The sequence below is a fragment of the Glaciecola sp. 1036 genome, assembly GCF_050306235.1.
Taxonomy (GTDB): Bacteria; Pseudomonadota; Gammaproteobacteria; order Enterobacterales; family Alteromonadaceae; genus Glaciecola.
The window spans coordinates 115,344-173,014 of record NZ_JBLWFH010000005.1; the positions used below are offsets into that span (position 1 = coordinate 115,344).

Annotated in this window: 43 protein-coding genes, 1 tRNA gene and 2 pseudogenes (2 of these 46 cut by a window edge); 27 read left to right on the plus strand and 19 right to left on the minus strand. The window is 40.7% G+C overall.

Annotation, left to right across the window (positions count from 1 at the left end):
- The 3 genes in view from ACNKW3_RS09155 to ACNKW3_RS09165 are tightly spaced (at most 3 nt apart) and all read left to right on the plus strand, a layout consistent with a single transcriptional unit that may run on beyond the window.
- A protein-coding gene (locus ACNKW3_RS09155; RefSeq protein WP_427399156.1) for an efflux RND transporter permease subunit crosses the window boundary here: on the plus strand, positions 1–1,776 show its 3' portion. Its footprint begins 1,338 nt before the window's first position; the window shows 1,776 of its 3,114 coding nt (coding positions 1,339–3,114); its start codon lies beyond the left edge, outside the window; its stop codon occupies positions 1,774–1,776.
- Positions 1,777–1,779: 3 nt separating this feature from the next.
- Positions 1,780–2,934, plus strand: a complete 1,155-nt coding sequence (locus ACNKW3_RS09160; RefSeq protein WP_427398992.1) for an iron-containing alcohol dehydrogenase — start codon at positions 1,780–1,782, stop codon at positions 2,932–2,934.
- Positions 2,931–3,380 carry an acyl-CoA thioesterase gene (locus tag ACNKW3_RS09165; protein ID WP_427398993.1) on the plus strand — a complete coding sequence of 150 codons (450 nt, stop codon included), beginning with the start codon at positions 2,931–2,933 and terminating at the stop codon, positions 3,378–3,380. The genes ACNKW3_RS09160 and ACNKW3_RS09165 overlap by 4 nt, the downstream gene beginning before the upstream one ends.
- 62 nt (positions 3,381–3,442) lie before the next feature.
- Here the strand turns inward: ACNKW3_RS09165 and ACNKW3_RS09170 are convergent, their stop codons facing one another.
- Genes ACNKW3_RS09170 through hppD form a run of 3 tightly spaced genes read right to left on the minus strand, consistent with a single transcriptional unit; the run spans position 3,443 to position 6,101 of the window.
- Complete coding sequence (locus tag ACNKW3_RS09170) at positions 3,443–4,450, minus strand: fumarylacetoacetate hydrolase family protein (protein WP_427398994.1); 1,008 nt, start codon at positions 4,448–4,450, stop codon at positions 3,443–3,445.
- On the minus strand, positions 4,447–5,010 hold the full coding sequence (locus ACNKW3_RS09175) for a VOC family protein (RefSeq protein ID WP_427398995.1): 564 nt from the start codon (positions 5,008–5,010) through the stop codon (positions 4,447–4,449). Before ACNKW3_RS09175 ends, ACNKW3_RS09170 begins: the two co-directional genes overlap by 4 nt.
- Positions 5,010–6,101 (minus strand): 4-hydroxyphenylpyruvate dioxygenase, encoded by a 1,092-nt coding sequence (gene hppD / locus ACNKW3_RS09180; protein WP_427398996.1) that lies wholly within the window; start codon positions 6,099–6,101, stop codon positions 5,010–5,012. Before hppD ends, ACNKW3_RS09175 begins: the two co-directional genes overlap by 1 nt.
- Positions 6,102–6,416: 315 nt before the next feature.
- Between hppD and ACNKW3_RS09185 the strand changes: the two genes are divergently transcribed.
- Genes ACNKW3_RS09185 through ACNKW3_RS09195 form a run of 3 tightly spaced genes read left to right on the plus strand, consistent with a single transcriptional unit; the run spans position 6,417 to position 9,925 of the window.
- Positions 6,417–7,868 (plus strand): circularly permuted type 2 ATP-grasp protein, encoded by a 1,452-nt coding sequence (locus ACNKW3_RS09185; RefSeq protein ID WP_427398997.1) that lies wholly within the window; start codon positions 6,417–6,419, stop codon positions 7,866–7,868.
- Between the two features lie 2 nt (positions 7,869–7,870).
- On the plus strand, positions 7,871–8,797 hold the full coding sequence (locus tag ACNKW3_RS09190) for an alpha-E domain-containing protein (RefSeq protein WP_427398998.1): 927 nt from the start codon (positions 7,871–7,873) through the stop codon (positions 8,795–8,797).
- Between the two features lie 30 nt (positions 8,798–8,827).
- Complete coding sequence (locus ACNKW3_RS09195) at positions 8,828–9,925, plus strand: zinc-binding metallopeptidase family protein (RefSeq protein ID WP_427398999.1); 1,098 nt, start codon at positions 8,828–8,830, stop codon at positions 9,923–9,925.
- Here ACNKW3_RS09195 and ACNKW3_RS09200 read toward each other — a convergent pair.
- Positions 9,915–10,658 (minus strand): peptidase, encoded by a 744-nt coding sequence (locus ACNKW3_RS09200; protein WP_427399000.1) that lies wholly within the window; start codon positions 10,656–10,658, stop codon positions 9,915–9,917. The genes ACNKW3_RS09195 and ACNKW3_RS09200 overlap by 11 nt on opposite strands.
- Positions 10,659–10,815: 157 nt before the next feature.
- Here ACNKW3_RS09200 and ACNKW3_RS09205 point away from each other — a divergent pair, with 157 nt between their 5' ends.
- A complete protein-coding gene (locus ACNKW3_RS09205) occupies positions 10,816–11,274 on the plus strand; it encodes a MarR family winged helix-turn-helix transcriptional regulator (RefSeq protein WP_427399001.1) in 459 nt (152 codons plus the stop codon).
- 55 nt (positions 11,275–11,329) lie between these two features.
- Positions 11,330–12,259 (plus strand): SMP-30/gluconolactonase/LRE family protein, encoded by a 930-nt coding sequence (locus tag ACNKW3_RS09210; RefSeq protein WP_427399002.1) that lies wholly within the window; start codon positions 11,330–11,332, stop codon positions 12,257–12,259.
- On the opposite strand, the gene ACNKW3_RS09215 is transcribed toward ACNKW3_RS09210, so the two are convergent.
- On the minus strand, positions 12,256–12,795 hold the full coding sequence (locus ACNKW3_RS09215; protein ID WP_427399003.1) for a manganese efflux pump MntP family protein: 540 nt from the start codon (positions 12,793–12,795) through the stop codon (positions 12,256–12,258). The genes ACNKW3_RS09210 and ACNKW3_RS09215 overlap by 4 nt on opposite strands.
- Positions 12,796–12,876: 81 nt before the next feature.
- Positions 12,877–13,842, minus strand: a complete 966-nt coding sequence (locus ACNKW3_RS09220; RefSeq protein ID WP_427399004.1) for a chemotaxis protein CheV — start codon at positions 13,840–13,842, stop codon at positions 12,877–12,879.
- Between the two features lie 276 nt (positions 13,843–14,118).
- Between ACNKW3_RS09220 and ACNKW3_RS09225 the strand changes: the two genes are divergently transcribed.
- Positions 14,119–15,105: a Gfo/Idh/MocA family protein gene (locus ACNKW3_RS09225; RefSeq protein WP_427399005.1), complete on the plus strand. Its 987-nt coding sequence runs from the start codon at positions 14,119–14,121 to the stop codon at positions 15,103–15,105.
- Between the two features lie 46 nt (positions 15,106–15,151).
- On the opposite strand, the gene ACNKW3_RS09230 is transcribed toward ACNKW3_RS09225, so the two are convergent.
- Complete coding sequence (locus ACNKW3_RS09230; protein ID WP_427399006.1) at positions 15,152–17,674, minus strand: acylase; 2,523 nt, start codon at positions 17,672–17,674, stop codon at positions 15,152–15,154.
- Positions 17,675–17,983: 309 nt separating this feature from the next.
- Between ACNKW3_RS09230 and ACNKW3_RS09235 the strand changes: the two genes are divergently transcribed.
- A complete protein-coding gene (locus ACNKW3_RS09235) occupies positions 17,984–20,953 on the plus strand; it encodes a diguanylate cyclase (protein WP_427399007.1) in 2,970 nt (989 codons plus the stop codon).
- Between the two features lie 8 nt (positions 20,954–20,961).
- On the opposite strand, the gene yjgA is transcribed toward ACNKW3_RS09235, so the two are convergent.
- Positions 20,962–21,486 (minus strand): ribosome biogenesis factor YjgA, encoded by a 525-nt coding sequence (gene yjgA, locus ACNKW3_RS09240; RefSeq protein ID WP_427399008.1) that lies wholly within the window; start codon positions 21,484–21,486, stop codon positions 20,962–20,964.
- An 80-nt stretch (positions 21,487–21,566) separates the two neighbouring features.
- On the opposite strand from yjgA, the gene pmbA reads away from it, so the two are divergent.
- Together pmbA and ACNKW3_RS09250 are read left to right on the plus strand one after the other, a co-directional pair.
- A complete protein-coding gene (gene pmbA, locus ACNKW3_RS09245; protein ID WP_427399009.1) occupies positions 21,567–22,898 on the plus strand; it encodes a metalloprotease PmbA in 1,332 nt (443 codons plus the stop codon).
- 156 nt (positions 22,899–23,054) lie between these two features.
- On the plus strand, positions 23,055–26,303 hold the full coding sequence (locus ACNKW3_RS09250; RefSeq protein ID WP_427399010.1) for a S41 family peptidase: 3,249 nt from the start codon (positions 23,055–23,057) through the stop codon (positions 26,301–26,303).
- Between the two features lie 91 nt (positions 26,304–26,394).
- Here the strand turns inward: ACNKW3_RS09250 and soxR are convergent, their stop codons facing one another.
- On the minus strand, positions 26,395–26,871 hold the full coding sequence (gene soxR / locus ACNKW3_RS09255) for a redox-sensitive transcriptional activator SoxR (RefSeq protein ID WP_427399011.1): 477 nt from the start codon (positions 26,869–26,871) through the stop codon (positions 26,395–26,397).
- 249 nt (positions 26,872–27,120) lie between these two features.
- Here soxR and ACNKW3_RS09260 point away from each other — a divergent pair, with 249 nt between their 5' ends.
- The 4 genes from ACNKW3_RS09260 to ACNKW3_RS09275 all read left to right on the plus strand — a co-directional run bounded on the left by ACNKW3_RS09260 (position 27,121) and on the right by ACNKW3_RS09275 (position 33,298).
- Entirely contained in the window at positions 27,121–28,254 is a 1,134-nt protein-coding gene (locus tag ACNKW3_RS09260; protein WP_427399012.1) for an efflux RND transporter periplasmic adaptor subunit, read from the plus strand.
- On the plus strand, positions 28,254–31,331 hold the full coding sequence (locus ACNKW3_RS09265) for an efflux RND transporter permease subunit (RefSeq protein WP_427399013.1): 3,078 nt from the start codon (positions 28,254–28,256) through the stop codon (positions 31,329–31,331). Before ACNKW3_RS09260 ends, ACNKW3_RS09265 begins: the two co-directional genes overlap by 1 nt.
- Positions 31,324–32,757 carry an efflux transporter outer membrane subunit gene (locus ACNKW3_RS09270; RefSeq protein WP_427399014.1) on the plus strand — a complete coding sequence of 478 codons (1,434 nt, stop codon included), beginning with the start codon at positions 31,324–31,326 and terminating at the stop codon, positions 32,755–32,757. Before ACNKW3_RS09265 ends, ACNKW3_RS09270 begins: the two co-directional genes overlap by 8 nt.
- Positions 32,758–32,878: 121 nt before the next feature.
- Complete coding sequence (locus ACNKW3_RS09275; protein WP_427399015.1) at positions 32,879–33,298, plus strand: hypothetical protein; 420 nt, start codon at positions 32,879–32,881, stop codon at positions 33,296–33,298.
- A gap of 382 nt (positions 33,299–33,680) precedes the next feature.
- Here ACNKW3_RS09275 and ACNKW3_RS09280 read toward each other — a convergent pair whose 3' ends face one another.
- Positions 33,681–35,009, minus strand: a complete 1,329-nt coding sequence (locus tag ACNKW3_RS09280; RefSeq protein ID WP_427399016.1) for an ATP-binding protein — start codon at positions 35,007–35,009, stop codon at positions 33,681–33,683.
- A 487-nt stretch (positions 35,010–35,496) separates the two neighbouring features.
- Between ACNKW3_RS09280 and ACNKW3_RS09285 the strand changes: the two genes are divergently transcribed.
- The 4 genes from ACNKW3_RS09285 to ACNKW3_RS09300 all read left to right on the plus strand — a co-directional run bounded on the left by ACNKW3_RS09285 (position 35,497) and on the right by ACNKW3_RS09300 (position 39,622).
- Complete coding sequence (locus tag ACNKW3_RS09285) at positions 35,497–37,053, plus strand: flavin monoamine oxidase family protein (protein ID WP_427399017.1); 1,557 nt, start codon at positions 35,497–35,499, stop codon at positions 37,051–37,053.
- A 68-nt stretch (positions 37,054–37,121) separates the two neighbouring features.
- Complete coding sequence (locus ACNKW3_RS09290) at positions 37,122–37,739, plus strand: c-type cytochrome (protein ID WP_427399018.1); 618 nt, start codon at positions 37,122–37,124, stop codon at positions 37,737–37,739.
- Positions 37,740–37,762: 23 nt separating this feature from the next.
- Complete coding sequence (locus ACNKW3_RS09295) at positions 37,763–38,266, plus strand: RidA family protein (protein ID WP_427399019.1); 504 nt, start codon at positions 37,763–37,765, stop codon at positions 38,264–38,266.
- 294 nt (positions 38,267–38,560) lie between these two features.
- Positions 38,561–39,622, plus strand: coding sequence for a mechanosensitive ion channel family protein (locus ACNKW3_RS09300; protein WP_427399157.1), 1,062 nt, complete (start codon positions 38,561–38,563; stop codon positions 39,620–39,622).
- 62 nt (positions 39,623–39,684) lie between these two features.
- Here ACNKW3_RS09300 and arcA read toward each other — a convergent pair whose 3' ends face one another.
- From arcA to trmB, 4 genes are all read right to left on the minus strand, one after another.
- On the minus strand, positions 39,685–40,392 hold the full coding sequence (gene arcA / locus ACNKW3_RS09305; RefSeq protein WP_427399020.1) for a two-component system response regulator ArcA: 708 nt from the start codon (positions 40,390–40,392) through the stop codon (positions 39,685–39,687).
- Between the two features lie 353 nt (positions 40,393–40,745).
- The gene (locus ACNKW3_RS09310) at positions 40,746–42,179 is read right to left on the minus strand and encodes a glycogen synthase (protein ID WP_427399021.1); all 1,434 of its coding nucleotides are present in this window, start codon (positions 42,177–42,179) and stop codon (positions 40,746–40,748) included.
- Positions 42,180–42,183: 4 nt separating this feature from the next.
- Entirely contained in the window at positions 42,184–43,218 is a 1,035-nt protein-coding gene (locus ACNKW3_RS09315) for a methyltransferase (protein ID WP_427399022.1), read from the minus strand.
- Complete coding sequence (trmB, locus tag ACNKW3_RS09320) at positions 43,218–43,937, minus strand: tRNA (guanosine(46)-N7)-methyltransferase TrmB (RefSeq protein WP_427399023.1); 720 nt, start codon at positions 43,935–43,937, stop codon at positions 43,218–43,220. The genes ACNKW3_RS09315 and trmB overlap by 1 nt, the downstream gene beginning before the upstream one ends.
- A gap of 88 nt (positions 43,938–44,025) precedes the next feature.
- Here trmB and mutY point away from each other — a divergent pair, with 88 nt between their 5' ends.
- The 6 genes and pseudogenes from mutY to ACNKW3_RS09350 form a co-directional block, all read left to right on the plus strand.
- Positions 44,026–45,078, plus strand: a complete 1,053-nt coding sequence (gene mutY / locus ACNKW3_RS09325; protein WP_427399024.1) for an A/G-specific adenine glycosylase — start codon at positions 44,026–44,028, stop codon at positions 45,076–45,078.
- Positions 45,079–45,090: 12 nt separating this feature from the next.
- Positions 45,091–45,366 (plus strand): oxidative damage protection protein, encoded by a 276-nt coding sequence (locus ACNKW3_RS09330; RefSeq protein ID WP_427399025.1) that lies wholly within the window; start codon positions 45,091–45,093, stop codon positions 45,364–45,366.
- A gap of 144 nt (positions 45,367–45,510) precedes the next feature.
- Positions 45,511–45,586: transfer RNA gene (locus ACNKW3_RS09335), tRNA-Phe, on the plus strand.
- Between the two features lie 208 nt (positions 45,587–45,794).
- Positions 45,795–47,144, plus strand: coding sequence for an antiviral reverse transcriptase Drt3a (gene drt3a / locus ACNKW3_RS09340; protein WP_427399026.1), 1,350 nt, complete (start codon positions 45,795–45,797; stop codon positions 47,142–47,144).
- Entirely contained in the window at positions 47,144–49,210 is a 2,067-nt protein-coding gene (drt3b, locus tag ACNKW3_RS09345; protein ID WP_427399027.1) for an antiviral reverse transcriptase Drt3b, read from the plus strand. Before drt3a ends, drt3b begins: the two co-directional genes overlap by 1 nt.
- A gap of 391 nt (positions 49,211–49,601) precedes the next feature.
- Positions 49,602–50,249, plus strand: a pseudogene (locus ACNKW3_RS09350) (IS256 family transposase); the annotation flags it as partial.
- 105 nt (positions 50,250–50,354) lie between these two features.
- Here ACNKW3_RS09350 and ACNKW3_RS09355 read toward each other — a convergent pair.
- Positions 50,355–50,717: a TNT domain-containing protein gene (locus ACNKW3_RS09355; protein ID WP_427399028.1), complete on the minus strand. Its 363-nt coding sequence runs from the start codon at positions 50,715–50,717 to the stop codon at positions 50,355–50,357.
- On the opposite strand from ACNKW3_RS09355, the gene ACNKW3_RS09360 reads away from it, so the two are divergent.
- Complete coding sequence (locus tag ACNKW3_RS09360) at positions 50,716–50,883, plus strand: hypothetical protein (RefSeq protein WP_427399029.1); 168 nt, start codon at positions 50,716–50,718, stop codon at positions 50,881–50,883. The genes ACNKW3_RS09355 and ACNKW3_RS09360 overlap by 2 nt on opposite strands.
- A 269-nt stretch (positions 50,884–51,152) precedes the next feature.
- On the opposite strand, the pseudogene ACNKW3_RS09365 reads toward ACNKW3_RS09360, so the two are convergent.
- The 4 genes and pseudogenes from ACNKW3_RS09365 to ACNKW3_RS09380 form a co-directional block, all read right to left on the minus strand.
- Positions 51,153–51,258, minus strand: a pseudogene (locus ACNKW3_RS09365) (IS5/IS1182 family transposase); the annotation flags it as partial.
- Positions 51,259–51,318: 60 nt separating this feature from the next.
- Positions 51,319–51,960 (minus strand): hypothetical protein, encoded by a 642-nt coding sequence (locus tag ACNKW3_RS09370; RefSeq protein ID WP_427399030.1) that lies wholly within the window; start codon positions 51,958–51,960, stop codon positions 51,319–51,321.
- Positions 51,961–51,965: 5 nt separating this feature from the next.
- Positions 51,966–53,135 carry a hypothetical protein gene (locus ACNKW3_RS09375; RefSeq protein ID WP_427399031.1) on the minus strand — a complete coding sequence of 390 codons (1,170 nt, stop codon included), beginning with the start codon at positions 53,133–53,135 and terminating at the stop codon, positions 51,966–51,968.
- Between the two features lie 156 nt (positions 53,136–53,291).
- A protein-coding gene (locus tag ACNKW3_RS09380; RefSeq protein WP_427399032.1) for a WD40 repeat domain-containing protein crosses the window boundary here: on the minus strand, positions 53,292–57,671 show its 3' portion. 36 nt of this gene lie beyond the right edge of the window; only the last 4,380 of its 4,416 coding nucleotides appear in the window; its start codon lies off the right edge, out of view — the gene reads right to left on this strand; it ends in the stop codon at positions 53,292–53,294.

The window sequence follows — 57,671 nt, forward strand, 5'->3', positions numbered from 1 at the left end:
TTCGTACCCATAGCCTTTGTGCCATCTACCGCAGGAATGTTATTTAGGGAATTTGGCGGTGTATTAGCAGGCGCAGTAATTATTTCTTCCTTTGTAGCCCTGTCTTTAGTACCCGCGTTAACGGCAAAGCTTCCGATCAAGAAATCAAAAGATAGAGTCATATTTAATAAGCTGGCGGGTATAGGTCAGTGGTTTCAATCTGGTTATGATAAAAGTTTACAACTGGCGCTCAAATTTAACTGGTTAATTATAGTGTTGTCACTTGCAATTGCTGGTGGTGCGTACTTTTTGACAGACGCCATAGAAAACGAACTTTTACCACCAGAAGACCGAGGATCAGTGAGAGTCTTTGCAAGAGGTCCGGACGGAGTCGGCATAGAGTTTATGGATCGCCAAGCCATGTACTTAGAAGATCGGCTGCTTCCCTTTGTTGAAGATGGCACTATTGAAAGTATTTATACAGTTGTGGGCCGATGGGATCCAAACATCGTATTTATACAGGCACCTTTGGCGGCTTGGGAAGAGCGTACCCTGAGCCAACAAGAAATTATCAATAAATTACGACCCGGGTTAGACCAGGTGCCAGGTGCACCAGGGCGAGCTTTTGGGTCTAATAGTTTAAATTTACGTGGGCAAGGAGGCGGATTCCAATTTGCCTTGACTGGACCTGATTATGAACAAATTTACGCAGCCTCGTTAAATTTTGCAAAGGTCATAGAGGAAACATTACCTGAATTAGGCTCGGTGGATATCTCCTATCAACCCACCCAACCTCAACTACGAATAAACATTGATCGTACCAGAGCTGAAGAACTTGGTGTTCCCTTTAGCGATATTAGCAGAACTTTAAGAGCTGCTGTGCAAGGGGATGACTTGGGTGATTTAAATGTGGGAGATCAAGCTGTACCTATCATTTTACAATCGAGCACCAAGTACACAGGAAGCGCAAGTGACTTGACCAGTCTTTATGTGAGAACCAACAACAACGGTTTGGTACCCTTATCAAGCATCGCATACATTAGCGAAGAAGGCGTTGCCGCTGAATTAGAAAGACACGCCCAACGTCGAGCGATTCAGTTAGAAGTTGAACTTCCGGATACTATAGCCATTAATACAGCAGTGGAAGAAATCAGAAGTCTGGCCCAAGCGAATCTGCCGGACAATATAGGATTAGTATTTTTAGGCGAAGCACAAACGTTTGAAGAAACTTCTCAACAAGTTACCATGACTTACATACTGGCATTTGTCATCGTCTTTTTAGTATTGGCAGCCCAATTTGAAAGTGTCATGAGCGCATTAGTGGTTATCTTAACGGTTCCCTTTGGCATAGCTGCAGCAGTGTATGCCCTTTATCTCACTGGTACATCCATAAACGTCTATTCTCAGATTGGATTAATTTTGTTGATTGGATTGTTAGCCAAAAACTCGATACTTTTGGTAGAGTTTGCCGATCAGCTTCGAGACAAAGGCGAAGATATTCATTCTGCAATAATCAACGCAGGCAAGGTGAGGTTTAGGCCCATCATGATGACACTTATTTCTACGGTGTTAGGTGGTCTGCCTTTAATTCTATCTACAGGAGCTGGTGCAGAAGCACGTAACGCCATCGGTTGGGTGGTGTTTGGTGGGTTAGGCATAGCAGTTGTATTTACGTTGTTTTTAACACCTGTGCTTTATTCGTTATTAGTGCGCTTTGTGAAACCTAGAGCTGATGAAGCTTTACGATTGGAAAACGAATTACAACAGGCCGACCGAGAATTAACCAAATTAGGGTGAGCCATGTCATCATTTTCTTTTGCGACAACGCCACGAATCGTCAGTGGCGTTGAAAGTCTGGGTGAGTTACCCACATATCTTGCTGCCATAAATGCTATAAAAATTCTTATTGTCTCAGACAGAGGGATCGAAAGCGTTGGTTTACTTAAAACTCTGACTGAATCTCTTTCGGGCTTTGAATACGAATGCTTTTTGGATGTTCAGGCAGATCCTAGCGAGGCTGTTGTGCTATCAGCCACCCAGCAGGCGATTGCGTTTGGCGCACAAGCCATAATAGGTTATGGCGGCGGAAGTTCAATGGATACCGCTAAAGTAGTCTCAGTGCTAATGCAACAGCGACAAGGGTTAGCAGATATTTATGGGGTCAACCAAGTTGCTATTGGACGAACTCCCTTGATTCTGATTCCTACTACCGCAGGCACAGGTTCAGAAGTAACGCCAATTTCGATTATTACCACAGGGGAAACCACCAAAGCCGGTATAGTCTCTCCCGTATTGCTACCAGATATTGCGATTTTGGATGCGAGTTTGACCATTGGGTTACCTCCACAGGTAACGGCTGCTACTGGCATTGATGCTATGGTACATGCAATAGAAGCTTACACCAGTAAACTTAAGAAAAATGAATACTCTGACATGCTGGCGTGTAAGGCTCTAACATTATTATCTGACAATATTCATCAGGCCACTCACAATGGCAAGGATTTAGCTGCACGCCAAGCCATGTTGTTCGGTGCCTGTCTTGCCGGACAAGCCTTTGCAAATGCTCCCGTTGCAGCTGTGCACGCTTTAGCATATCCATTAGGCGGACACTTTCATATTCCACATGGTTTGAGTAATTCGCTGGTTTTGCCTCATGTTATGCGCTTTAACGCTGATGCTTGTTTAGACTTGTATGCTGAAATTGCCAATTTATTACTACCCGATGTAAATACAGATGCGAGTAAAGAAGATTTAACTCGAAGCTTGATCCTCTATCTTGAAACTCTTATTGAGTCTCTTGGTTTACCCAGCACATTGTCTGAAATGGGTATTAGCCGCAATGATTTACCGAAGTTAGCTGAAGATGCAATGTTGCAACAAAGATTGCTAGTGAATAATCCAAAAGAAGTCACTTATGTGGATGCGTTAGCCATTTATGAGAGGGCGTTCGAATGAACAAACCTAAGTTATTAACGCTGTCGGATTTTCCTGTGCATTATCCGTTAACCACTCGGTGGCACGACAACGATATTTATGGTCATGTGAATAATGTGGTTTATTACAGTTATTTTGATTCAGTGGTGAATCGGTTTTTAATTGAAAAAGGCGAGCTGGATATCCATAATGGTAAGACCATTGGGGTTTTGGTACATAGCGAGTGTAACTATCACAGCAGTTTGGCTTATCCGGATGAGATTATTGGCGGATTAGGTATTCTAAAACTTGGCAACTCGTCGGTAAAATATCAACTTGGTGTGTTCAAACAAGGTTCAGAACAACCTAGTGCGATAGGTAATATGACCCACGTCTTTGTTGACAGATTGAGCAATAAACCTGTGCCTATTGCAGATAAGATGCGTTCAGTTTTGAGCGAAATAATGATGAAGACGGATATAGTGTAAATGAACGGACAAAAACGCTGAAGTAAATGGCTTCAGCGTTTCTTGTTACCTATATTTGATACTTAGTTTTTTACTACAGTTTGTGAAATTTCGCCAAAGATGGATTGCCCATCAGCATTAAGCATTTCGATAGAAATATGATCACCAAACTTCATAAATAGTGTACTTGGCTGACCGTTTTCAATTGTCTCAATCATTCTAATTTCGGCGATACAGCTATAACCAACACCACCTTCTGATAAAGGTTTTCCGGGACCGCCGTCAAGCTTGTTGGATACGGTTCCTGAACCAATAATAGTGCCTGCCTGCAAGGGTCTAGTACGAGCAGCGTGGGCAATTAGCTGACCGAAATTAAACGTCATATCAACGCCGGCTTGAGGTTCACCGAACTTTTCACCGTTGAGGGTTGATATGAGAGGTAGATGTAATTTTCCTTCTTGCCAAGCATCGCCTAGTTCCGACGGGGTAACAGCCACAGGGCTAAAAGCACTCGATGGTTTGGATTGGAAAAATCCAAAGCCTTTGGCCAATTCTCCGGGAATTAAACCACGTAGAGAAACATCATTTACAATCATAATGAGTCTAACGTAAGACAATGCATCATCAGCACTAACGCCCATGGGCACATCGCCTGTAATCACAGCGACTTCCGCTTCGAAGTCTATCCCGAAGCCTTCATCTTGAGGCATTTTAATATCTTCATGTGGGGCTAAAAAGCTATCTGAACCACCTTGATACATGAGAGGATCAGTCCAAAAACTGGCTGGCATTTCTGCTCCTCTGGCTTTTCTCACTAGTTCTACGTGATTTACATAGGCACTGCCATCCGCCCATTGAAAAGCTCTAGGTAACGGAGAAGCGCACTTTGTTTGGTCAAAATCTTCCCCAGCGATTTCACCAGAGTTTAGTTGGTTATACCGTTGTTGAAGCTTGTCGCTAACTTTGTCCCAGTTGTCTAATGCATATTGTAGAGTCGGCGCTACGTCTTGCGCGGGTACCATTTTAGTTAACTGATGGTTTACTACTACAAGTTGGCCATCGCGCTCTTTGTGTAAACTAGCTAATTTCATTTATCGTTTCCTGTAGATGTCGCACCTTTAAATCCTTCCCCATTGTGCAACCATTCAGCGTGTTTTGGTGCTTTTTTGGTTTTAGACCACTCGTCTAACATAGCTGGCGCTACACGTTTAAGTTCAGCCATCATCTCTGGCGTACCCGTGTTTGCTGCTAGCTCTATACGGTGGCCATTTGGATCAAAGAAATAAATCGATTTGAAGATACCGTGATCAGTTGGTCCTAAGACTTTTATATTGTTGTTTTCCAACTTTTCTTTTGCGCCTAATAAATCATCCATAGATTCCACTTCAAACGCTATATGCTGCACCCATGCAGGCGTATTTTCATCTTTACCCATTTCAGGAGAATTGGGCAGTTCAAAAAAGGCCAATACATTACCATTCCCAGCATCTAAAAAGACATGCATATAAGGATCTGGCGCTTGTGTAGAGGGTACCTTATCTTCGGCAATAGCAAGTTGAAAATCCATGTTCAACATCTGCTGATAAAATTCCACTGTCTGTTTTGCATCCTTGCAACGATAAGCGACGTGATGAATGCGAGACAGTTTCATTATGCAGATTCCTCTTTCTTATTAATGACGCCGCGCGCAACCTGATCTCGTTCAATGGATTCAAATAGAGCTTTGAAGTTACCTTCACCAAACCCTTGGTCTTCTTTACGTTGAATGAACTCAAAAAATACTGGACCTAACATGGTGTCGGAGAAAATCTGCAGCAACAATCTAGGGGTACCATCAGCGGTTGTGCCATCAAGAAGTATTCCTCTTGATTGCAGTTCATGTGTTGGTTCGCCATGCCCAGGCAATCTCTCTTCTAGCATTTCGTAGTAAGTATCTGGTGGTGCCGTCATAAACTTCATACCATTGGCTTTCAAACGATCCCAACAAGCGGGAAGATCATCACAAGCAAAAGCAATGTGTTGAATACCCTCACCATTGTACTTCATTAGGAATTCTTCGATTTGACCACCACCGCCGCCGCCAGCTTCTTCATTTAATGGAATGCGGATTTTGCCGTCTGGCGCTGTCATGGCTTTTGATAATAACCCTGTGTACTCACCTTTAATGTCAAAATAGCGAATTTCTCTAAAATTGAATAAGTTTTCATAGAATTTCGCCCAGTAGTTCATGCGACCGCGATAGACGTTGTGTGTAAGGTGATCCAAGGTGTGAAAACCACAACCTTCGGGGTGTTTTTCCACGCCTTCAAGCCATTTAAAATCTATGTCATAAATGGTGTCATTGCCTTTATATCGATCTATAAGATACAAAGCTGCTCCACCGATACCTTTGATTGCTGGTAAACGCAGTTCCATTGGGCCAGTGTCTATTTCCATTGGTTGAGCACCGCGCTCTAACACTTCGTTATAGGCAAACTGTGCATCTTTAACGCGAAATGCCATTCCACAAGCGGAAGGGCCATGCTCGATAGCATAATAATATGCTGGGCTATATTTTTCGTAATTGGTAATAAAATTAATGTCGCCTTGTCGCCACAGCGTTACGTCTTTGGAACGATGGACAGCTACTTTGGTAAATCCCATGGCAGTAAAAACAGGCTCTAAGATGCCTTTTTCGGGTGCAGTAAATTCAACAAACTCAAATCCATCTAAGCCTATTGGGTTGTCAAATAAGTCAGCCATTATATTTTCCTAAACACATAAAGTTGCAATCGCAACTAAAGTAGTTGCAAATGCAACTAAAGTCAAGATTAGTAACATACAATTTACAAACTCACTGGAGCTTGAAAAGAGTTTAAAAAAAAACGTGACTTTTGCATTTTTTATTGAGATAGCGCCAAAAATACGCAGAATTTGGTGTTTTTATTGGCAAAATTGGGTTTATACTGGGATTTATCCTAGTGAATTGAGGTTGTATTTATAAAAATCTGCTTATGGGAAACTTTTTTCTAGTTCGCTGGGTAGAAACATAATAAGCAATAAAAAATAGGGAAGCATATGGCGATTCGATGGGGCAGCTACAAAGTAAAAGGTTTGCATGATGAGTTGTTAAGAGCAACGGGTAAGCCACGTGAATATTCCGAAATTCTGTGTAACTATTTAAAGAATCTGTCTGAACGAGAGATAGGTGAATTCAAAGCAGCGGCAGAATCTGCCATTCAAACCATGGGCATTACCTTTAGGGTCTACAATGAAGAAGAGGGCTCTATAGACCGCACTTGGCCGTTTGATATTATTCCCCGCTTGATTGATAAAAAAGAATGGGATGAAGTAGAACGCGGTTTAAAACAACGTGTTAAAGCATTAAACATGTTCATCGACGATTTATATAATGATCAAAATATTATAAAAGACGGTGTTTTCCCGGCTAGCTTACTGAAAAAATCCAAAAACTTCCTTCACGAATGTAAAGGCTTTAGCCCCAAAAATGGGGTTTGGGCACATATATGCGGCACTGATTTAGTTAGAGATAATGACGGTCAAATCTATGTGCTAGAAGACAACCTTAGAGTGCCATCTGGTGTCTCATATATGCTGGAAAACCGGCATGTAATGAAACGTGTCTTCCCAGAAATGTTCGCCGAATATAGTATCTTGCCTGTGGATGATTATCCGTCACAGCTTTATGACATGCTTGCAGAGTTATCTCCGCGAAATATTGAAGAACCTGAAATTGTAGTGCTGTCCCCAGGTATCTACAATTCAGCCTATTTTGAACATGCCTATCTAGCCCAACAAATGGGTGCCGAATTAGTCATTGGTACAGACTTAGTAGTAAAAGACGATGACTGTGTTTATATGCGCACCGTCAGTGGGCTTGCGAGAGTCGACGTTATTTATAGACGTATCGACGATTGGTTTATTGATCCTGAAGTGTTTAATCCAGATTCGGTGCTGGGCATAAAAGGTATTATTCGAGCTTGGAAAGCGGGCAATGTAGCCCTAGCTAATGCGCCAGGATCAGGGGTTGCAGACGACAAAGTTGTGTATGCCTATGTGCCTGAAATTATAAAATATTATTTAAAAGAAGAGGCAATTTTACCGAATGTGCCTACATACAAATGCAACAATAAAAAAGAGCGCGAATACGTGCTTGAAAATATTGAGAACATGGTAGTTAAACCGGCGAACGAATCTGGTGGTTACGGTATGCTGATTGGTCCTCATGCTACTACAAGCGAGCATGAAAAATTCCGTAAACTTATCCAAGATGATCCTAGGAATTATGTTGCACAACCCATGTTAACCCTGTCAACTGCACCAACTCTGATTGACAAAAAGGTCGAACCAAGACACTTGGATTTACGCCCCTTTATTCTCAGTGGCAAGGACATTCAGGTTACCACAGGGGGGTTAACTCGAGTCGCCTTGGTGAAAGGCTCTATGGTCGTTAACTCTTCTCAAGGTGGTGGAAGTAAAGACACCTGGATAGTGGATATGGAGGGTTAATAATGAGCATGTTATCTAGAGTTGCAAACAATCTTTATTGGATGGCCCGTTATTTAGAACGAGTGGAAAATACTGCCCGTTTGGTCAATGTAAATGGACACCTTTTATTAGACTTACCAACACGTGTGAAATTAGGATGGGAGCCTATCGTTGATATCCTATCGTTTAGAAATTTGTTTTATGAAATGTATGACGAGGCGGATGAAAAGAGTGTCATAAAATTTATGATTGCTGAAGAAACCAATCCAGGTTCAATTTTAAGCTCACTTAAGTATGCGCGGGAAAATGCGCGTACAATAAAAGAGATTATTCCCCAAGAAGCTTGGGAACAAATCAATAAGTTATTTCTACACGTAACCGAAAATAAATCCGAGGCCTTCCACAGACGTAGTCGATATGGATTTTTGAATCAAATTATCCAGTTAAACCAATCCATTACTGGTTTACTTGCGGGTACTATGACCCATGATGATGCTTATGCATTTGTGCGCATTGGAAGAAATTTAGAAAGAGCTGATATGTCCACGCGTATCATAGATGTAAGATCCGCGTCCTTACTACCTGAGGTTTCCGAAGATTCCTACGCATTTGCTAACATTCAATGGATGAGCGTACTTAAATCGATGTCGGCTTATCAGATGTATCGAAGAGAAGTGAAGGTACGAGTAAACAGAGAAGATGTACTGGAGTTTTTGATGTTAGATTCTCGTTTTCCGCGATCTTTGTTACACACATTAGAGCAAATAGAGTATTCAACGGCGCAGTTACCTAACAATAAGCCTGTAATAGATAAAACGCGTCAAATTCGGAATTATTTGTTGAATGCGCATCCATCGAAGTTGACTCAGCAAAAGCTGCATGAATTTATAGATGATACTCAAATTGGAATAAATGAAATCAATGATCAATTAAATGCAGTATACTTTTAATTAAACGTATATAAATTTTAAGACAGAACATTGAAAAATTTTAATTGTAGCTGTGGTAATCGGGTTAATTACCAGAATTATCAGTGTGTCAGCTGTAATGCAGAATTAGGATTCCAACCGGATAGTCTAGAGATAACCGACTTTCATCCTGTGGAAGAGGGTCTTTATCGCGCGTCTAATTCTGACCGTTTGTATAAAAAGTGTGCAAATTATAGCCATTATAATGTTTGTAATTGGTTAGTAGACGCCGATGATGACGATGATCTTTGTTTGTCCTGTCGAATGACACAGGCGATTCCGAATTTAAATATCGAGGGAAATCTAAAACTCTGGTATCGCATGGAAGATGCGAAACGACGTTTGCTGTATTCACTGATGAAATTGGAGCTACCCTTTGAAGGCGTGGCTAAGCATGGTAATCATAAATTGGGTTTTGCTTTTCTAGAAGATCAGGTAGCAGACGAATACGGCAACGAACTAACGGTCAAAGATTATGTATCAACAGGTCATAGTCATGGTCTTATTACCATTAATTTGGATGAAGCCGACCCATCAAAAAGGCTAAAAATGCGTGAACAACTCCAAGAACGCTACAGAACGCTACTTGGTCATTTTAGGCATGAGTCTGGCCATTTTTTCTGGGATTTATTAATTAACAATTCAGATTTCCTCGAGGAATTTAGGTCACTCTTCGGTGATGAACGACTAGATTATCAGGCTGCTTTACAAAACTATTATCAATCTGGACCTGCTCCTGAATGGGAAAAAGTTTGGATCAGTGCTTATGCTAGTATGCACCCTTGGGAAGACTGGGCTGAAACCTGGGCCCATTATTTACACATGGTAGATACCTTAGAAACAGCTAACAATATGGAATTTAGTATTGGTGAAAACCTTTTACTAAACCCTTTGAAGAAGCATGATCATAAGGTAGAGCAACAGGAAGAAACCATCTTTGATCAAATGTTCGATGATTGGTGCACCTTATCCATCACTCTAAATGCATTGAATCGCAGCATGGGATTAGACGATGCATATCCCTTTGTGATTTCAAGCTCAGCCATCAATAAGCTGCACTTTGTTCACAGAGTGATTGAATCGTCTGCGGTAGCTAATATTAAGTATTAGGTTTCTTTTCCCACTCAAATCTTGGCAAACGTTTGAAGGCTCTTTTGAGGCCTTCATTCCATTGTTTTTGCAGTGATTTGTACAGAGGGGAATTCACAGTATAGGTATTAGTGAAGCACTCAGTAAAATTGTTATTAGTGTGTATTGCTAATTCTATAGGAGGCCCTACTGAGATATTACTGCGAATAGTTGAATCCAGCGATACCAAAGCACACCTTGCTGCATCCTCTAACGAAGTTGCTGGGGTAATAACGCGATCCAAAATAGGTTTACCGTATTTGTTTTCGCCTATTTGGAGATAAGGCGTTTCAGTAGAAGCTTCAATAAAATTACCTTGAGGATAAACATGGAAAATAGCACAAGGCCTGCCTGCGATTTGTCCGCCCACTAAAAAACTCGATTCCGCACTCATTTTACTGTGGGTCATTGCTTCCTCGTGTTTCTTCTGTTCAATTTGGCTTAACTGTCCCACATATTCAGCAATTTGATGGATGTATTTGGCTTTTTTGAGGTTAAATTCTGCATCTTCTTCAAGATCCATTTGAATCTTGTGAATTACAGCTTGAGACGTTGCTAAACTGCCAGCGGTAAGAATAAATAAACTGCGATCTTCAGGAAACAAGAAGCTGTGCATTTTACTTTGGGTAGCAACATAATCAACACCCGCGTTAGTTCTGGAATCAGAGGCGAAAATAATCCCTTTATTCACTTTTATCGCAAGACAGTAAGTCAAGTTAATCTCCGTACTTCAAAAAATCTTTATTCTGGGATTTTAGCAAGTATTTGAATTTTTCAAAGCGACATTTTCAAATATAAGATTATCTCCTCGGTTGACTTTTAATGGTTAAATCAGTCATTGTTATTAATAGACGAATTGTTGCAGTACAACTATGGATCCAAATAAAAAAAACCTATTAACATTGGAAAGATATCTTCCGTACCGACTTTCGGTGCTGTCGAATAAAGTCAGCGGCAAAATTGCCCAGTCATACAAGGATAAATTTGCCCTTTCCATAACAGAGTGGCGAATTATGGCTGTATTAGGAGAGTATCCTGGGGTTTCAGCTGATGAAGTGTCAGTGAAAACACAAATAGAAAAATCTCTTATCAGTCGAGCTGTTAGTAAATTACTGCAACGTCAACTAATATGCCGCACGCTTTCAAAAGAAGATAAAAGACGCTCGGAGCTACACCTTTCGAATACGGGTACTGAAGTTTACAATGAAATCGTTCCTCTATCTTTGGAGTATGAAAGAAAATTACTCTCTTGTTTAAACTCAGAGCAAGAGCAACAGTTATCACAGATTATTGATCAATTATATCAACGAGCGAATGAGATGAAGTTGTAAACGCTACTCTTTGACTTGTTAGCTAATAAATTTGCACAGGGAAACCATTGCGTAAATGATAAAAATGACCGAGTTTCCGTTAATTAATGAAATAGCTTGCGAAAATATGCTAGGTGAAAACGTCAGGTGGCATGCGCAACAAGAGAAATTTTATTGGACAGACATTCTAAGTAAAAGGCTTTATTTGTGGTCTCCAGCATCTAATGTTTTGGAGGTTGTAAATACACCTCATCGCATTTCAAGTTTTGCTTTCATCAAAGATTCCTCATATTTATTAGTGGCTTATGATAAAGGTTTAGCACTTTTTGACCCTTTTACAGAAATATTTCGTTTACTCGCCTCATTAGAAGGGAATTTACCCTTAAATCGATTTAATGATGGCACCTGTGATAAACATGGGCGTTATTGGCTTGGTAGCATGAATGACAGTGGTCTTGAGCCCACACCAAAAACCGGCGCCTTGTACTGTTGTGATGTTATTGAAGGTAAACTTGTAGTCAATAAAACGCTTGATGAGATTGCAATTTCCAACGGATTGGCTTTCGCTCCTGAGTCGGATTGTTTATTTTTTGCCGATTCACCTAGTAAAAAAATACATCGCTATCAAACCAATAAAGAACACCATAAATTAACCGACGAACATTTGTTTACCCAAACAACTTTGGGAGTACCGGATGGCGCTACAATTGACGCTCAAGGGAATTATTGGTTTGCTAATTGGGCGGCAAGTTGTATTCAATCTGTATCCCCTGAAGGACTTACTTTGTTTAAAGCACAAATCCCCGCAATTCAACCAACTTGCATTGCCCTTGGTGGACCCAATATGGATCTGCTATGTGTGACAAGTGCTAAAGCAGGATTACAAAATCCAAAAAGAGACGGTAATTTATTTGTGTATCAATTGTCTGAAGAGATAGGTTTGGCTCCCTTTTACGCTAAATCAGATTTTTTGACTGTAAATAGTCAACAAGCTGAACATTGTTAGAAAAAGACAATTTTACAACCAATCAAGATTAGAATAATACCACCCGCAAATTCCGCTTTTTCTTCAAATCTAACACCGGTTTTGTTACCCACCAGAACACCTAAGCAAGTACATAAAAAGGTAATTATGGCGATAGAAATACATGCGATAAAGCCATTAACGGCAAGTAATGATAACGTAAAGCCTGCTGCCATAGCATCAATGCTGATCACAAAGGCTAACAATAAAAGTACTTTGTGAGTTATGTCTTCGACATTGTCATCGTCTAAGCCAGTTGCAGCTTCGTAAATCATTTTGCCGCCAACAAACAGCAAAAGGAAGAATGAAATCCAGCGCGCGTATTCTTCCATCCAACTTACTACCTCAACACCGATTAAATAACCGATAGCAGGCATAATACCGTGAAATATACCGAAATAACTACCACTGAGCAGTGCGATTTTGACCGGGTTTTTATACTTTTTTGCACCAAAACCTACGGCGACGGCAAAGGCGTCCATACTAAGACCAATGCCTAATACAATAACTTCAAACAATTTAGAATTCTTATACTGTGAATATTATTCCTAGTATAAGGGGTTAATAGATTCGGTTGAACAAGCTTAAGGGGGAAAATGTTAATTCTGACTAGTTTTTATTGCTTCCAATACCTGTTCCATGCGCTCCAAAGCCACTTCTACTAAGGCATTTGGTTGAAATTTAGATATGAACCTGTCACACCCCACTTTTTCGACCATAGCTTGGTTGAAATTTCCGCTAAGCGATGTATTTAACGTGATAAATAGGTCATTCATGCGAGGATCTTGACGGATTTCTGCCGTTAAACGATAACCGTCCATTTCAGGCATTTCAGCATCTGTGTAAAGCATTAATATTTCATCAGTGACTTTCTTACCTTGATCTGCCCACGATTTAAGAAGGTTTAATGCTTCTTGACCATTTTGGCGTTCAATAATTTCAATGCCCAGTTGAGATAGGGTATTTTGGATTTGTTGTCTGGCGACAGGTGAATCGTCAACAATTAACACTTTTTTACCTGCAAGATGATCACTAACTTCATGCTGCAGAAGTTCTTGGGATACTTGCACATCATAATCAATAATGTCTGCTAGTACTTTCTCTACATCAATAATTTCCACTAGCTCATCTTTCTTTTCATCTTTAACTCGGGTGATAGCCGTTAAAAAATGATTTTTACCTGCTGATTTAGGCGGCGGCTGTATTTCGTTCCAAGAGGTATTGATGATTTTTACAATTTGACCGATTAAGAAACCTTGAACACTACGATTATACTCAGTAATGATGACATTGGTGCCTTCATATTCGTCTTCACAAAAGGGTAATTTAATAGCTGAACGTAAATCGATCACTGGGATAGATTTACCTCGAGCATTAATAACGCCTTTTATATTGTGATGAGCTCCAGGAATTTGATTCATTTTTGGAAGCGTTATTACTTCGCGGATCTTAAATACATTAAGCGCAAATGTATGTCTTGTACCCAGTTTAAAGAGCAACAGCTCTAAACGGTTCTCCCCAACTAATTTTGTTCTTGAATCTACAGAAGACAGTATATTTGACATTAAATTTATATTCCGCTTGTCGGTTCTTTGGAGTAAAGGCGTTAGTATTAGCGACTAGGCTAGTATTTATATCGGCTAGATGATGGAAATTTTTATAGTGATTTGTCTTTTTGACTAGCGCATGAAACAAATCAAACACTTGTCGTTAGCTATTGGATTTTTGGAAGTAAAACAAAGCACTTGAAAAGCCAGTCACAGTTGTTCAGACTGACCCTCTCGTTTGACCATAGGTCTTTGACGTAAATTCGAATGCAGGCAACTCGCTAAGGAAGATAGATGACAATAAAATGGGGCATTATAGGCTGTGGAAATATTGCTAAGACCTTTGTAAGCTCAGCCAAATATTTGTCCGAAGCTGTACTATACGGATGTGCGGCCTCCGAATATTCAAGAGCTCAGGTATTTGCTGAAGAACAAGGTGTTGAACAAGCGTTTGCGAATTACGATGCACTTCTTAGCTCCCCTGACATAGACGCGATATATGTAGCTACCACTCATAATTTTCATTACCAACATATTAAACAAAGTCTGATGGCGGGCAAGCATGTACTGTCTGAAAAGCCAATAACGCTAAACGCTCAGCAGGCTAAAAATCTATATGGGCTGGCGCAAGAAAGAAATTTATTACTCATGGAAGCTGTTTGGACTAGGTTTCTCCCCGCCATTCTTGAACTTCAGTCACAGTTGAAAAAGGGTGTTATTGGAAACATTAAACACATTTCTGTGCAATTTAACATTTATAAAGATGTACCGGATACAAGCCGATTGCGCAATTTGTCCTTGGCTGGAGGCGCACTACTGGATTTGGGCATTTATCCAATTACCTTCAGCGACATTGTGATGGATGCCATGCCTGAAACCATCACTGGCAATGCTGTCATGACAAATACTGGGGTAGATGAAACCTCTAGCTATCAACTCGGATATCAAGGGGGCGTGACGGCTAATTTAGTTTCGAGTTTCTTATGTGATCCAGCTATTGAAGCGAATATCTATGGTGAAAAAGGTCGTATTAAGGTTCCCCATTTTTTAGGTGCCCAGGGGTTTCAAATCTTCCGAGATAACCAGCTAGTTGACCAATTTACCGCGCCTTTCAGTGGGGATAAAAATTTCTATTTTGAGATAGCACATTTTCAGCAATGTTTAGCCGAAAATAAGCAGCAAAGTCCTATCCTGCCCCCAAGCAAGAGCCTGCGAATAATGCAAATAATGGATGAATTACGCGCCAAGTGGGGGTTGCGTTATCCCGACGAAGAAATATAAAAAAAGGGCGGAAACGCCCTTTTCTCGACGCAACATCAACTCGTTGTTATTCTTGGCTTGAGTCCAACTGCATTTCACTTACCAAATTGGCACTAATTTGTGCTTCGGTAAAGTGAATTGGACGTAGTCTAGAAGTTTCACTATACACTCGTGATTGGTCATTAAAGCTGTCGGATTCACTATTGGTTGATTGAGAGTAAGACAATATACCTCTAGCATCATGACCTGCTTCGGTAAAGTTAACCACCATCATCCAGCTACTTCCATAATTAATATGATAACCAGGCGCTGCTGCCGATAGTTCTGAGTTTGCTAGTGTGGGATAAGTATGTCGAGGAATTGTCGTGCCGTTATTAGAATTTGCCGGACGAAATACGTTAAATCCACCTTCTACATTGTGACTTCCTGGCCAAGGCAGGCGTTCATCATCTGGGTTACCATTTCCGTCGCTTTTCTCAACAAATTGTACCTGACCAAAGTTAGCATCTAGCGCAATGCCTGCGTCTTGGATGTTTTTCACGGCTTGTGCAAGCTCAACTAAGGTTTGTTGATTGTCCACTAATCCATTGGGGGTATTAACCGGATCATTTACATCAAAATCGTTGACCCAATTGCGACCAAAAGCAAAGGCAAATTCTCGGAAAATATGTGCGCCAACACTATCTACATTCATAGTGCCATCCCAATTATTGAGCACACCACAGGCTTGACTAATGTCAACATTAGTACCATTTACATCAACTGGGTTAGCGCCGTTGGCCGCGCATTGGCTAACTAGGTCATTTAGCACTAAATCTGCCAGTAAACTCTTGTTGGCTAAGAGTGCTTCTTCTACTTCTGTGGGTGAGAAGAGTCCATCACTGCCAGCGGCTTGCTGAATTAACAATTGACCATGGCGAGAACGCAAGGTTTGTTGATTGCCCACGCGACCATACAAGGGAGATACGCCGGTGATTGGGTTGTCTAAATTGGTAAGCCAAAAGCTATCATTAGAATTTTGCACATAGTCAGTGCCACTATACTTTGGCGCTTGTTCGTACGGAACGGGTCCGTTAAAGTCGAACACAGAAGCGAATCCAGGCAGTACAGTAAAGCCAGCTAATTGGCGAATTTGCGACAATTGAGGATTGTTGACCAATTGATCCATTGCGGTGGACGTTAAATTAGGTACCGTTGAGTCATCGATGTAGAAAACTTCACCGGATCTCGAAGCTGCCATAGTGTTATTGAAGATTACGCCATCATACTGTTGGAATGCTTGTTTAAATTCATCCATATTGGTTGCAAGATTCATCCCTAGCCAATGATCAACTATATCGAAATTGGGTAGATTGACATCTTTTATGGCAAATGCACTATCGTTAGGTCCCCATTCAAAGTTACCAGGCACATTAATCATGGGACCATAATTGGTGTAATAACCATCTTTTTCCAGCTCAATTGAAACCCCTGGACCAACCGCAACGTCAATTTTCATCGTTTTCTTATAAATGGTGCGACGCTGACCATCTACTAAGTGAGTCAGCCCGTTGGCATCATCTTCATCGAGTGTAAGTTGATACACTACAAAATGCTCTGCAGTAGAAAATGTATGTGTCCAAGCGAGATTTTCGTTGAAACCAATATTGACTATGCCAGGAGTACCTACCAGAGAACCACCTATGACATTTAAAAAGCCAGGAATAGTGGTATGGAATTGCCAGAAACGTAAGTTACCGGTAAACGGGAAATGTGGGTTGGCCAATACCATACCCATGCCATTTTCCGTTTTGTCCGAACCCAGTCCCCAACCATTTGAGCCTAATTCATCAGGATTCACCTGTGGAACTGATAAATCCATTTTTGCTGGATCAAATTTTAATTTAGAACCCTCAATTGACAGCTGTCTAGGCCTAAAATCTACCCCTGGCGGAGCTGCGGCAAATATCGCTGATTCAAAATTAGCAGCACCTGGTAGCAAAGCTATACCAAGTAGAATCGTAAAGTGATCGATTTCGTCAATAGGTTTAACCCAAGGTTGATTTGCACATGAGGGATCTATATTGGCCAATCCAGTATCTGCTAGATACCTGTTATAACCTTTGGTATAGCCCGATATCAACGCGCGAGTATTAGCACTCATAGCGGCAAAGTTGTCTTCGGCAATTTCCCTAATACCAATAGTAAGGTAAGCGAAATCATTAATAACATGGGCTGAATCACCTGAACCTGGATTTGCGTCTGGTCCTAAATATTTAGCGCGTTGGGAATTAAAGCGAATGGCTTGGTCAGCGATTATACAAATATTATCTTTTGCAGCGGCGTAACCAACACCATAAGACATACTTTCTAAATTATCCGCAACTATATGCGGTACGCCATATTGGGTATATCTAATGTCAGCTTGTAACACCCCATCAGGATCAAAGGCGGTAACTGTGGCGGGTGGTGGTTCAGGCGTTGGTGGTGCTGGTGGAGTCGGCCTTTCAACATCAGAAAAATCATTGTCATTTCCGCCACAGCTGATAAGTAAAAGAGCACAGATTAGGTAACACATAATCCGTAAATCAAAAAATTTGTTGTTGTGCATGTGAAGTGTCCAGTCATTGATGTAAAGGTCACAAATCCTATCTCTGCGAGTTACATCATTTTAAAAAATAAATTTTGTTAACCCTGTTAATACTAGAAACTTCAATACGTTATTTCAAAGGAAATGTTTATAAAATGTTAAAATAAATGAATCTTGATAACAATTTTCATAATCTTATACATTGTGAATTCGTCAAATAGATGTAAACTTATACTTTGGTAGTCATGTGAAACGTTCATTTGGTATTCTTTCGGTCAGGTGTTCGTCCTTTAGGTGTTGCTTTGTAAAAGGAAGTATAGGTTTTACGTAATGTATGTTTTGAACCTCAATCCCTGTCTAACATTTCGTAAGCTTGCTTGTCTTTGCTGTTTACTCATTCTAAGCAGACTAAGCTTTGCATATGAATACGCACCTGCACGCCAATACACAGTAGAGCACGGTCTGTCCCAAATCACTGTCAAAAGCATCGAACAAGATCTACATGGGTTTCTTTGGTTAGGGACTCAAATGGGTATTGATCGCTTCGACGGTAAGAATTTTATGAATTATGGTGACGTGATTAGTGCCAATCTAGGACTTACCAGCTCCTATATCTATGACATGGCGGTCGATCCAGAATCTGGAGATATGTGGATAGCGACAATGACTGGCTTAAACTCCATTAGTGCAAAAGATGGAAAAGTAGCTAAACATGCGTTAGTCAATAAAAACGACGTCGACAACATTATCCGCAAAATTTTTATCGATGACCGTGGCAAAGTTTGGATAGGTAGTTCCAAGTCATTGTATTATTTGGATCCTCAAAAAGGATTTATTAAAACTAACAATTTTAGCGCTTACATCTATGACATTACGACTATTTTTGATGACTATCTCGCAATTGCGACCACCAATGGTTTGTTTATCTTTGACCCGTTAAATAACTTAGTGGTTAATGAGTACTTAAAGGGTAAAAAAGTCACCAAAGCAGTAATCGACAATAACGACATTCTTTGGGTTGGAACCAATGGAGAAGGGCTTCACAAGTTTAAGTTGAATTCTAATAGATCGATGGTGCCCATTGAGATTCCACTTTTGTTAGAAGGGATAGTCATAAACGATATATTGCAAATGAAAGATGATTCTATTTGGATTGCAACTAGTCGCGGTATACACATTGCCCCAGATGGAAATTATCCAGATTTAATTGAATATAATCATTATGGCCAAGCAGCAGAAATGAAAACATATCAATACGTGCACAAGCTGTTTCAATTAAACGATGGAAAAATTGCCTATGGAACCCTAAACGACGGTCTATTTATTACTGCCCCAAGGAATATGCTGTTTAAATCTCGCGTTTATAATGATGATGCATCAACCAAGTTTGTATACCGCAAAAACGATAATTTGTGGCTAATTTCAGATGATGGTGTGCATAAATTGGACGAAAACTTAAATACAATTCAATCTTTTAACATGCTTGATACTCAAAATAAAACAGGTGCGGTGAACAAGTTTATTTCTGTGTATGAATCAGAAAAAACCAGTGATGTTTGGCTGGCTACAAGGTTAGGTTTAGGCAAGATTCCACCGAATGGGAACATTAAAATTGTGGCATTTGATGATGTACCAGTTTACACCGTTAGAGAAACATCTGCCGGCTACCTTTTGGTTGGGTCCTATGATGATGGACTTTTTCTGTATGATCCGAAACAAAATCGGGTCATGCATAGATGGCCGTTCGAATTAACTACCAGCATACTTAATCACGAAGATCCGAATTATGTATTTGTTGCAACTATAAATGGACTTCATTTAATCAATCTAGAAACCTTTGAGTACAGAAGCTTTAGAAACGATGAAGGGGATCCTGAAAGCCTCCCTATCAACGTTGTTACTTGGATTTCTAAAAAGTCGAAAAATGAGTATTTCGTTGGTACTCAGGGGGCTGGACTAAGTTTGATGACTATGAATAAGATAAATTCGCCCCCTAGTTTTAAGCGATTATTTGCTAATAGTCGCTTGGGTGTTTTATCTATAGGTGCAGTTGTACAAGACGATATGGGAAACTATTGGGTTTCGACGGCAGAAAGTATAGCTCGAATTAACCCTAGCCTAAGCAATTTAGAATTGTTTGATAAATTTGATGGTGCCAGTTCAACAGGCTATTACATAGGCGCTCATGCAAAACTAGATAGCGGCGAAATTCTTTTTGCAGGCGGAGAACGACTGACCTATTTTAATCCTATTGATATCCGCAAAGACACTCGGATGCCTGTACTAAAGCTCACTAAGGTTGAAGTGGTGAGTAAAAGGCAAATTATTTCCGAACGCGAAACCAACCATCCCATCACCCTATCTCCTTCATTTGAACAAAAGTCTGTAGTGCTTAAACCCGATGATATCATTCTTAATATTGAAGTCGCAGCGTTAGAGTTTGGTAGCCCTGAGGCGATCCAATACGCCTATCGCTTGATTGGCTTTGATAGTCGATGGCAGACGCTGAATAAGGGGGAGAATGGTTTTATGTTCACTAATCTCAGCCCAGGGGAATATAGCCTGCAAGTTCGCTCGACCAATAGATATGGAGAATGGAACCCCAATTGGAAAGAACTCAAAGTAGTGGTTGATTATCCTTGGTGGAAAACAATTTATGCCATTGCACTTTGGATAATATTAGGGCTAGGGTTTATTTATTTTTGTTATCGCTGGCGCACTGCTCATCTTCTGCGTCGATCAAAAGAGTTGGAAGAATTAATCCAGTCTAGAACGCTAGATTTAGCCAAGGCCAATATGCAACTGCGCCTGCTTGCTACTCAAGATCCTTTAACAGGCACTTACAATAGAAGAGGATTTTACGAAGTTGCTAAAAGAGCATTTTCTGAATTTGCCCGAGCTGAAAAACTATTTTCTCTAGTACTTATCGATGTCGATTTTTTCAAAGATGTAAATGATAGTTATGGTCATGAGGTGGGAGATAAAGCCCTGGTAGAAATTGCAAATGATATTAAGAGCAGTGTGCGTAAACAGGATGTAGTGGCAAGATGGGGCGGCGAAGAGTTTGTCATTTTAATTCCTAATGCCTCTAAAGAGGAAGCCGCATCTGTTGCTGAAAAATTACGTATGACCATCGCAGGAAAATCGTATCTGGTGAATGGTGTTACCATTAACTTGACCATTACCTGTGGTGTATCTTGTATTGATGAGAAGAAATCCATAGATGCGACCCTTCGTCATGCTGATGCCCTGTTATATCAGGGCAAGCAGGAGGGGCGAAATTGCGTTATCGACAGGTGATCAAAAGATCACTGTCCTTCGGCTAATTCCTTGAGATATTGAAACAAAGCGCGGGAAGCCGCGGGTGGCTTTTCTCTTTGCTTTTCTTTTAAAGCCGTTCTCACAAAATGTCTTAGTTTTTGACGATCTGCTAAAGGATAAGTATCCATTACCTTTTGAATTTCATCATCCCCATTGGCGATTAATGCATCACGCATTCTTTCTAACTTATGAAATCTCTGAACGTCTTGGTTGTGTGCGGAATTAAGTTTTTCTAGCGCTAGGGCAATAGGCTCTACATCACGTTGCCGTAGAAGTTTACCAATAAATTGAATTTGTCGACGAAAACCATCTTTTTTGCGATTTATCTTGCTGGCTAAAACTAGTGCATCTTCCAACTCGTCGTCCACAGGCATGGTTTTACGCTGGTTTGGACCTAGTTCTAAAAGCGCCAAGCCTAACTTCTTCAGGTCATCGGCTTCTTTTTTTAACTGGGTCTTACTGACAAGTTCATCGTCGTCGTTGTAGGGTTCAAAATCATCAGGTTGATTCATATCGCGTTTTTTTCATTACTTAATGCTAGACTAGGGTAATTGTAACTAGCCAACACAAGTTTGCACAGCGAAAGTTCATTATGCAGGTAGAACAACAATTATCAGAAATTAAAAATGTCGTAGAAGATGCCCTCAATTTAGCTAAAAAATTGGGTGCCACCGCGGCGGAAGCTAGTATCTCTAAAAATGAAGGTATATCCGTTGGAACCCGCCTTAAAGAGGTAGAGACAGTAGAGTTCACCAATGATGGTGGATTGGGAATAAGTGTGTATGTAGGGCAGAAAAAAGGCACAGCTTCAACCGCAGATTTGAGCCCTAAAGCGCTAAAAACAGCAGTAGAGAAAGCGGTTGAAATCGCTAAATATACCTCTGAAGATGAATGTGCTGGACTAGCTGATAAAGAACTAATGGCGACTAACATCCCAGATCTTGACCTTTATCACCCACAAGAGTTAGACACTCAAAAAGCGTTAGAAATTGCTCTGGAAACAGAATCTGCTGGTATGGAAACTAGTCCCCTAATCACCAACTCTGATGGTGCCTCATACAATGCAAACGTAGAAGTGAGAGTGTACGGAAATACCCATGGTCTGATTGCTGGATTTCCAAGCAGTCGTTACAGCTTAAGTTGTGTACTTATCGCGCAGAACGACACTGATATGCAGCGAGATTATGCCTACACGGTATCAAGAGAACCTGACCAGTTAAAGTCAGCCAAAGAAATCGGGAAAGAGGCAGCAGAACTTACCATTTCACGTCTTGATGCGAGAAAAATTAAAACCACAAAAGCCCCCGTTATTTTTCATCGAGAAATTGCCTCTAGCCTTTTTGGCAGTTTTATTAAGGCAATTAGTGGCGGTAGTTTGTATCGAAAATCATCATTTTTATTAGATACCAAAGGACAGCAATTATTCCCGAATTGGTTAGCATTAGCAGAGCGTCCACACATTAAAAAAGGCTTAGCAAGTTCGCCTTTTGATGATGAAGGTGTAGGCACTTTCGACATGGACATTGTAAAGGATGGGGTGCTGCAAGATTATCTGTTAACCAGCTACTCGGCGAGAAAGTTAGGCATGGTGTCTAACGGACACGCCGGTGGTACGCATAATGTGATCGTCAGTGACACTGGTCAGTCAGAGGCCGAATTGCTTAAAACAATGGGCACCGGATTATTGATCACTGAGCTTATGGGACAAGGCGTATCCATAGTAAATGGTGATTACAGCCGAGGTGCCGCGGGTTTTTGGGTGGAAAATGGGATTATTCAATATCCTGTACATGAAATTACGGTGGCAGGAAATTTGCGTGACATGTTCAATAATATTCAGGCAATTGGTCAAGAAAGGGAAGTTAGAGGTTCCTTGCAAACTGGCTCAATTTTAATCAGTGAAATGCAAATTGCTGGGGCCTAAGTCGATATTTCATAATTTGTAACAGTTTTTTCAGGCTTTCACATCAACTAACCGGATTAGCGTCTTTACTCTCGGCGCTCTGGCACTTATGCTCGTTGGTGGTTTAATTTTGGGGACTCCTTGTGTCCTCACATGAGATGGATCAGATAGCTTTCTATGAAAAAATTTATTGCACTTTTGATGCTCACTTCTATGTCGGTAGGAGTTTCGGCGCAAGTAACGCCAAAATGGATTCGATATGCTTCAATATCGCCAGATGGCCAGAACATTGTTTTCACCTACAAAGGAGACCTATTTAGAGTTTCTTCCGAAGGAGGTGACGCGACTCAACTGACCTTTCATAAGGCCCATGATTACAACGCGGTTTGGAGCCATGACGGGCAGCAGTTAGCCTTTGCATCTGATCGACACGGCAACTTCGATGTGTATGTCATGGACGCGCTTGGCGGCAGCGCAAAACGACTGACTTATCATTCAACGGATGAAATTCCATCCACGTTTTCACCTGACAACAACAGTGTCTATTTCACTGGTCACCGAATGGACACCAAAGAACACCGCGAGTTTCCATCAAGTCGATTCGCCGAAGTTTATGCCGTACCAGCAACTGGAGGAAAAATCTCTCAGGTGTTTACTACGACAGCAGAAAATATCAGTATTAGCAAAGACGGCACTACTTTGATTTACGAAGATTTTAAAGGCCGAGAAAACTATTGGCGTAAACACCACACATCAGCTGTTACTAGAGATATTTGGCGCTACGATATAAAAGCTCAATCTCATGAGCAACTGACTCGATTTAAAGGTGAAGATCGCGATCCGGCATTCAGCCAAGATGAAGATGACATCTATTATCTATCAGAAGAAAGCGGTACGTTTAACGTACATCGCCTAGACTTGAGCCGACCTAAATCTACTAAGCAAATCACTGATTTTAAACTTCATCCAGTGCGCTTTTTATCTCAAGGTGGTGGTAAGTTAGCGTTTACTTATCATGGCGAACTTTACACTATGACAGAGGGTGAAAAACCGAAAAAACTGAGTGTAAATATTCGAACGCAAGATATTGATAATAGCTTTGAATTGGCCTCGGTAAATGGCGATATTTCAGAGCTTGCAATATCACCTGACGGCAAACAAATTGCCTTTATAGCTAATGGCGACGTTTTCGTTTCGGCTAAAGATGGTGCATTTACAAAACAGATTACTAAGACGCCTGAAACCGAAGCTTTCGTTTCATTTACCGATGATGCAGATGGGGTTATTTACGCTTCAGAGCGTAATGGCAACTGGGGAATTTATAAAACGGAAAAGGCCCGAGAAAGTGAGCCTTTCTTCTACGCATCTACTGTGCTGAAAGAGTCTGAAGTATTAGTGGGAGATAAAGATTACACCCAGCCTTTAGTTTCTCCCGATGGCGAGAAAATGGCCTTTATCGAAGACCGTAGAACCTTGCGTGTTATGTCTCTTGATTCAAATAAAGCGACTACGTTAGTGCCCTCAAAAGAGATGTATACCTTTAGAGCCGGGGATAAAACTTTTTCTTGGAGCCCAGATAGCCAATGGTTGGTGTTCGAGCATGAGAAGCTTTTAAACAATTCTGATGTGGCTATTGTGAAAGCAGACGGCAGTGAGAAATTTAAAGTACTGATTCCAAGTGGCTATTCTGATAGTTCTCCAAAGTGGGCAAATGAAGGTAAACAAATACTTTGGTTCAGTAACCGCGACGGCATGCGTAGTTATGCAACTAGCGGTAGAACTCAACAAGACGTTTATGCATTATTTTTGACTCAAGACGCTTGGGACGAGTACCGTCTTAGTGAAGATGATTACGAATTAATGCAGGCTCTTGATGAAATAAATGAAGAAAACGAGAAAGAACAACAAGAAGCCGAAGAAAAACCTGAAGACGAGCAGGATGAAGATAAAAAAGATGAAGAAGAAAAAGTAGACCCCATAGAAATAGATTGGGATGGTTTACAGGAGCGTACAGCAAAACTGACGATTCATTCTTCCCGTTTATCAGATGCAGTTTTGAATAAAGACGCTGATACCCTTTATTATCTAACTCGCTTTGAAGGTAGATTGGATTTATGGAAAACCAATCTTAGAACTCAAGAAACAGAAAAAGCGGTCAGCTTGAATAAAAATTACGCTAGCTTGCATTGGGATCCAAAAATGGAAAACCTGTATTTGTTAGCTGATGGCGGAATTTCTGAAGTTGACTTGGATAAAGGCAGAGCCAAACCAGTAAGCATAAACGCACAAATGGAGATGGATGAAGAAGCGATAATGCAGTCGTCTTTCGATCATGTTTGGCTTCGTACGTCTAAGATTTTCTATGAACCAAGTTTCCATGGTATCGATTGGCAGAAAATGTATTCAGAGTACAAGCCATTGGTTAGTCACGTGGGTAATGGTTACGAGTTTACTGAATTATTAAGTGAAATGATTGGTGAGCTTAATGTATCCCATGCGGGCGCTGGTTATTCTAGTAGCATGCGTGATGGTGATAGCACAGCAGCCTTAGGTATTTTCTATGATCACAGTGATTATTCAGATGGCATCTTGATTACCGAAGTGATCAAAGGCGGACCTTTAGATAAAGCTAAATTTGATATAACTGCTGGAATGCGTATCACCGCTATCAATGGTGAAACTATTACCAATGATATGGATTGGTCAAAATTGTTAAATCGCCAAGCAGATAAATTTGTTTTGTTAGGTTTAAAAACGGCTTCGGGAGAAACCAAAGAATACACTGTTAAACCAATCAGTTTGTATGAGCAGCAAGATTTACTTTACGACCGCTTTGTCAAAATCAACGAAAAAGAAGTCTTGGAAAAATCAAAAGGTACTTTGGGATATGTGCATATTCCAGGCATGAGTGATGGTCCCTACCGAAACGTGTTTGATGTGATGTTGGGCAAGCATTTTGATAAGAAAGCTATGGTGGTTGATACCCGTAATAACGGCGGTGGCGACCTGGTGGCTGACTTAGCAATGTTCTTCACAGGAGAAAAATTCTTAACTTACGCAACTGAAGAACGTGTGGTTGGTGGAGAACCTACATCAAGATATACCAAACCAATTATTACTCTGTTCAATCCGTCTATGTACAGTGACGGCCATTGTTATGCGAGTGGTTACACTGATCTTAAATTGGGTAAATCTGTTGGTACGCCTGTGCCTGGTACTTGTAGTTTCGCCGGCTGGGAAGGATTACCTTTAGGCGGCTATTGGGGTGTGGTGCCTATTAGCGCGAAAAACAAAAAAGGTGAATGGCTAGAGAACAACCAAACCGAGCCTGATATTTTAGTTGTGAATGAGCCAGAAGTGATTTCCGCTGGACGAGACCAACAACTTGAGCGCGCTATTAAAGAGTTGCTTAAAGACGTTAGATAATTAACCCCAGCTCGGCATAAGCGATGACACTCGCCAGCCGTTAATTAAATGCAAGAGCGCGAAATTGTCTTGAAGATAATTTCGCGCTTTTTTACGGCCTTTCTAAAATAATCGCCCCTGGCCCTTGTTCTGCTAGTACATCCTTAGGGTTTCGAAGTGGACAGTCTTTTAACGATAAACAACCACATCCAATACAAGAATCTAATTCATCTCTTAGTCGCTCAAGTTTATGAATACGTGCATTCAAACCATCTCGCCATTGTTCTGAAACTTGTTTCCATTGGCTAGCAGTTAAGTTTTGCTTTTGTTGAATTTGCTTTAAGGTTTGGCCTATATCTTCAAGGGACATGCCCACTCTTTGAGCCACACGAATAATGGCGATATAGCGCAACGTAATGGCTGGATATTGCCGATGATTACTTAAATTTCGGGTTGAAGTAATCAATCCTTTAGATTCATAAAAATGTATCGTTGGCACAGTTACACCACTGCGCTTGGCTACCTCGCCGACACTGAGCAAACGCGCCCCCGGATTGTTTTGATTATTTGTCTTGAGCTTCTTCACCATGGCAACAACCTAAAGTTAACTTGATGTTGTTTTAGACTAATCAAACTTATCAGATTCGGCAAGCAAACGGGGAAATAAGATGAAGAATCTTCACTTTGACTTAAAGGGCTCTTCGAAGATTTGAAAACCCGCAACAGTAGATTCCTGACGAGAAAAATACCTAAAAAAATGCTTGACCTAAAGTTAACTTTAGGTCTTAGAGTGAGCCCAATTCTTTATTCAATCTGGTTTTTTTGAAGGTATTAATTAATGAAAGATTCATCGCAAGTTGACTTGCAACGCTCAGGTATATCCACATTCAAAGCAATTGTAATTGCAATAATTTTGATAGCCCTGATCAGTGCAGGTTTATGGTTTTGGCGTTCAGCTAAACTTGAAAATGCGGGCGGTTGGCATGGCGGAGGTGCTATTGATGTGGTAGCTAGTCAGGTGACGCTCCAGGCAGCGCCAGTGACTGTGCAAGCCTTTGGTGAAGTGCGCGCGGTAAACCAAGTGATGCTATCGGCCGAAGTGGCAGGTAGGATATCCGAACTAAATATTTCACCCGGACAAAGAGTGTCTGCGAACACTCTGATTGTGCAGTTGGACGATGCTACAGAACAAGCTGATTTAGTAGCAGCGAAAGCCTCTATCAAGTTCGCCCAAGAGCAATTAGAACGAGCAAAAGACTTACATCAAATCGATGCTCTTTCGAATGAAATATTGCAACAACGCCAAGCGGATTACGACATTGCTAAATCGCAAATTAATCAGTTGCAAGCAAGAATTCGCTATAAAAAAATCTTAGCCCCCTTTGATGGCGAACTGGGATTAAGACAAGTTGATTTAGGCCAGTATCTAAACCCAGGAGAGCCAGTGGTGAGTTTGACCGATACTAGCCAAGTCTTTGTTAACTTTAATCTTCCTCAAGATGAGTTAGCGCGCATCGACATAGGTCACAAGTTACAGGTATACAGCGAAATAGCACCTGATCAACCTATTGAAGCCCAGGTAACCGCTATTGAGCAGCAAATTAATCCTGATACCCGAAACATAACTTTGCAGGCGAAAGTAAACAATCAAGACAAGCTGTTAAGAGCTGGCATGTTCGTCAAAGTCGATCTGATATTCCCAAGCCAAACCAACGCCATAGTATTGCCTTCAACCGCAGTAATGACCTCATCGTCTGGAAACACTGCTGTCGTTGTGCGGGGTGTAAACAATGAGCAAATAGGTACGGCAGAAATAGTGCCGGTGCAAATAGAGCGCCGTTTGGGCGATCAAGTCGTTATAAGCCAAGGGCTTTCAGCCGGAGATTTGGTAGTAACCCGAGGTCAATTAAGAGTGCGTCCCGGTGCACAACTCAAGGTGATAAGTAATACAGCCTCAGTAGGAGGCCAGTAATGTCGTTTACAGATTTATTTATTAAGCGCCCGATACTTTCAATTACCTTGAGTATTTTGATTTTATTAGCGGGAATTGCTTCAGTATCGTCGTTGCCTATGCGCCAATATCCGGCTATGGAAAGTGCCACCATTGTGGTGACAACCAGCTTTCCCGGCGCCTCTCAAGAGGTCATGCAAGGTTTTATTACCTCGCCTATTGCACAAGCCGTGGCTACTGCAAGTGGAATAGAATATCTAACTTCTACTTCCACCATGGGCAATAGTGAAATCCGCGCTAAATTGGTGCTCAACGCAGACTCTGACAAAGCCTTGACCGAAATTATGTCGCGTGTGCAACAAGTGAAATACCGAATGCCAGAGGGCGCATCGGATCCGCAGATTAATAAGATTACGGATGGCGTTTCAGCGGTGCAATACGTTAACTTTGCTAGTAACCAACATAGCATTCCTGAAATCACAGATTACATTACCAGAGTGGCTCAACCCTTGATTACTTCTGTTCCGGGTGTCGCATCTGTGGATATCAATGGCGGTCAAACCTATGCCATGCGCCTTTGGTTAGATCCGTTAAAAATGGCTGCACGCAATGTTACTGCCAGTGATTTATCCAATGCATTGCGATCCAATAATGTACAAGCCGCACCTGGTACCTTACGCGATAGCCAGACCATAATGCCGATTACTGCCGCGACAGACTTGCGTAGCGTGCAGGACTTTAAAGACATGGTGATAAAACGTGAAAACAACAGTTTGGTCAGAATATCGGACATTGCGACCGTAGAGTTAGGCGGTCAAAACAATGATACTTCTTTTTTTGGCAGCGGTGAGCGTGTGGCGTCATTGGCAATTACACCCACGCCTGACGGTAATCCGTTAGAGATTGTTGAAGGCGTAAATAACTTACTTCCACAATTGCAAAACTCAGCACCACCGGGCATTCAAATTAGCAATATTTTTGATACGGCTCGCTTTGTAAATGCGGCCATTGATGAAGTAATGAAAACCCTTTTAGAAGCTGTACTCATAGTAGTTGTGGTTATCTTCTTATTCTTAGGGACTTTTAGAGCCGTCATTATTCCTATAGTGACGATTCCTTTGTCACTGGTTGGGGCTGCGATTTTAATGTCGATGTTTGGCTTTTCCATCAACTTACTTACCTTATTGGCCATGGTCTTAGCCATTGGCTTGGTTGTCGATGATGCCATAGTGGTTGTGGAGAATATCCACAGGCACATTGAAGAAGGAAAAACTCCCGTACAGTCCGCATTAATTGGCGCCAGAGAAATTGTTTGGCCGGTAATTGGCATGACGGTAACACTGGCTGCAGTTTATGCACCTATTGGATTGATGGGCGGTGTGACAGGTGCCCTATTTAAAGAGTTTGCGTTTACTTTGGCATGTTCGGTTATTGTGTCGGGCGTGGTAGCACTAACGCTATCCCCCATGATGAGTAGCTACATGCTGGATGCAAAAATGTCAGAAGGAAAGCTAGCAAAAATCATCGACCGTGCTATGACAGGATTAGCCAATAAATATGGTCGTTTATTAAATACCATTTTGCACGCAAAAGCCGCTGTCATTTTGGTTTGTATCGCCGTACTTGCGGGCATAGGTGTGTTATTTTCTGGAGTGAATAACGAGCTTGCACCAGGGGAAGACCAAGGCTATGTATTCGTGCAAACAAAATCTCCCCAATATGCCAGTTTAGAGTACAGCGAACAGGCGGCATTGGACGTTGAATCTGTATTTAGACAACTTCCAGATTATCAAGCGAGTTTCTTTGCAAACGGCTTTGGTGGTCAGAATAACGGTTTTGGTGGAGTGGTCTTATCTCCATGGAATGAGCGGGAAATGAGTACAAATCAGGTTGAAGGTTTTCTAAATGGTCAATCAAGTAAAATTACCGGTGCCTTTGCTACCGCATTTCAACCAGCTCCTTTGCCCGCAGGCAGTGGCGGTTTACCGGTACAGATGATAGTGCGGGCACCTATGGAGTTCTCTGAACTTTATAACACTATGGAGCAAATAAAAGGTGCAGCTTGGGGCAGTGGATTATTCGCCTTTGTGGATAGCGATCTAGCCTTTGATAGCCCTCAGGCACAAATGAGTATTGATGCCACCAAAGCTGGTGAATTGGGTATTAGTATGAATGAGATAGCCCAAACCTTGGCAGTGTTAGTAGGTGAAAACTACATTAATCGTTTTAACTGGTTTGATCGTTCTTATGATGTGATTACCCAAGTCACCCAAGATCAGCGTAGAACCCCAAAAGACCTAACTGGCTATTATGTTCGCTCACAATCTGGTGAATTAATTCCTTTATCGACTGTGGTTGACGTAAAAGTGCAACCTCAGGCGAATCAACTTCCACAGTTTAATCAGATGAATGCGGTGACTTTATCTGGTGTTTTATTGCCCGGCGTTACTATGGGGCAAGCTGTGGAGTTCTTACAATCACAACCTCTCCCTCCAGGTGCTCAAATTGATTGGATGTCAGATAGTCGTCAATTTGTACAAGAAGGTAATAGATTAATTGTTTCCTTTGGATTTGCACTAGTGGTCATATTCTTAGTATTGGCTGCCCAGTACGAAAGCTTTAGAGATCCCTTGGTGATTTTAGTTACGGTTCCCTTGGCAGTGTGTGGGGCTCTAGTGCCCTTGTGGTTAGGCTATGCCACCATGAATATCTACACCCAAATAGGTTTGGTTACCTTAATAGGTTTGATATCAAAGCACGGGATTTTGATGGTGTCATTTGCCAATGATATTCAACATCAAGACGAAGTAGGACCTGCGCAAGCTATATTAAAAGCCGCCATGATCCGTATGCGCCCCATTCTGATGACAACTGCGGCTATGGTTTCTGGCCTAATTCCATTAATGTTTGCCTCTGGAGCTGGCGCTGCCAGTCGCTATTCAATCGGAGTAGTGGTGGTCACTGGCTTGTTGGTAGGCACCTTTTTTACTCTATTTGTGCTTCCAACGATTTATACCTTGTTGGCGAAAGATCATCGTAAAGCAGCCATTTCTGATAGAGAGCGTGAATTTGCAGGTGAGGAGTTAGATCATGCGTAATATTGTTTCATTAAAATCAGCGAGCCAAGCGGTGATAGCAGGGTTGGTTTGCGCTAGCCTTACTGCTTGTTCATTAGCGCCAGAGTATCAAACGCCGGCAGCGCCAATATCGCAGCATTGGTTTTCAGATGGAGAAGACATTAGCCAACCAGAATCGTCAGCGAAAATAGGTTGGAAGTCGTTTGTCACAGATGAAAATCTCGTTCAACTAATAGAGCTGACGTTGCAAAATAATCATGATCTTCGACAAGTAATTCTTAATGTAGAAGCTGCTCGAGCACAATATGGTATCCAAGATGCTCAGCGTTTGCCTAATGTCAATTTAGAAGGCCAAGCTTCTAGACAGGCAACGCCAGATGACTTTTTAGCCCCCGGCATGCCGAATGTGCAAAATCGCTTTCAAGTGGGCGTTGGTTTGGCGTCCTATGAATTAGATTTGTTTCAACGAGTCAGCAATCTAAGCCAGGCAGCATTGCACGAATATTTGGCTACAGCTGAGGTCGCACAAAGTTTAAAAACTAGCTTAATCGCCGAAGTGATTCAAAGTTATCTCGCTTACAATGGCGCTCAACAACGTTATTTATTAGCTAAGCAAGTAAAAGAATCTCGTGCAACTTCAGAGCAAAAAATCCGTCAACGATTGGAATTAGGTGCGGCCTCAAAACTTGAGTTACAACAAGCTATTGAACTAAGGCTAAATGCCGCCCTTAGCTTTGAACGAATCAGCAGAGAAAAGCAACTTGCGTATAACGCGCTTCGATTGTTAGTCGGCGTAAGTGACATAGATCCATTTTTGTCAGATAAACCCCAGTATGAAAATGTGATTGTACAAGAGTTAACCCCAGGTGCGCCTTCGGATCTACTGCAAAACAGACCTGATATTCGCGCCGCTGAACATCGTTTGATCGGTAGGAATGCCAATATAGGCGCAGCCAGAGCGGCATTCTTTCCAAGTATTTCATTAACTGGGTTTGTCGGCACTTCAAGCACTGAAATATCCGACCTATTTTCATCCAGTCAGAAAACCTGGTCCTTTGCACCACAAATTCGCCTACCTATTTTTGACGGAGGAAGAAACCAAGCTAATTTGGATTTGGCAAATATTCGTAAAGACATCAGTATTGTTGAGTATGAACAAAATATTCAAACTGCCTTTCGAGAAGTGGCTGATGCCTTGGTGTCAATTGACTCCTTAAAACGAGAAGAGTCTGTACAGCGGGAGTTGTCTTTATCTAGTGCTGACAGGCTTATTTTATCTTATGCCAGATATCAAAGAGGAGCGGACGATTATCTAAATTATTTGGATACGCAACGGGAAAGCTTCGCTAACCACATGGCGTTGATTCAGGTAAAAACACAGCGACAAATCGCCTTAGTTTCCTTGTATCGTGCTTTGGGAGGAGGATGGATGGCGCAAGATTCTTAGGAGTATCGCTAATACAAGAGGTTGCAATAATATATGAGCAATAGGAAGTACTGGCGATTTTAGGCGAAAGTTGAGATTATTCCGGCGGACAGTTATCAACAGACCAAGAATCAGACGTTCAATGGACAATCAATCACAATATTATTGGCATTCCTACAAAGAGTGTTATGCGGGTTTTCTAAGCGGCGCTACATTCTTGCTTGTGACTTTTAATAAAATGCTAGCAGGTGATGTAATGGCATCTATAGGCTCAATAATTGGTCTATTACTTTTATTAATCTCTGTTGGCATTTTAGCTCGTAAGGGCGTTTGGGTAAAAATTGATGAATCCGGTGTTTCATATGTGAATCTGTGGGGCAAAAAATCATTTAAATGGGAAGAAATATCTTTCGCTTATTACCGCTCTTTTTATTTTCAAAAGAATGCGTATATAAAAACCGTTGATGGTAAGTCGAGAACTATACCTATTGACAGCAGGCGAGCAAAAGAAATTTCGGACGTCATTAATAACAGACTCGATCTGTTGAGAGCCGAAAACTAGTGTACTGAACGGCTCAAGTGTATGTAAGTAACGAAGAATCGTTATTGAGCTAGCTACGAAGAATCGTCATCGTGGCGCAGGCCACGACCCCCTTGGAACATAGTGAAATTAATTAAAACCAACACAAAAACAAGCAAGTAGATGGATTTAGCAAAAAGTACAACTTGCAAAAGCTCGTGTACTTTGAACAGTTTGTCCTTAAGGAAGATGCAATATTGAGAGAAAAGCGCTTAAAAAACTTGCATAGAGAATGGAAAGATAAATTGATCAATACAAAAAAAACAGATTGGAATGATTTGATTGTGAATTAACAAACTGCATTAAGTTCCAAGGAGGTCGTGGCCTGCGCCACGATGACGACTCTTCGTAGTCAAGGGAGCTACTAATTTGAAAATGCTGGCAATTCGAAAATAAAGGTAGCACCCTTATCAAGGATACCGTCAGCGCGAATAAATCCTTTGTGATTTTTGATAATTTTGGCGCAAATAGCGAGGCCTATACCGGAGCCACTATAATCTGATCTTCCATGAAGACGCTGAAAAATCTCAAATATCTTAGTTTTGTAAATGTTATCAAAGCCGATACCGTTATCAGTAATAATAATTCGCCAATATTCTTTTGATTCGCCATTAACATCGATTTTGGTTTTGTTTGCTTTAATATCAATTACGGGATCGAGGGATTGTTTTGAATATTTCAATGCGTTTGAAATAATGTTTTGAAACAATTGCACCATTTGAGATTCGTTTGCTTTAATGGTGGGTAGCGTTTCACAATTAATAGTTGCTTTCTTCTCTTTAATACTAATAGACAACAGATCAGTTACAACATCAAATACTGTATTAAGATCAACCTCCTGAACAATATCATTCCCCCTTGTAGCCCTAGAGAATTTAAGTAGATCGTCTACTAATAAGGACATTCTTTGGGCTGATTGACACATTTTACTGACGAAAGCTTGTCCAGTTTGGTCTAACTTTTCTGAGTAGTTATTGGCTAATCGATCACCGAATGCGGTAATTTTTCTTAGAGGTTCTTTTAAATCGTGAGACGCAATATAGGCAAATTGTTCTAACTCTCGATTAGCCTCTTCAAGTTCATTCTGTTTGGTAATTAACAATTGTTCTTGAAGCTTCATATCTGAAACATCTAAAAATGTGACTACAATTCCATCTTGGTTTTTAACTGCGTTGATTGAAAACCAGCGATCAAGGTTATCTAAATTGTAGTGTAATACAGTGATAAAGGGATGTCCGGATTCAACAACGTTTACATAGTTATCAAATAAGCCAGAATCTTTATTGCCAGGAAATACCGTTAGCATAGTGTTATTTTGCAAAGTGGCTATGTCTTTTCCGGTGATCACGGCAGCTTTGGTGTTCACTTTCTTAAAAACAAAATCTATTATCTTGTTGTTTTTATCCCGTACGCATGTAAACGCAATAATGCCGTGGGCAGAACTTTCAAAAATACTATTTAATAGTTCGGATAACACCTTATTCGTTAGGTTTTCATTGGATAGTTTTCTATTGGTTTCTTCTTTCTCACTGATGTCTCTATTTTTTACTGCCAAAGCATGTTCACTTTGTACATTTACACGACGATGCCGCAAAAATAGCAGAGTTGAAAGCGAAATTAGAATAACAAATATTAAGCCGATAACTGTCAGCAGGTAGGTTGGAATTGCAACAACATCCGTATTATCAAACATGTGTAATGTTTATATCCAAAAGGCTTGTGAACTTTTATAAAATACTCACAAAATAGTTAAATGAATCGCTATATTCCACAGAAATAGCGGGATGTTATACCATTATTACAATCTTACATTGTTAGTACGAATATTTTAAATAAACTGGTTTAATAAAATCTAATTTATACCAAAGAAAGATTTTTATGAAAGAGTTCATAAAAAAAATATTTGGTAGTAACTAGCATCCTAAATTCCTAATTGTATAAGTATAAATAATGTAAGTGAAAAATTAAATTTTTGTGTACAAAAAATAATCACTTGCAAAAGCGAATTGCCGTGGTAATTTAAAAAATACTATCGAGAAGTTATTAGAGTAATACTCAAAACGAATGAAGGAAATTTAGACGCCCGTCCTATTTTCCACTATATAAATTGCTCTCCCATGAGGTTTATTAGAATCTCAATATAAAAAATATTAAAAACATTAACTTTATGATAGGTGTGCATGAAAAAGCTTACGCGTCGTCAATTTCTACAAAAAGCAGCCATCGCTGGTGGTAGCTTAGCTGTGTACAATTCGTGCTTAGCTTTGGATTTACTCGATACCCATGTAAGACCCAAGCATTTTCAGCTTAGTCCTTCAAATAAACAATCAAAAATAGTGATCCTCGGTGGCGGTGTTGCTGGATTAGCAACTGCGTATGAATTAGAGAGAGCTGGCTATGAGTGTATTATACTTGAAGCTTCGCATAGAGTCGGAGGAAGAAATCTTACATTGCGCCATGGTGATCTTATTGATGAACTTGGGCGCCCCAACTATTGCCAGTTTGAAGACAAACCTAACCTTTATTTCAACGCCGGTCCTGCTCGTATTCCAGGTCACCACCAAAGAACACTTTATTACTGCAAAGAACTTAAAATACCCTTGCAGGTAAAAGCCAATCAAAACCGGCTTGCCTACTTCCACGAAGATGCTAGTTTCAACGGTCAGCCCAAACGTCAAGTGGAATATATAACAGATGCTCGTGGATTTCTCGCAGAGCTGGTGTTCAAAGCCATTAATAAGAATGTATTTGAAGCTGAACTTACCAAAGAAGATATCGAAAAGCTGCGTCATTTTGCAGGCTTTTATGGTGATTTATCCAAAGATGGAGCATATAAAGGATCGCATCGTGCGGGCTCGCAAAGCGACAGAATGCTCACCCATGGTGATCATAATATTCCTCAAAAACTTGAGGCGTTTTTAAACAGTAATTTTTGGCAAGATGCCATGAACCATACTGAGTTCTACGACTGGATTGAACCTCTTATGGAACCAAAAGGAGGCATGGACCAAATAGTAAAAGGCTTTGCCAATGCGATAAAAAGCCCAATCCTAACCAAAGCCCAAGTGCAAAAAATCCAACTCACAAATAATGGAGTCGTAGTTCATTATCAGCACAAAGGGCATATTCACAAAATAAATGCGGATTACTGCTTCAATAACATCCCAGCGCCTATCTTGGCAGGCATCGATAATAATTTCAGTGAACACTATATGCAGGCGTTGGCCGCGATTAAGCGCAAAGATTTGTTTAAAATCGGTTTTCAAATGCGCGAACGTTTCTGGGAAAAAGAGGGTATTTATGGCGGCATAAGTTATACCTCACAGAAAAACGCGCAAATATGGTATCCCTCCCACGACATAAATTCTGAAAAAGGCGTAGTACTCGGTGCCTATGTTTGGAATCCTCAAGACTGTGAATTCTTTGCTAATTTGAGCCTAAAAGAACGCTTAGCCTATGCCGCTAATTGCGGTGACAAAGTACACAAAGAATATTCGTCGCATATAGAACAAGGGGTCAGTATTGCGTGGAGTCGGATGAATCATTTAATGGGCTGTGGTAATGCATTTGAAGAGCATGATTATGAAAAATACTTCCACACAGTTCAAACCCCTGAAGGCAACCATGTAATGATAGGTGATCAAATTAGTTATCATCCTGGCTGGCAGGAGGGCGCGTTCGCTTCGGTAGAAGTGGCATTGATGTCATTTGATAAAAAAATGCAGGTGGGAGGTTAAGACTAAAAATTATGAAAAATAAATGTCTGAATATACTCTTTTATTTAATTTTGAGCGCTGTTTTTACCATGAAAGCTAATGCAGAAAGCAAAACTGAAATACAACCCATTCCAGAGCAATTGCAGTACTGCACTGTTTGTCATGGCTCCCAGTTTAAAGGTGATTTTGCTACTCAAGCACCTAATCTAACAGGCTTGCCCGCTTGGTACTTAGCTAAACAATTAAATGCCTTTATGAACAAAGAGCGTGGAGTACATGCAGAGGATGTTTCAGGACACGAAATGCGAGCAGCGGCTGAAGCATTGACGCCAGAACTCATACAACTGGCAGTTTCAACAATCACTAAATTACCGAACACGACGAAAAAGCCCCTCTCAGATTGGCAACAGATGGTATTTAAACAGGAAGAGCCGATTGAAATCTCTCTTCAAAATGGTAAAAAACTATTTACGACCTGTGCAAGTTGTCACGGAGAAAACGCACAAGGTAATCAAAGTTTAAATGCACCGCCCTTGGTTGGTCGCAATAATTGGTATATTGCCAAGCAGTTAAATAACTTTAAGCACGGCATTCGCGGGGATAATCAAAGTGATATTGCAGGTCAGCAAATGCGAGCTGCCGCCAATGTCTTAACAACAAAACAGGACATTGTTGACGTTGTAAGCTACATTGAACAATTAAAATAATACCTATCCAAAATGAGAGAGATATGATGAAAAAAGTTATACTTATGAGTTTTGCAATTTTAGGTCTAGTAGGTTCTGCTAACGCAGATGTTACCCGTCATCCGCTTCCTAACAATAGTACATTTCCTATTGCCCGAGCTGTAGAAGTACCGGCTGGTACTGATTTAATTTATCACAGTGGACAAGTCCCATCGCCTAGCAACCCTGATGCTGAGCCGGGTAGTCTGGAATACTACGGGGACACTTATACACAATCTATTAGCGTTTTCAAAAAGTTTGAGGCTTCGTTCAAAGATTTGGGCGTAGATTTTGGTGATGCCGTTAAGTTAACCGTATTTTTGGTTGGCGATCCTTCTAAGGGAGGCAAGATGGATTTTAGTGGCTTTATGAAAGCCTATACTGAATATTTTGGGACTGAAGAGCAACCTAATTTACCAGCCAGATCAGCTATACAAATTGCAGGTTTAGCCGGTGGTCCTGGTATGCTTGTAGAAATAGAGATGGTGTTAGCAAAACCAAAACAGTAACAATATCCAAAAGTGGCTGTGCATAGATAAACTGTGAATCAGGAATCTAGAAGCTCGCTGATATAGCGAGCTTTCTGTATGCGGATTTCAGGACAATAGCGGGTTAAAATAGAGCAAAAGCTTAATTAACCGATACTCCTTGCGCCAAACTGGTGCGCAATTACCGGGTTTTGGACTCCCAGCCCTTTAAATTCATATGGTGCATTTATTGCTTCAAAAGCTATTAAAACAAGGTAAAAATAAAGGTCTAGTTTGCAAGAAATCATCTATTATGGCGAACGATTTTTAGAAGAAATGCCGGCTTGGGTAGTCGGCATGAGTTCGTTTTTACTTTTCTTCGTACTGCTATGGCTGACTAAATTCCTAGTCATAGTTAACCTGAGACGGTTATTTAAGAAAACCGAGTTTTCTCTTGGTCATCTAGCCATTGATTCCAGTAAGCGAGCACTTAGCTTAGTTTCAATTGCCATATCCATCATTTTAACAAGATTGCTTCTAAAACAAGTAAAAGAAATCCCAGAGCATGCTGACAAAATATTGTTAATGACCACTCAGGTGTTTGTGGTACTTGCTGTAATTGTCTTCGTCGAACGTTTAACGTCACTTAGTTTAACTCGGATGGAAGCTAATTCGCCCGTGCTGAAAACATCAGGCTCGCTACTTAAGGGGTCAATCCGCATTGTTATTTTGTGTATTGGTGTACTGATCATCTTGGGAACTCTGGGCGTCAGTATCACCCCCGTATTGGCTTCTCTAGGTATCGGCTCTTTAGCCGTTGCGCTTGCATTACAGCCAACACTTGAAAACTTTTTCTCGGGCATTCAGATAATAGCTGATAAACCTTTTAGAGTAGGTGATTACATAGAATTGGATTCTGGAGAGCAAGGATTTGTAGAGAAAATTGGTTGGCGCTCTACCTGGATAAAAATGTTACCCAATAACGTTGTCATAATGCCCAATAGCACATTGGCAAAGTCAAAGGTGATTAATTACTACTATCCAGAAAAACAATTATCTGTGCCGGTTGAAGTGGGTGTCCATTATGATTCAGATTTAGAGCATGTTGAGAAAGTAACGTTAGAAGTTGCCAGAGAAATTCTTAAAAGCCACAAATGGGGGATTTCCGATTACGAAACTTTTGTGGTCTTTCATACCTTTGATAATTCAAGCATCAACTTCACGGTAATGCTAAGAGCAGAAGAATACTTTAATCGCTTCTTTATTAAGTCTGAATTTATGAAAGCTTTGCATCGTAGATTCAATCAAGAAGGCATAGTCATACCATTCCCAATTACTGCGTTAAACGTAACTCAAGAACAAGTAAAAACCTTCTGGCAACAAGAAGACGCAGAATAATTCGCAGGTAGGTTATAGAAAAATGAAAGAATGCGCCTTAGGTTTCTAAGGCGCTAATAAACTTATTGGTCTACTTCACCGCAGAAGCGATAACCTTCACCATGAATAGTCACGATCAACTCTTCTTCATTTGGCTCAGATTCAAAATGTTTACGGATACGACGAATAGTTACGTCTACAGTACGGTCATTAGGACGCAATTCACGACCTGTCATTTCCATTATTAACTGTTCGCGAGTTAGAATCTTACCTGGATTGCTTAAGAACAGGTGAAGAGCTCTAAATTCACTTCGTGGAAGTCTAAATTCATTACCGTTAGGAGAAATTAAGCTTCGGCTATCTCCGTCAAGCGTCCAGCCATTAAAACTAACTTTGCTTGGTAAATCATCATCTTCGCCAGCACTGCTGGTACGCGATAAGAGATTACGAGCACGAATTGTCAATTCTCTTGGATTAAAAGGTTTGGTTAGATAGTCATCAGCACCAATTTCTAGGCCCAAAATGCGATCAACGTCGTTATCACGGCCAGTAAGAAAGATAAGACCTACATTCTTACGGTTTCGCACTTCACGGGCTAAGATTAATCCGTTTTTACCTGGCAAGTTGATGTCCATGATAACAAGATCAATGGCATTAGCTTCAAATGAATGATGCATTTCTTCGCCATTTTCAGCTTCAAAAACATTATAGCCTTCCGCTTCAAATAGGCTCTTCAGTGTTGTGCGTGTGACAACTTCGTCTTCAACTATTAGTATGTTGGGAGTTTGCATGTCTTTTGTTTTCTTCTTCGTTTACACGAGCGTTAACTCGTAGGGTTTACCCAATTTATCAATAACTGTCGATTTGTAAATAGCGCGTTTGCAAAATTACAACAATTTCAGCATCAACTAGAGCCAATACTGCCTTACTCAAGTATTTCAAAAAAAACTGCGAATGAAAAGTAACATTTTTGTTAAGAGTACTGAGTTTCGTAGTAAAGCAACAAAAATAATAGCACCATTCTTAGAATTACACAAAAATTGTAATAAAATTACAGAAATTTTGAAAATCAGCTCCAGAATAAGACTAAAGCATTAGATAAAAATGTTGCATTAGGGTAAATAAAGTCTGTGCGAGCAATTCTCTAACTTCTGTAAACTTGAATATAGTTTTGCGCAGCAGTTTCCCAAGTAAATTTAATCTTCATAATAGCCCGTTGCAACTCCTGCATTTTAGAAGGCTCTTGCACATAAAATAAAATAGCTCGTCTAATACAGTTGGCCAATGCTAAGCCCGATGGTTCCTCGAATACGAAGCCATTACCTTTAGAATGTTTAATATCAATGATGGTATCAGCAAGGCCGCCTACGTTTCTGACAATTGGTAAGGTCCCGTAAGCTAAAGAATACATTTGATTCAGACCGCAAGGTTCAAATTCGCTTGGCATTAGGAAAAAATCACTGCCAGCTTCAATTAAATGTGCAAGCTCTGGCAAAAAGTCCTCAACAAAGGCCATTTTATTTGAATGGTTTTCAGCGATGCGTCTTAGCTCACTTACAATTCGACTTTCACCTGTCCCCATAATAACTATTTGAATGTTGTGGCTAAGCAAGTCATCTAGAATTGGCAACAGATAATCAAAGCCTTTTTGCCTTGTGGCTCGACAAACCATGCCAAAAATTGGCGCTGTTGTTGATACTGGTAGCTTTGTTTGTACTTGTAGCGCTTGTTTACACTTTTCTTTTCCAGTGATGTCGGAGCTTTTGTAATGTTCCGGTAATAGAGGATCGTTAGCTGGATTCCATTGAGAATAATCACAACCGTTTAATACCCCAACAACTTTATCGCCAGCACGATTAATCACATCGTGCACCCCATGGCTGCCAAGTTCGGTTGATAATTCTCTGGCATATGTAGGGCTGACCGGGCAAATTTTATCGGAATATTGAATACCTGTTTTAAGCATATTCAAGTAACCATTTTGATTAAATACTTTACCTGCGTCTATGTTGTCTAAAACGCCAATCTGGTCAATTCCTTCGATTCCCTGAAATGCAGCATTATGAATACTTAAAACACATTTACTGTTGGCAAACCATTCATAATCGCCAATAAGATCGTGACGCTGAAGATAATTGCTATTCACAAAATAAGGCGCCATAGCAGTATGCCAGTCATTGGCATGCACTATGTCTGGTTGAAAACCCAGTTCGTGGCTAGCGCAAATTGCGCATAGGGTAAATAAACTAAACTTTTGCGCATTATTAGTTAGGGTAGTATCTGTGTAAGGGGAAGCACCTTTGGAAAAATATTCATGATCGATTAAATAAACTTGTACGCCGTCTAGATTCAGTTGTTTAACGCGGTAGGCGTAGCTTTTATTGTTCAAGTGAACCACTTGTGGAGAGAGTGCCTCTGATAAATCAGCATTTTGTGCCACTTGTTGATAATACGGCATAAAAATACAAATTTCGTGACCTAGTTTATGAAGCGCTAAGGGTAAGGCTTTACCAACATCCGCTAGCCCGCCGGTTTTAATGATGTCTTCAACTTCAGAAATTAGAAACAGTATTTTCATAATGTTAGGATTTTACTCCCCGATAAACGGTATATTTATTAGTTTTTTCAAGTACTTCAAATCGTCCAAAATTGTCTTCCAAGAGATCTGGGTAAGGCAAAAATCGATTCGCAACTATGCTCAATGATGCATTACTTTTTAAATGTTTGTAAGCATCTTTTATAAATTTTTCTGTAATAGCATAGTCATTCTTAATACCCGAATGAAAAGGCGGATTGCTTAGGATGTAATTGAAAGTACCGGTGATTTCTTGCATACCATCGCTAGCAATTACTTTTCCATTTAAATGATTAACATCTAGGGTTTTTTCGCAACAATAAAGGGCTAGAGCAGATAATTCACTAAAGGTAATCTCTAAAGCGGGATTTACTTTCTGAAAGTAACAACCAATAACGCCAGTGCCACAAGCGAAGTCATACAGGTTTCCTTTCATCATTCTAATGGCTTTATGATCGCTATATTGGGATAGTAAGAGGGCAGTTCCCTCATCTAACTTTTTATGTCCAAAAACCCCTGGAAGACTGCAAATCTGTAAGCTAACCTCATTTATATCGATGCTATTAATTTGTAGGTAATTATCGATAGAGAAGTCTTTCATCGACTTGGGGAGAAACCCACTGAATAAACTACAATGTTTGGCGGCGTCTATTTTATGTACTTGATCCAAATGCTTTTGTAAGAGTTTAGCTGCACTTTTGGCCCCACTCTTATTCTCGCCAACTAAAATTATGCGTCCTTCGGGTTTTACGACATTGTTAAGGTTGTGAATTAACATATCTAAAACTTGCTTGGCTTTAGGCATGTACACAATAGCGCCATCTAGCTTTGGAGTGTCGTCTGGTAAACTAAAGCTAGCGCCAAATTGTTGATCAAGCTGTTTGGGACTTGCTTGGAAAACATCATAAAAATGGTGAAAGCCGAATTTTACTTGAGGTAGTTCGGCGAAAATAAAGGTATCTTCGGGATTCACAATGCCCCAGATACCTTGTTCAAAAATCTCGCTGTTACGAATTAAAACTTGAGAGCTAGGACTAAGCACTATTTTTTCCGCCTAAAAATAATATCCCAAACACCATGGCCTAAACGATGACCACGGGCTTCAAATTTGGTTAATGGGCGGTAATCTGGGCGTTCAACAAAATCACTGCCAATGGCGGTATTTTCAAAATCAGTACTTTGCTGCATAACCTCGATCATATGCTCAGCATAGGGTTCCCAATCAGTCGCCATATGTAATTCGCCGCCGAGTTTTAGCTTTTTGCGCACGTTTTCTACAAATTCAGACTGTACGATACGTCGCTTGTGATGACGTTTTTTATGCCATGGATCAGGAAAAAACAGTTGCAAACGCTGTAAGCTTTCATCGGGAATACATTTGGCTAAGACTTCAATTGCGTCATGTTCAAACACTTTTAAATTGGTAAGACCTTTTTCAGCCGCTTCGGCTAAACAAGAACCAACGCCGGGTCTATGCACTTCGATGCCAATAAAGTTCATGTCTTTGGCATTTTCAGCCATTTCCACTAAAGAAGTGCCCATGCCGAAGCCAATTTCCAACACAGTAGGTGCTTCCCGCTCAAAGACTTGCGTAAAATCAAGCATACCCATATCGACACTCAGCCCCATAGTTGGCCAGTGATCTTCTAGTGCTTTAGCTTGGGCTTTGGTAAGACGACCTTCGCGTTTTACAAAGCTTTTTACTTTGGCTACATAAACACCCGCAGCGCGAGCTTCTTCTTCTGATTGAAATCTACCCATGAAATATCAAATTATTTAATCTTGTTAGCATTTTGCGAGGTATTATAATGCATTCCCATTCGGTTACTAAAAAATCTTCGTATTATTTGTGTCTTCTTCGTCTTTTGATTTTTCTGATGCTGTACTTACATGGTTTGATTCTCATGGTCGTAAGCATCTGCCATGGCAACAAAATAAATCCAGATATTCGGTTTGGATATCTGAGATAATGTTGCAACAAACCCAGGTTAAAACCGTAATTCCGTATTTTACGCGGTTTATGCAGTGCTATCCCAGTGTTTCTGATTTAGCCAATGCGCCTGTGGATGACGTATTGCATTTATGGACAGGCCTTGGCTATTACGCACGGGCTAGAAATTTACATAAAGCAGCGCAAACAATACGAGATAAACATAAAGGCGAATTCCCCGCTGATTTTGAACAAGTCTTAGCATTACCTGGCATCGGCAGATCAACAGCGGCGGCTATTTTGTCACTAGCTGACAATAAGCCCTATGTGATCATGGACGGTAATGTAAAACGCGTCCTATCTAGATTCTATGCGGTAGAAGGTTGGCCCGGTAAACCCAAGGTTGAAACTAGTCTTTGGGAATTGGCGGAACAAAATAAGCCAGTGAAAAGGTTTGATGCCTATACTCAAGCCATGATGGATTTAGGTGCAACTGTATGTACCCACTCCAAACCAGCATGCGAAAGTTGTCCAATTAACAGTCATTGTTTAGCCTTTGCCCAAGGACGACAAACGGAATTTCCCCATAAAAAACCGAAAAAAACACTTCCTGAGAAGCAAACTTATATGCTTATTCCATTTCATCAAGGCAGTGTTTATATGGAAAAACGACCTTCAACCGGTATTTGGGGAGGACTATTTGGTTTTGTGGAAGCTCAAAGCGATAACCTTGACGATAAAATACAGCAGATGCTGCAAGGGCAATCTGCTACAATCACTCATCTAAACGAATTTCGACATACCTTTAGCCATTTTCATTTAGATATAACGCCTGTATTGCTTGAAATGCCAATGAGCAATATCCATATCAATGAACAGGGCAAAGCATGGTTTTCCATTGATACTGTGCCAGAAGTGGGTGTTGCAGCGCCTACAGTGAAGATATTCAAACAATTAAAAACCCTTTATTGAGGAATAAATATTATGGGCCGCACGGTTTATTGTGAGCATTTTAAAAAAGACGCTGATGGATTGGATTTTCAACTCTATCCAGGAGAGATTGGCAAACGCATTTTTGACAACATCTCTAAAGAAGCTTTCGCGTTGTGGCAACAAAAGCAAACCATGTTAATTAACGAGAAGAAGTTAAACATGATGGAGCCTACAGATCGGAAGTTTTTAGAAGAGCAAATGGTGGCATTTTTATTCGAAGGCAAAGAACCCACCATCGAAGGCTACGTCCCCCCCACAAAAAAATAATGGAGCCGTAGTTCATTATCTTTGCCTAAAATTTACGCAAACTACAAAAAATCTTCGAGAATTAGCAAAAATCTATTGACTTGGGACGCGTAAATCCGTTTAATACGCGTCCACAAAGAAACAGCCAAGTAGCTTGTTTTATGTGCCTCGATAGCTCAGTTGGTAGAGCAGCGGATTGAAAATCCGCGTGTCCCTGGTTCGATCCCGGGTCGAGGCACCATTCTTCTGGAGCCCTTGAGTTATCTCAGGGGCTTTGTTATATATACGTCTAGACAATTCTTAAGTGGTACCAAGTGGTACTTACAGGTGGTACTAGATGCAGTATAAAATGCCTACACCTTGAATTGACTCAAGCAGAACAAATTACCTCTACTTCAAAAAGTTAATACGCCAAAATCAACTGGTAGTGCACTCAATTAAGGATGATTATGTTTGACCAGTCTTTTTCAGAACAAAACTTATTTAAAATATATTCATCAGAAAATAATAAAGGCAATAATCTTGCAGTCAGATTTTTCCCGAATGTAAGCATTGAATATAAATATATCAACCGTGTCAGAAAGCTTCTACGACGAACTTATTCTAGAAAACGTTTCTATTCAAGAAACTTCTTTGAGAATAGGGTCTTGTTTTTATATCGATTGTTACGACATTTTAAAGAGCGTAAAAGAAGTGCTGTTAGACAATATCTAAAGATAATTTCTAACAATATCTCCAACAGAAGCTTCAACTTTGTTATTTCAAAATCACCTAATAATGTGAATGGAAAAGATATCTATGTCACCGGCTCGTCGGCTGATTCGTTCTTTTCCGAAAAGCAAATACAAAGAAATATAAAGTACACTTACGGAGTGAAACAAGCTGATAGGGATCTAATTATTCCGCAACTTCGTTCAGTTCTGGATGATTCCTTTCCCAAGATCATTATTAAGACAGATATTAAGTCATTTTATGAGAGCATTAATAGAGATGTTCTTTTAAAAAAATTAAATGAAAGTCCTATCTTAAGCCTTACAACGAGGAAAATTATTGCTAGGCTCTTCAAGTCATATGAATCAGTATCAGGAGCTACTCAAGGTATTCCTAGAGGGGTAGGCGTAAGTGCTTACTTGTCAGAGCTGTATTTAAAAAGGTTTGATTTAGAGATGGAGAGCCTACCTAACCTCATTTACTATGCTAGATATGTTGACGATATCGTTTTAGTGCTGACTCCCCAAGCTGGGAACGCGGCTCAAGATTTTTTGATTAATATTGAGTCTCAGTTGGAAAAGGAGTGCCTGGAACTTAACAAAGAAGGTGATAAAACTAAAGTTCTTGACTTGAGCAACGGGTGCGCAAATTATTCATTTGATTATTTGGGCTATAGATTTAACTACTCACGCGGAAGAATCAGGCTAGAGCTTTCGAGCAAGAAAATAACTAAATACAAAAAAAGAATCTTAGACGTGATAAATGCATACAAACGGAATGTTCGCAAGCAGCCTATAAAGGCAAGAAGAGAGTTGTTATTGCGTCTAAAATTTTTAACTTACAACACCAAGCTTTCGAATAACAAATGCAATGCAGTTGTAGGGATCTACAATTCAAATCAATGGATAACGAACTCAAATTGTTTAGAAGTATTGGACCGAAAGCTAATAGGACTTTCACATTCTTTGGCTAGTCCAAGCTTGAAAGCGAGAATTTCCAAATACTCATTTAAAAAGGGATTTGATGAACGATTGTTTGCAAATTTTACTGCTGCCGAATTCACTACAATCACAAAGGTATGGTCGTAGTGAAAAAAATACTCCGAATAAAATTAAAAAAAGAAAGAGTGATACTTTCTGACACACTTCCTTATGAAACTCCTATTACTTTTTCAAACCGCTTTTTCTATGATTTTATTGTTAGTAATAGTCTTGGTTGTATAATTGGAAAAGTTACATGGAAAAAGTTGGATGATGCCAATGATGCGGTAATTCATCTACTATTTGGATTAAGCGAAGAGGAAAAAAATGACATTGCAGAAGATGGTGAATTTAGAAGCTTCGAAATAAAAAATGGAACACTGATAACTGTACCGTTCCAGTATGGAATCAGCCACAAAGAGGATAGTTATAGAAAGCTTTCTGTTCCTCACCCTCGAAACCAACTTCAAGTCATAGAATTCTACGACAAATTCAAAGAGCTAATACTGTACTACTCGATTAGATCCAACTTTAGTCTGAGACATCCCTCTAGAATAGCTAACACAAGACTATTCGATGACGAGAGAAAGAGCGCATCTGTAATTCTATCAAATCAATTCGATAAAAGTATCGCTTATAAGAATAAACATATTAAGTCATTTTTTGGATATCAAAAAATACGAAATATCCATGAGTTTTTTGAATCATCAACTTACCATCAGTGTGAAAAACGTTACAACTCAATGGCTCAACTTGATGTTTCGAAATGTTTTGACTCAATTTACACTCACTCAATAGCATGGGCAACGCTAGGCAAAGATGTTGTTAAAGATGAATTAGCCAATGCGGGTATTAAGTCTTTGAATAATAGCTTTGCAAACGAGTTTGATTTATTGATGCAAAAGCAAAACTATAATGAGACGAATGGAATATTAATTGGACCAGAGGTTTCAAGGATATTTGCAGAATTGATTCTTCAAAAAGTTGATTTTAATCTTGAGGAAGCTCTAGGAAAAGCATCAATATATAGAGATTTGCATTATTCTATTTTTAGGTATGTTGATGACTACTTTGTATTCTTCAATGATAAGAAGGTTTACAAGGTCATTGTTGACTCACTTGTGGATTGTCTTTCGAGTTATAAGTTAGGTCTTAACACAGAAAAGGAATTAATATATTCGAAACCAATCATTACTGAGATAACTATTGCAAAGAGAAAAATTTCTGAATTGCTAAATGACAAGATAAAGATTGAAGTTGAAACTGATGATGACCGATTAGATGACCAAGGTAGGGCAATTAAAACTGGGAAGATTTTTATTCATGGAAAAACGCTTATTACCTCATATAAATCTATACTATCTGAAAGTGGAACCGAATATAAAAGTGTCATCAACTATACATTGACGATCGTTGAGTCAAAGTTGAAATCGATATTTAAAAAGTATTCAGAAATAGAAAGTGAATACAAAACTAAGCGAGACCTTTTAGATGCAATTGATGCTTGCATAGAGTTTTGCTTCTTCATATACAATGTTGCTCCAAGAGCTAACACAACAATTAAACTAAGCCGTGTACTTAAACAGATTATTGAGTTCTGCAAGAGTAAACTTGTAGACGTCGATGAGATGCATCACGCATTTAAAAGTATCTCTGATAACGTATCATTTGTGATTCACAAATACGAAACACAAAATTATACACAAGTTGAAACGCTTTACTTGTTGACAGTTATATCCGAACTCGGAAAAGACTATTGGTTAACGGAGCCTACCTTAGTGAAGTATTTTGGTGGTAGGTATGAGACAAAGAGAACAATATCATTTGATGATAGTCTCAACTACTTCTCAATAACAGTTATCCTCTTTTATATGAAGAATAAGAAGAGATATGACAGGGCTAGAAAGGGGATAAAGAGAATCATCAAAACGAAGTTGACCGCACCCGGTATCTCAATACGAAAAGACACCGAGGCGTATCTTCTTTTAATGGATTGCATTAGTTGTCCGTATTTGGAAGATAACTTCAAACGCACGTTACTTAAGCATTTTGGAATAGGGAAAAGAAAACTTCAAACCGAGATTATGGCTTTGAGGGACAATTGGTTTACGAAATGGAAAGATTTCAGCTTTGCTGAGGAGCTTGACTCTAAACAAAGCGACGAAGTATATTAGGTGTACTTCGCATCGGCCCACCGCTAATGACTGTAGGCAGTTACACACACTCGCGAAGCGCAGTGTCAGGTCCTATGAATGGACGGCGTTGTTAAGGCAGTCCGGTGTCGAGCTGCTTCCAACTATTACTAACAAATGAGAGGCTTGCGAAGCAGGCTCCTAAGCGAGACTGTATTCAATTCTGGCAATGATCCATAACAGTCATTGGATAACTAGCCATGTATTGCCCGTTTCAGACTACAAGCTATAGTTCGCTAAATCGTAAATAGGTCACGTTAATAAGCATTAACGTCATCTATAAATCAGTAAAATATGCTAGAGACTGTAACTAATTTTGTGTAACTGCCTATCGTCAATTACTCTAGTATGAGATAAGGATATGTAAATGCAAATGAACAAGAAAGAGCTTGAAGCTTTCGCTAAAGAAGCTGCCAAAGGTATTAAAACCCCTGAAGATTTAAATGAATTTAGCCAAATGTTGAAAAAGGTCACTGTTGAAGCCGCACTCAATGCTGAAATGGATGAACATTTAGGTTACGAGAAACACGCGAAATCACTTGGCAAAAACAGCCGAAATGGCAAATCCAGTAAACGCATCAAAACTGAAGATGGCGAGTTTGAACTGGATACACCGCGAGACAGAGAGGGCTCATTCGAACCTAAGCTCGTGAAAAAACATCAATCCCGATTTACCTCGATGGACGACAAAATCCTATGGCTTTATGCTCAGGGCATGAGCACTCGAGAAATCGTAAACGCCTTTGATGAATGGTATGGTGCTGAGATATCGCCCACACTAATTTCACGCGTCACCAACGCCGTGATGGAAAAAGTGATTGAGTGGCAGTCCAGACCGCTCGACCCGGTTTATCCAATTGTGTACCTCGATTGTATTGTGGTGAAAATTCGACAAGATAAGCGGGTTATCAACAAATCTATCTTCTTAGCCCTTGGCATCAACACCGAAGGTCAAAAAGAGCTGATGGGCATGTGGGTAGCCGAAAACGAAGGTGCCAAGTTCTGGTTGAATGTGCTCACTGTGAATTTGCTTGACCACGTCAGGATTACGAAAACAGATTTAAAGGACTGATTGATAAGTAAGCGGAACTGCAACATACCGAGAGTTTGAGTTCCGCCACCATTTTTACTTGGCTACCTTCAAGTGTCCGCTATTGACTAGTTCCCTAACCGAAAGCGGCAGCTTATGCTGCATGCCACCACCTTTCATACCAAAAGCCGGCGCTGCTTGCCCGTGCCAATTAGGAATAGGCTTAACGACCTTGTAATTCGTGGTTGCCATACGTTCACTGCCGCGCGGCAACGAACGCTGGGTAAAGGGCGTTCCTTTTGGAGAAACGAACCTACCCGAGTCATCACCGATACGGCTGAGTTTTGCGCCGGGCGGAAGCACACCGCGAGTCTTAGTTACAAAACCATCATTCTTCGGCCAACCACCGTAAGATTTTATATTATAAGTGCGCGCTAATGGTTGACTTACTTTAGGCATGACAACTGCAGTTTTGAATGTACTTTTTACTGCTAAAGGCCTCATCGAATTCGCGACGGTTGCAGGCTTCGTTGTCTTTACGACAGCCTTTGCGAGCGCCGTTGCTGCTCCCGCATGGACAGGCGGGGATGCTATGGTTGTCATTGCCATGAGCAATAACGTATAACTGCAACATTTCTTCAGTTTTTGGTGAGAGATATTTATTTTCATAGGAAGTCCTCTAATTCAAAGGTCAATTATGAGTATGGTGAACAAATCACTACACTCATAGGTCTATCGCAATTGAGAACCATCAAATAAAATTTTTTTTTATATTTTTGTTCTAGCGTAGGCAAATTTCTTAACTGTCCAATCTTTGACAACTATTTCATAAGCGAAAGTTATGGAAGGTCCGAATAAGTCCTGCAATCTGCTCCTCAATCATCATCTTAACATTTAGTCCACGCGAACCAAGTTCGCCAACGTAAATAATATGGCCAATTGGCTGTCGTTTTTCTCCCTTATAGCGAGCTTTGATAAAGCCAAACTGGCATTTGATGATGCTCGTGAACAATCCTCATGTCCAATTGACATAGTGTTTTTTAACGCCATAGATGTAGGGCTAATCAGAACTAATTTCGCCGAATTCAAATGTAATACTCTTCAAGCTGGACCACTGCTCTTTAGTAAAGATACGGGTGGCTACAGCATCATTAGACCCTGTGGGCAATAAACATTCCATTACTGCCTGATCGCCGCCGGTTGGTTTCCAGGCAATAGTAATCGGATTTTGACACACGTCATCAACATGGATCCGGAAGCGCACGGTGATATCTCCGGTCATTGGATTAGTTCGATTCTCCAACATCACAGCCACATCACATTGCCGGGTTGGCACACTATTGCGTATAGGCTCATCAGCATTGTCGTCTTTATCGGAACTACTGGCCGCCAAAGCAGCAGGAACGCTGGGATTTATAAGCTTTTTCGGTGGAAACAGCTCAATGACATTGCCAAGTGAAGAAATATCATTTTCTTTGTTTAATCCGTTCACTTCCTTGAGGTGCTCATAGTAGGCTATTGCAGCGTCCATATTCTTTTCAATTAGCTCATAGTCTGAGTCGTTTAAGTCAGAAATATGCTTTATTGATAGAATTCTTCTTGCCTGTGCTAGCGATATAGGTGCAGACCGCCCTTCGCCAAACAGCATGTCTGCAATCCCTAGTGTTTCGTATATTTTTCGTTTCACAGTGTTCATTTTCATTGCACCTATTGCTTGGGTTTCTTGCCGGTAAGAAAGCTAATTAGCCCATCAAGTACTGTACCTGAGTCGTCAACACCTGCGTCTTCAAGTGCCTTCTCAAGATCGGCCAATACTCGTTTTATCATGTAGGGGATGTTTGTTTCCTTTATTTCTCTTTTAGATTCAAACTCCTCTCGAAGCGCCTGAGCGATTTTTTCATGTGAGTACTCTTCAACGTACTTCTGCAAAAACAGAAATTTATCCTCTTTCGACAAAGCCTTATCTAGAGCAGAAAATAAAAATTGAGCCTGGGAGTAAGCCTCAAGTGAACTAAAGTCTCCAGTGGCCGGATTAAAAGTCTCGCATAAATCGTCGTCCACATTTATATTTGATGTTTCGTCGTCTATTGATCCAATTCTGGACTCGCGATAAAAAGCATTAATAATGCGACCATGAATGGTATTAGAGAAACGACTACCATAGTATCCTAGCTCAGGATCGAATTTAGCTTTAATCTCACCGACAAGCTTATCTTGATTGAGTCGTAGCTGGACAAAGTCAGAAACAGCATTCTCGCCGAATTCTTCGTTGTGTTCACGAAGCTGTTTCATAGCCTGACTTCTGAGCACCTTACGCTCTTCTGGCGTAATACCCGGATCAAGCCATAAAATGGATAAAAATTTACGTTCAGCTTGCTTAACGTAAAAGTCAATTTCTTGATCAGTTAAATCTTCTGTTTCTAGATCACCTGCTATGTACTTGACAGTAGAAATTAGAAGAGAAAGTGAATCTTCATAGATGTGCAATGAGTATGATTTGAATAAGGATTCGTAATATTCGCCCGTGTTTACATAGTTCTTTGCCGCCTCGCTTACGAGTCTCTGAGGCCGATAAATTAAATCTATATAAAATGGATTGATCTTTTGTTTTTCGAGTAATTTTCCTGCGATCTCGCGTCGAGCGCCAGCGAACAGGCCATTAGACAAAGTTTCACTTGCTCTTTCAAACCAGGCTCGCCTTTTATCGTATGATGAGCTTAGCAATTCATTTGAAACTTCTGAAAGCAACTCTTCTGATATGGCAGGATCATTAATACTTTCATCCATGTAGACGCCAATATTCCGTTTTTCTACAATCTGGCTACCCAAATACAATTTGTCTTTAAGGTATTGTGCAGTTGACTTAGGCTTTTTCATATTAGTTTCCTTGTTTCTTATACTGCTAGCCTAGTATGAATTACAATATGTAATTTTCTACATATCATATGTATGAACCCTTTAGTTATATTTTTCATTTTCTTAACTTCTCCAAAACAACCAAGTCACAAAACTAATCCACCGATAACTATTTTTTTAAAAAGCGGTTAATTTCTTAAATCTGTCAACTAAATCTTCTGTGCTTGGTGCATAATCTAAGAGGACGCTTGGGTAATTTTCTAATGGGCTATCAATAATCAAAGATTCATCATCGTAGACCTTTTGTGGGCAACCTGCGTAATACTCTGAATTATCAAAATAATTATTCCGGTACTCATATTCTTTTTCTAAACTGGAAATATTCCAAATCTGACTTTGAAATCGGGTGAATATAAAAACAAAATCAAAATCCTTAGAAAAACCAAAACACTTAATTTCATCTTTGTCATAGACCCCGAATTCGCCAACCTTCTTAAAGCTTAATGAATCCCACAGTGCCATTGTCAAATATCCTTCTGCCATGTAGGTCTTCGCCAATAAATAACGTCCATTATCGCTGAAAGCATACTCGCCAGTATTTGTATCTGGGTCAGAATCTAAGTCGCCTAGCTTCTTACTGGATTCAACATCATAAATACTAAGCCTATGATCAATGGTCACGGCAAGCCTATTACCATCAGGACTAAAAGCTACCGCCCAAGTATTACTAGATTGATTTGAAGGAAACATTTCTAGTTTACTAGGCTCAGTGAAACTTGGCAATTGATACAATGATACACCTCTTTTGTCGTCCTTAACTACAGCTTCAGTAAGTTGCCGATTAAAATACACACGGGTCAATGAGGTGAAATCTTGTAGCTTCTGACAGCCATTTTCTACCGTCCACAACGGCATAAATACTGATGTTCTATTATCAAACAAAATCCGATTGCCATCAGAGCTAAATGTTGCATTCTTGTGTGTTTGAGAGAAATTACATATCGTATCTCCTGTCAAGGAGTCTATCATGTAGGTAGAATTTTCATCACTTAGTACAACCCGATTCCCATTAGGGCTAACAGCTAAAATTTCTGTGTAGCGCCCAAATTCATCGCGCTCTGCTAAAACTACTTTTGAATCTTTATCTATAACAAGAAGCTTTTTGCTCACTGCCACAAAAACTAGTTTTTTGCTGCCAAGTCTTGCTAACTCAATTGAGCGAACTGGAAATTCTAGGAAATCAAGCTCTAATTTCTCACTGCTTCCAGGGATTCTCCAAATTTGAATCCCATTCTGTGTGGCTGTAAAAATTTCTTTGCCGTAGTCTTTTACAAAAACGCTCTCACTGCCACCCAAAAAGTCCTGAGAATATCCTATCTTCCCAGAATAAGATCCAGTATATTTGTTCCAGAAACCAATCTGATTTTTCGATACTGAAAGCATATTTCTATATCCATCAACAAATTTATATTTCTGAGCACCTTCTACGTGAACTTTAGTTGGGGAATAAACATTACCATCGCCATTAAAACGCCAAATTTTTACCCCAATATTTGTTTCTGCCATGAGTCTTTCTTCATCTAAACTAATGGATATTCTTTTGGCAATAGCTCCGTATAAATGATAAGTTGAGGTCCGAGCTCCCGTCTTTGTATTGAACACGCCGATAGTATTATCAGATAAGCCTACGACTATCCTTTCTCCATTTGGGCTAAATATTGGAGTAGTCGTTGCTCTCAAGTCGTCACTTGGTGACGCGGTTTTGCCTCCCCTATCGTCAATGCTACCGACCATTAAGTGATCAATTTTACGATTCAAAGTATCCCACAGAACTACATTTCCTCGCTCATCTGAAGTTAGAATTTTTAATCCGTCTGGACTGAAAGTACCAGATGTCATGGGAAAGCGATGACAGCAAATATACCTCTTATTGTCGGAAGGTCTCTTTTCTTTAATAACGATGTGGTAAGAGTTATCAATGCATGACTGAACATTGAAATCCCAACAGCGACGCTTCTCTGGATAAATATAGAAATCCTTAAACCTGTCTACTCTAAACCCATGCTGAAAGTGCAAATCAAACCCTTCATGCCATAGTCCAGTCTCGGAATTGAAAACTACTATATGTTCGCTTCCCGAATGCCCTTTTCCCAAAACTATGAAAATATCTTCATCATCGTGACCAAAATATGAATCTATATACTCTAGTCCCCAGTCATCATTTGCAAAAAAACTTGAGAGCTGATTTGGTTGCTTCTTCCCCACGAGAGATAATGAATGAAAGGACAACCCTGCGTTAAACAAGAAAGCTTTTTCTCCGTTACTACTAAAAGATATTCCGAACAGTTTGTTAGGAAAAGGTCTTATCACGGAGACAATCATATATTCATTGAGGCTTTTCAACAGCGCTAATTTCGCATCATTGACGAATGGACGTCTTTGCATAGTGGGTTTTGAATAGTCAGGCAGGGCCTTCAAAGCCAGCTTCCCTGCAGCCAGAGAGTTGCCTGATTCCATATATTTTTCTGCTCTACTTGCCAAGAGTCGACTTTCATTCTTCAGGCTATAATTTCTTTCAGACTCTGCAATCATCTTTTGCTGATCAGCTGTAATGGTCGAAACAGTTGCGGCCACCAATAGCCCAAACGCAAGAAATAATCCAAGAACCAGATGCCTAATAGTTCTCCGTTTTTTCTTTTTTATCCGAGAGCCAGTCCATGCCTTTATAATTAACCAATTTCGGATGAGCATTTCGTGAGTAAAGCGCACCCGGTTCTGGCTATCCGTTATCAGCCGGTACTCCCGAAAGCGATTGAGCAATGCCTGGTGTTTTGGTGCTTTGATACTGCTGACGTCACACGGTGTTTGGTACGCTGTACCGTTTTCAACATCGATGCCCAGTAGTTTATCGAACAGGGCGTAAAGATCGCGCTCCTCTCCTCTCACCACTACCTCCTTGTAGAGTTCATTTGCCCGGCTCTCTAGCAATTTACCTATCGAACCAATCGCCTCCCGGTAGCGGCCCAAGGTAAAACCCTCATTGAGCAGCTTCGCTTGCTTCAGGTAACGGTAAAACTCATCCAAGGCATACTGTAGGTGGGGTAGCGGGTCCTCCAATTCAGTCAGCACACTGAGAATGTGGGAAGTAAACACCGGCTCCACCACAATACCGTGTGCCCTAGCAGGGGCTTCAATAATCTGTTGATAGCTCTCAACGTGGGTCCGTACCTCCAGCTTCTGCAGCTCAAAGGGAAAGAACGCACCAGCCTCACCGGGTAGGTTTAACAGTACTTTGTAGCCACCAAACTCCGATGTGCGTACGGAGGAGAAGACCCAGACATCGAGCCCATCGTCGCGGTGCAGGCTACTCCAGTGTGAAAGGGCAGATACCACTTGGCTGAAGGCCTGAGCCTGGGCTTTGGAGATGCTACCCATTCCCAGTTCTTCAGCCTGGTCAATGACGATGATCAGGCGTTTACCACTATTTACCTGAGCGATAGAATTGAGGCTGGTGTCGACCGCCTGATCAGGTGACTGAATCCAATTCAGGTCGCTCAGGTCGGTTGGTGCATAGGGTTGCAGTAAGCCCACCAGAAAGCTAAGCGGGTCGCCGCCACAGTCGGCGGGGCGGATGACGATCGGTTCCAGCCCACTAACCCAATGCGGGAGTAATCCGGCTTCGACGAAGGAGGATTTGCCGTTACCGCTATGACCAAAAATGATGGCGTGCTGGTTGGTGCCCGTGGCGGTATACACCTTCAGATCCTGCAGGGCCCTTGCTATCTTGTCTTCCCGACCGAAGAACAGCGGGCTGTTTTTAAGGGTGAACTTGTTCAGGCCCCGGTAGGGCGAGGTATCTGCTGAGGGCGCCGGCAGTGCATCAGGCACAATGGCTTCCACCGCGTCGGCCAATGTCGTTACGGCGACAAAGCGAGTGGCTAGAGGCAGCTGTTTAAATTCGCCAATGAGGTCGTCTGGGATGCTTTCCCTGCCACACGCCGGGTAGAAGCAGATCAGCTCGTCGATCGCCATCCGGCCATCGGCTTGCTGCATCCAGTCCAATAAGCCGCGAAACTTGGCAACAACACCCTGAACCGGCTGCACCTGCCCTGAGGGGTCGATGGCACCGGTGGCGGCAATAAGGGTATGGCTGAAACGTTGCTGTATCGCGGGGAACCTCGGTGGCGCCCCGACCACATGAAACCCGGCAAGGTGTTCCAGCTGATACAGGGCATAGGTTAGCCCGGCACTGGAACCTTTGATAGGCGCCGGAAGATCCGCGGGTAGATAGAAGTCCGCCTCATATACCCACCGGGTTAAATCCATGAGCACCGGGTAGGTATTCAGGATGGCATGCGCAGCGGTCGTGGCAACCGTGGACTGTCGTACAAAATTAGTGGGTTCAAAAGAGGTTTGAGAGCCGATCGACTTGGTGGATGCTGGGAAGACGTTAACGCCAGCAATGGAATGTGGGTGATCAGCATTAGGCCGCTGTACATGGAGGGGTTCAAACCGTTCGGTGAGCTCAACAACCCAGCCAGATTCCTCTTCCTCGAT

Coding starts and splice junctions, on each gene's coding strand:
- ACNKW3_RS09160 (WP_427398992.1), top strand. CDS start 1,780: ATGTCATCATTTTCTTTTGCGACAACGCCACGAATCGTCAGTGGCGTT.
- ACNKW3_RS09165 (WP_427398993.1), top strand. CDS start 2,931: ATGAACAAACCTAAGTTATTAACGCTGTCGGATTTTCCTGTGCATTAT.
- ACNKW3_RS09170 (WP_427398994.1), bottom strand. CDS start 4,450: ATGAAATTAGCTAGTTTACACAAAGAGCGCGATGGCCAACTTGTAGTA.
- ACNKW3_RS09175 (WP_427398995.1), bottom strand. CDS start 5,010: ATGAAACTGTCTCGCATTCATCACGTCGCTTATCGTTGCAAGGATGCA.
- hppD (WP_427398996.1), bottom strand. CDS start 6,101: ATGGCTGACTTATTTGACAACCCAATAGGCTTAGATGGATTTGAGTTT.
- ACNKW3_RS09185 (WP_427398997.1), top strand. CDS start 6,417: ATGGCGATTCGATGGGGCAGCTACAAAGTAAAAGGTTTGCATGATGAG.
- ACNKW3_RS09190 (WP_427398998.1), top strand. CDS start 7,871: ATGAGCATGTTATCTAGAGTTGCAAACAATCTTTATTGGATGGCCCGT.
- ACNKW3_RS09205 (WP_427399001.1), top strand. CDS start 10,816: ATGGATCCAAATAAAAAAAACCTATTAACATTGGAAAGATATCTTCCG.
- ACNKW3_RS09210 (WP_427399002.1), top strand. CDS start 11,330: ATGATAAAAATGACCGAGTTTCCGTTAATTAATGAAATAGCTTGCGAA.
- ACNKW3_RS09220 (WP_427399004.1), bottom strand. CDS start 13,842: ATGTCAAATATACTGTCTTCTGTAGATTCAAGAACAAAATTAGTTGGG.
- ACNKW3_RS09225 (WP_427399005.1), top strand. CDS start 14,119: ATGACAATAAAATGGGGCATTATAGGCTGTGGAAATATTGCTAAGACC.
- ACNKW3_RS09230 (WP_427399006.1), bottom strand. CDS start 17,674: ATGCACAACAACAAATTTTTTGATTTACGGATTATGTGTTACCTAATC.
- ACNKW3_RS09235 (WP_427399007.1), top strand. CDS start 17,984: ATGTATGTTTTGAACCTCAATCCCTGTCTAACATTTCGTAAGCTTGCT.
- yjgA (WP_427399008.1), bottom strand. CDS start 21,486: ATGAATCAACCTGATGATTTTGAACCCTACAACGACGACGATGAACTT.
- pmbA (WP_427399009.1), top strand. CDS start 21,567: ATGCAGGTAGAACAACAATTATCAGAAATTAAAAATGTCGTAGAAGAT.
- ACNKW3_RS09250 (WP_427399010.1), top strand. CDS start 23,055: ATGAAAAAATTTATTGCACTTTTGATGCTCACTTCTATGTCGGTAGGA.
- soxR (WP_427399011.1), bottom strand. CDS start 26,871: ATGGTGAAGAAGCTCAAGACAAATAATCAAAACAATCCGGGGGCGCGT.
- ACNKW3_RS09260 (WP_427399012.1), top strand. CDS start 27,121: ATGAAAGATTCATCGCAAGTTGACTTGCAACGCTCAGGTATATCCACA.
- ACNKW3_RS09265 (WP_427399013.1), top strand. CDS start 28,254: ATGTCGTTTACAGATTTATTTATTAAGCGCCCGATACTTTCAATTACC.
- ACNKW3_RS09270 (WP_427399014.1), top strand. CDS start 31,324: ATGCGTAATATTGTTTCATTAAAATCAGCGAGCCAAGCGGTGATAGCA.
- ACNKW3_RS09275 (WP_427399015.1), top strand. CDS start 32,879: ATGGACAATCAATCACAATATTATTGGCATTCCTACAAAGAGTGTTAT.
- ACNKW3_RS09280 (WP_427399016.1), bottom strand. CDS start 35,009: ATGTTTGATAATACGGATGTTGTTGCAATTCCAACCTACCTGCTGACA.
- ACNKW3_RS09285 (WP_427399017.1), top strand. CDS start 35,497: ATGAAAAAGCTTACGCGTCGTCAATTTCTACAAAAAGCAGCCATCGCT.
- ACNKW3_RS09290 (WP_427399018.1), top strand. CDS start 37,122: ATGAAAGCTAATGCAGAAAGCAAAACTGAAATACAACCCATTCCAGAG.
- ACNKW3_RS09295 (WP_427399019.1), top strand. CDS start 37,763: ATGATGAAAAAAGTTATACTTATGAGTTTTGCAATTTTAGGTCTAGTA.
- ACNKW3_RS09300 (WP_427399157.1), top strand. CDS start 38,561: ATGCCGGCTTGGGTAGTCGGCATGAGTTCGTTTTTACTTTTCTTCGTA.
- arcA (WP_427399020.1), bottom strand. CDS start 40,392: ATGCAAACTCCCAACATACTAATAGTTGAAGACGAAGTTGTCACACGC.
- ACNKW3_RS09310 (WP_427399021.1), bottom strand. CDS start 42,179: ATGAAAATACTGTTTCTAATTTCTGAAGTTGAAGACATCATTAAAACC.
- trmB (WP_427399023.1), bottom strand. CDS start 43,937: ATGGGTAGATTTCAATCAGAAGAAGAAGCTCGCGCTGCGGGTGTTTAT.
- ACNKW3_RS09330 (WP_427399025.1), top strand. CDS start 45,091: ATGGGCCGCACGGTTTATTGTGAGCATTTTAAAAAAGACGCTGATGGA.
- drt3a (WP_427399026.1), top strand. CDS start 45,795: ATGTTTGACCAGTCTTTTTCAGAACAAAACTTATTTAAAATATATTCA.
- ACNKW3_RS09360 (WP_427399029.1), top strand. CDS start 50,716: ATGACAACTGCAGTTTTGAATGTACTTTTTACTGCTAAAGGCCTCATC.
- ACNKW3_RS09355 (WP_427399028.1), bottom strand. CDS start 50,717: ATGCCTAAAGTAAGTCAACCATTAGCGCGCACTTATAATATAAAATCT.
- ACNKW3_RS09370 (WP_427399030.1), bottom strand. CDS start 51,960: ATGAAAATGAACACTGTGAAACGAAAAATATACGAAACACTAGGGATT.
- ACNKW3_RS09375 (WP_427399031.1), bottom strand. CDS start 53,135: ATGAAAAAGCCTAAGTCAACTGCACAATACCTTAAAGACAAATTGTAT.